Annotated in this window: 58 protein-coding genes (1 of these 58 cut by a window edge); 29 read left to right on the forward strand and 29 right to left on the reverse strand. The window is 57.7% G+C overall.

Annotation, left to right across the window (positions count from 1 at the left end; genetic code table 11):
- Positions 1–680: 680 nt before the first annotated feature.
- Positions 681–953, reverse strand: coding sequence for a hypothetical protein (locus LEPTO7104_RS0115615; RefSeq protein WP_017299515.1), 273 nt, complete (start codon positions 951–953; stop codon positions 681–683).
- Between the two features lie 374 nt (positions 954–1,327).
- Between LEPTO7104_RS0115615 and LEPTO7104_RS0115620 the strand changes: the two genes are divergently transcribed.
- On the forward strand, positions 1,328–1,978 hold the full coding sequence (locus LEPTO7104_RS0115620) for a Uma2 family endonuclease (protein WP_017299516.1): 651 nt from the start codon (positions 1,328–1,330) through the stop codon (positions 1,976–1,978).
- A 189-nt stretch (positions 1,979–2,167) separates the two neighbouring features.
- Positions 2,168–2,557: a hypothetical protein gene (locus LEPTO7104_RS0115625; RefSeq protein ID WP_225886993.1), complete on the forward strand. Its 390-nt coding sequence runs from the start codon at positions 2,168–2,170 to the stop codon at positions 2,555–2,557.
- Positions 2,558–2,594: 37 nt separating this feature from the next.
- Here the strand turns inward: LEPTO7104_RS0115625 and LEPTO7104_RS0115630 are convergent, their stop codons facing one another.
- Genes LEPTO7104_RS0115630 through LEPTO7104_RS34070 form a run of 3 tightly spaced genes read right to left on the reverse strand, consistent with a single transcriptional unit; the run spans position 2,595 to position 5,851 of the window.
- Positions 2,595–4,517: a glycoside hydrolase family 15 protein gene (locus LEPTO7104_RS0115630; protein ID WP_017299518.1), complete on the reverse strand. Its 1,923-nt coding sequence runs from the start codon at positions 4,515–4,517 to the stop codon at positions 2,595–2,597.
- Between the two features lie 41 nt (positions 4,518–4,558).
- The gene (locus LEPTO7104_RS0115635; RefSeq protein ID WP_017299519.1) at positions 4,559–5,467 is read right to left on the reverse strand and encodes an aldo/keto reductase; all 909 of its coding nucleotides are present in this window, start codon (positions 5,465–5,467) and stop codon (positions 4,559–4,561) included.
- 48 nt (positions 5,468–5,515) lie between these two features.
- Positions 5,516–5,851 carry a pentapeptide repeat-containing protein gene (locus LEPTO7104_RS34070; RefSeq protein ID WP_017299520.1) on the reverse strand — a complete coding sequence of 112 codons (336 nt, stop codon included), beginning with the start codon at positions 5,849–5,851 and terminating at the stop codon, positions 5,516–5,518.
- A gap of 604 nt (positions 5,852–6,455) precedes the next feature.
- Between LEPTO7104_RS34070 and LEPTO7104_RS0115645 the strand changes: the two genes are divergently transcribed.
- From LEPTO7104_RS0115645 to LEPTO7104_RS0115685, 8 genes are all read left to right on the forward strand, one after another.
- Positions 6,456–7,415 (forward strand): cytochrome c oxidase subunit II, encoded by a 960-nt coding sequence (locus tag LEPTO7104_RS0115645; protein WP_017299521.1) that lies wholly within the window; start codon positions 6,456–6,458, stop codon positions 7,413–7,415.
- 66 nt (positions 7,416–7,481) lie between these two features.
- Positions 7,482–9,134: a cbb3-type cytochrome c oxidase subunit I gene (locus LEPTO7104_RS0115650; protein ID WP_017299522.1), complete on the forward strand. Its 1,653-nt coding sequence runs from the start codon at positions 7,482–7,484 to the stop codon at positions 9,132–9,134.
- Positions 9,135–9,139: 5 nt separating this feature from the next.
- Positions 9,140–9,793: a cytochrome c oxidase subunit 3 gene (locus LEPTO7104_RS0115655; protein ID WP_017299523.1), complete on the forward strand. Its 654-nt coding sequence runs from the start codon at positions 9,140–9,142 to the stop codon at positions 9,791–9,793.
- A gap of 68 nt (positions 9,794–9,861) precedes the next feature.
- Complete coding sequence (locus tag LEPTO7104_RS0115660) at positions 9,862–10,200, forward strand: DMT family protein (RefSeq protein ID WP_026072761.1); 339 nt, start codon at positions 9,862–9,864, stop codon at positions 10,198–10,200.
- 629 nt (positions 10,201–10,829) lie between these two features.
- Entirely contained in the window at positions 10,830–11,303 is a 474-nt protein-coding gene (locus LEPTO7104_RS0115670; protein WP_017299526.1) for a DoxX family protein, read from the forward strand.
- Between the two features lie 11 nt (positions 11,304–11,314).
- The gene (locus tag LEPTO7104_RS0115675) at positions 11,315–12,283 is read left to right on the forward strand and encodes a VOC family protein (protein ID WP_017299527.1); all 969 of its coding nucleotides are present in this window, start codon (positions 11,315–11,317) and stop codon (positions 12,281–12,283) included.
- Positions 12,284–12,410: 127 nt separating this feature from the next.
- Positions 12,411–13,370 carry an SMP-30/gluconolactonase/LRE family protein gene (locus LEPTO7104_RS0115680; RefSeq protein WP_017299528.1) on the forward strand — a complete coding sequence of 320 codons (960 nt, stop codon included), beginning with the start codon at positions 12,411–12,413 and terminating at the stop codon, positions 13,368–13,370.
- A gap of 5 nt (positions 13,371–13,375) precedes the next feature.
- Positions 13,376–14,302, forward strand: a complete 927-nt coding sequence (locus LEPTO7104_RS0115685; protein ID WP_017299529.1) for a cation diffusion facilitator family transporter — start codon at positions 13,376–13,378, stop codon at positions 14,300–14,302.
- A 23-nt stretch (positions 14,303–14,325) separates the two neighbouring features.
- Here the strand turns inward: LEPTO7104_RS0115685 and LEPTO7104_RS0115690 are convergent, their stop codons facing one another.
- The 3 genes from LEPTO7104_RS0115690 to LEPTO7104_RS0115700 form a co-directional block, all read right to left on the reverse strand.
- Positions 14,326–14,697: a HepT-like ribonuclease domain-containing protein gene (locus LEPTO7104_RS0115690; protein ID WP_017299530.1), complete on the reverse strand. Its 372-nt coding sequence runs from the start codon at positions 14,695–14,697 to the stop codon at positions 14,326–14,328.
- Positions 14,690–15,001 (reverse strand): nucleotidyltransferase family protein, encoded by a 312-nt coding sequence (locus LEPTO7104_RS0115695; protein WP_017299531.1) that lies wholly within the window; start codon positions 14,999–15,001, stop codon positions 14,690–14,692. The genes LEPTO7104_RS0115690 and LEPTO7104_RS0115695 overlap by 8 nt, the downstream gene beginning before the upstream one ends.
- A 218-nt stretch (positions 15,002–15,219) precedes the next feature.
- Positions 15,220–15,975 carry a DUF4336 domain-containing protein gene (locus tag LEPTO7104_RS0115700; RefSeq protein ID WP_017299532.1) on the reverse strand — a complete coding sequence of 252 codons (756 nt, stop codon included), beginning with the start codon at positions 15,973–15,975 and terminating at the stop codon, positions 15,220–15,222.
- 367 nt (positions 15,976–16,342) lie between these two features.
- Here LEPTO7104_RS0115700 and LEPTO7104_RS0115705 point away from each other — a divergent pair, with 367 nt between their 5' ends.
- Positions 16,343–17,701: an Nramp family divalent metal transporter gene (locus LEPTO7104_RS0115705; protein ID WP_017299533.1), complete on the forward strand. Its 1,359-nt coding sequence runs from the start codon at positions 16,343–16,345 to the stop codon at positions 17,699–17,701.
- 36 nt (positions 17,702–17,737) lie between these two features.
- On the opposite strand, the gene LEPTO7104_RS0115710 is transcribed toward LEPTO7104_RS0115705, so the two are convergent.
- From LEPTO7104_RS0115710 to LEPTO7104_RS0115720, 3 genes are all read right to left on the reverse strand, one after another.
- Entirely contained in the window at positions 17,738–18,079 is a 342-nt protein-coding gene (locus LEPTO7104_RS0115710) for a DUF5615 family PIN-like protein (protein ID WP_017299534.1), read from the reverse strand.
- Positions 18,080–18,085: 6 nt separating this feature from the next.
- A complete protein-coding gene (locus tag LEPTO7104_RS0115715; protein ID WP_017299535.1) occupies positions 18,086–18,412 on the reverse strand; it encodes a DUF433 domain-containing protein in 327 nt (108 codons plus the stop codon).
- Positions 18,413–18,555: 143 nt separating this feature from the next.
- Positions 18,556–19,575, reverse strand: coding sequence for a hypothetical protein (locus LEPTO7104_RS0115720; protein ID WP_017299536.1), 1,020 nt, complete (start codon positions 19,573–19,575; stop codon positions 18,556–18,558).
- Positions 19,576–19,994: 419 nt separating this feature from the next.
- On the opposite strand from LEPTO7104_RS0115720, the gene LEPTO7104_RS0115725 reads away from it, so the two are divergent.
- Positions 19,995–21,239, forward strand: a complete 1,245-nt coding sequence (locus LEPTO7104_RS0115725) for a cation:proton antiporter domain-containing protein (protein ID WP_225886994.1) — start codon at positions 19,995–19,997, stop codon at positions 21,237–21,239.
- 44 nt (positions 21,240–21,283) lie between these two features.
- Here the strand turns inward: LEPTO7104_RS0115725 and LEPTO7104_RS0115730 are convergent, their stop codons facing one another.
- Positions 21,284–21,982 carry a phosphatase PAP2 family protein gene (locus tag LEPTO7104_RS0115730; protein WP_017299538.1) on the reverse strand — a complete coding sequence of 233 codons (699 nt, stop codon included), beginning with the start codon at positions 21,980–21,982 and terminating at the stop codon, positions 21,284–21,286.
- Between the two features lie 1,048 nt (positions 21,983–23,030).
- On the opposite strand from LEPTO7104_RS0115730, the gene LEPTO7104_RS0115735 reads away from it, so the two are divergent.
- The 3 genes from LEPTO7104_RS0115735 (at position 23,031) to LEPTO7104_RS0115745 (ending at position 25,671) form a co-directional block, all read left to right on the forward strand.
- Positions 23,031–23,729: a DUF4396 domain-containing protein gene (locus LEPTO7104_RS0115735; protein ID WP_017299539.1), complete on the forward strand. Its 699-nt coding sequence runs from the start codon at positions 23,031–23,033 to the stop codon at positions 23,727–23,729.
- A 120-nt stretch (positions 23,730–23,849) separates the two neighbouring features.
- Positions 23,850–24,305 carry a ZIP family metal transporter gene (locus tag LEPTO7104_RS0115740; protein WP_017299540.1) on the forward strand — a complete coding sequence of 152 codons (456 nt, stop codon included), beginning with the start codon at positions 23,850–23,852 and terminating at the stop codon, positions 24,303–24,305.
- Positions 24,306–24,477: 172 nt separating this feature from the next.
- Positions 24,478–25,671 carry an SDR family oxidoreductase gene (locus tag LEPTO7104_RS0115745; protein ID WP_026072763.1) on the forward strand — a complete coding sequence of 398 codons (1,194 nt, stop codon included), beginning with the start codon at positions 24,478–24,480 and terminating at the stop codon, positions 25,669–25,671.
- A 67-nt stretch (positions 25,672–25,738) separates the two neighbouring features.
- Here the strand turns inward: LEPTO7104_RS0115745 and LEPTO7104_RS0115750 are convergent, their stop codons facing one another.
- The 7 genes from LEPTO7104_RS0115750 to LEPTO7104_RS0115780 form a co-directional block, all read right to left on the reverse strand.
- Positions 25,739–26,695 (reverse strand): aldo/keto reductase family protein, encoded by a 957-nt coding sequence (locus LEPTO7104_RS0115750; protein WP_017299542.1) that lies wholly within the window; start codon positions 26,693–26,695, stop codon positions 25,739–25,741.
- A gap of 217 nt (positions 26,696–26,912) precedes the next feature.
- Positions 26,913–27,983: an NADH:flavin oxidoreductase/NADH oxidase gene (locus LEPTO7104_RS0115755; RefSeq protein WP_017299543.1), complete on the reverse strand. Its 1,071-nt coding sequence runs from the start codon at positions 27,981–27,983 to the stop codon at positions 26,913–26,915.
- A gap of 57 nt (positions 27,984–28,040) precedes the next feature.
- A complete protein-coding gene (locus LEPTO7104_RS0115760) occupies positions 28,041–29,474 on the reverse strand; it encodes an NAD(P)/FAD-dependent oxidoreductase (protein ID WP_017299544.1) in 1,434 nt (477 codons plus the stop codon).
- A gap of 119 nt (positions 29,475–29,593) precedes the next feature.
- On the reverse strand, positions 29,594–30,202 hold the full coding sequence (locus LEPTO7104_RS0115765; RefSeq protein WP_017299545.1) for a DUF2231 domain-containing protein: 609 nt from the start codon (positions 30,200–30,202) through the stop codon (positions 29,594–29,596).
- Complete coding sequence (locus tag LEPTO7104_RS0115770) at positions 30,199–30,699, reverse strand: DUF2231 domain-containing protein (protein ID WP_017299546.1); 501 nt, start codon at positions 30,697–30,699, stop codon at positions 30,199–30,201. The genes LEPTO7104_RS0115765 and LEPTO7104_RS0115770 overlap by 4 nt, the downstream gene beginning before the upstream one ends.
- 331 nt (positions 30,700–31,030) lie before the next feature.
- Positions 31,031–31,975 carry a peptide chain release factor N(5)-glutamine methyltransferase gene (gene prmC / locus LEPTO7104_RS0115775; protein ID WP_040695489.1) on the reverse strand — a complete coding sequence of 315 codons (945 nt, stop codon included), beginning with the start codon at positions 31,973–31,975 and terminating at the stop codon, positions 31,031–31,033.
- A gap of 196 nt (positions 31,976–32,171) precedes the next feature.
- On the reverse strand, positions 32,172–33,836 hold the full coding sequence (locus tag LEPTO7104_RS0115780) for a D-Ala-D-Ala carboxypeptidase family metallohydrolase (protein ID WP_017299548.1): 1,665 nt from the start codon (positions 33,834–33,836) through the stop codon (positions 32,172–32,174).
- Positions 33,837–33,972: 136 nt separating this feature from the next.
- On the opposite strand from LEPTO7104_RS0115780, the gene LEPTO7104_RS0115785 reads away from it, so the two are divergent.
- The 7 genes from LEPTO7104_RS0115785 (at position 33,973) to purU (ending at position 41,200) form a co-directional block, all read left to right on the forward strand.
- Positions 33,973–34,740, forward strand: coding sequence for an HAD family hydrolase (locus tag LEPTO7104_RS0115785; RefSeq protein WP_017299549.1), 768 nt, complete (start codon positions 33,973–33,975; stop codon positions 34,738–34,740).
- 640 nt (positions 34,741–35,380) lie between these two features.
- On the forward strand, positions 35,381–36,994 hold the full coding sequence (gene pntA / locus LEPTO7104_RS0115795; protein WP_017299551.1) for a Re/Si-specific NAD(P)(+) transhydrogenase subunit alpha: 1,614 nt from the start codon (positions 35,381–35,383) through the stop codon (positions 36,992–36,994).
- A gap of 84 nt (positions 36,995–37,078) precedes the next feature.
- Positions 37,079–38,497 carry an NAD(P)(+) transhydrogenase (Re/Si-specific) subunit beta gene (locus LEPTO7104_RS0115800; protein WP_017299552.1) on the forward strand — a complete coding sequence of 473 codons (1,419 nt, stop codon included), beginning with the start codon at positions 37,079–37,081 and terminating at the stop codon, positions 38,495–38,497.
- Positions 38,498–38,594: 97 nt separating this feature from the next.
- Positions 38,595–38,837, forward strand: coding sequence for a hypothetical protein (locus tag LEPTO7104_RS0115805; protein ID WP_017299553.1), 243 nt, complete (start codon positions 38,595–38,597; stop codon positions 38,835–38,837).
- Positions 38,837–39,304, forward strand: a complete 468-nt coding sequence (locus tag LEPTO7104_RS0115810; RefSeq protein ID WP_017299554.1) for a type II toxin-antitoxin system VapC family toxin — start codon at positions 38,837–38,839, stop codon at positions 39,302–39,304. The genes LEPTO7104_RS0115805 and LEPTO7104_RS0115810 overlap by 1 nt, the downstream gene beginning before the upstream one ends.
- 125 nt (positions 39,305–39,429) lie before the next feature.
- Positions 39,430–40,143 (forward strand): DUF4340 domain-containing protein, encoded by a 714-nt coding sequence (locus LEPTO7104_RS34075; RefSeq protein WP_017299555.1) that lies wholly within the window; start codon positions 39,430–39,432, stop codon positions 40,141–40,143.
- Positions 40,144–40,345: 202 nt separating this feature from the next.
- Positions 40,346–41,200 carry a formyltetrahydrofolate deformylase gene (gene purU / locus LEPTO7104_RS0115820; protein ID WP_017299556.1) on the forward strand — a complete coding sequence of 285 codons (855 nt, stop codon included), beginning with the start codon at positions 40,346–40,348 and terminating at the stop codon, positions 41,198–41,200.
- A 37-nt stretch (positions 41,201–41,237) separates the two neighbouring features.
- On the opposite strand, the gene LEPTO7104_RS0115825 is transcribed toward purU, so the two are convergent.
- From LEPTO7104_RS0115825 to LEPTO7104_RS0115835, 3 genes are all read right to left on the reverse strand, one after another.
- Positions 41,238–41,570, reverse strand: coding sequence for a ssr2422 family thylakoid membrane protein (locus LEPTO7104_RS0115825; protein WP_155523657.1), 333 nt, complete (start codon positions 41,568–41,570; stop codon positions 41,238–41,240).
- Between the two features lie 56 nt (positions 41,571–41,626).
- A complete protein-coding gene (locus tag LEPTO7104_RS0115830; RefSeq protein WP_017299558.1) occupies positions 41,627–42,568 on the reverse strand; it encodes a glycosyltransferase family 2 protein in 942 nt (313 codons plus the stop codon).
- A 64-nt stretch (positions 42,569–42,632) separates the two neighbouring features.
- The gene (locus LEPTO7104_RS0115835; protein WP_017299559.1) at positions 42,633–42,848 is read right to left on the reverse strand and encodes a hypothetical protein; all 216 of its coding nucleotides are present in this window, start codon (positions 42,846–42,848) and stop codon (positions 42,633–42,635) included.
- A gap of 153 nt (positions 42,849–43,001) precedes the next feature.
- On the opposite strand from LEPTO7104_RS0115835, the gene LEPTO7104_RS38315 reads away from it, so the two are divergent.
- Entirely contained in the window at positions 43,002–43,238 is a 237-nt protein-coding gene (locus LEPTO7104_RS38315) for an AbrB/MazE/SpoVT family DNA-binding domain-containing protein (RefSeq protein WP_071527249.1), read from the forward strand.
- Positions 43,239–43,519: 281 nt separating this feature from the next.
- On the opposite strand, the gene LEPTO7104_RS0115840 is transcribed toward LEPTO7104_RS38315, so the two are convergent.
- The 3 genes from LEPTO7104_RS0115840 to LEPTO7104_RS0115850 all read right to left on the reverse strand — a co-directional run bounded on the left by LEPTO7104_RS0115840 (position 43,520) and on the right by LEPTO7104_RS0115850 (position 46,002).
- Complete coding sequence (locus LEPTO7104_RS0115840; RefSeq protein ID WP_017299560.1) at positions 43,520–44,356, reverse strand: DUF4435 domain-containing protein; 837 nt, start codon at positions 44,354–44,356, stop codon at positions 43,520–43,522.
- Entirely contained in the window at positions 44,343–45,623 is a 1,281-nt protein-coding gene (locus LEPTO7104_RS0115845; protein WP_017299561.1) for an AAA family ATPase, read from the reverse strand. The genes LEPTO7104_RS0115840 and LEPTO7104_RS0115845 overlap by 14 nt, the downstream gene beginning before the upstream one ends.
- 61 nt (positions 45,624–45,684) lie before the next feature.
- Entirely contained in the window at positions 45,685–46,002 is a 318-nt protein-coding gene (locus tag LEPTO7104_RS0115850; RefSeq protein ID WP_017299562.1) for a helix-turn-helix domain-containing protein, read from the reverse strand.
- 37 nt (positions 46,003–46,039) lie between these two features.
- Here LEPTO7104_RS0115850 and LEPTO7104_RS0115855 point away from each other — a divergent pair, with 37 nt between their 5' ends.
- From LEPTO7104_RS0115855 to LEPTO7104_RS0115865, 3 genes are read left to right on the forward strand one after another with little or no spacing between them, the layout of a single operon-like run.
- Complete coding sequence (locus tag LEPTO7104_RS0115855) at positions 46,040–46,288, forward strand: hypothetical protein (protein ID WP_017299563.1); 249 nt, start codon at positions 46,040–46,042, stop codon at positions 46,286–46,288.
- 35 nt (positions 46,289–46,323) lie between these two features.
- Positions 46,324–46,572, forward strand: coding sequence for a hypothetical protein (locus LEPTO7104_RS0115860; RefSeq protein ID WP_017299564.1), 249 nt, complete (start codon positions 46,324–46,326; stop codon positions 46,570–46,572).
- Entirely contained in the window at positions 46,569–46,955 is a 387-nt protein-coding gene (locus LEPTO7104_RS0115865) for a type II toxin-antitoxin system VapC family toxin (RefSeq protein ID WP_017299565.1), read from the forward strand. Before LEPTO7104_RS0115860 ends, LEPTO7104_RS0115865 begins: the two co-directional genes overlap by 4 nt.
- A gap of 80 nt (positions 46,956–47,035) precedes the next feature.
- Here LEPTO7104_RS0115865 and lepA read toward each other — a convergent pair whose 3' ends face one another.
- Positions 47,036–48,841, reverse strand: coding sequence for a translation elongation factor 4 (gene lepA / locus LEPTO7104_RS0115870; RefSeq protein WP_017299566.1), 1,806 nt, complete (start codon positions 48,839–48,841; stop codon positions 47,036–47,038).
- A 248-nt stretch (positions 48,842–49,089) separates the two neighbouring features.
- Here lepA and LEPTO7104_RS0115875 point away from each other — a divergent pair, with 248 nt between their 5' ends.
- Both LEPTO7104_RS0115875 and LEPTO7104_RS34080 read left to right on the forward strand, forming a co-directional pair.
- Positions 49,090–49,323, forward strand: coding sequence for a hypothetical protein (locus tag LEPTO7104_RS0115875; RefSeq protein ID WP_017299567.1), 234 nt, complete (start codon positions 49,090–49,092; stop codon positions 49,321–49,323).
- A gap of 103 nt (positions 49,324–49,426) precedes the next feature.
- A complete protein-coding gene (locus LEPTO7104_RS34080; RefSeq protein ID WP_017299568.1) occupies positions 49,427–51,226 on the forward strand; it encodes an ATP-binding protein in 1,800 nt (599 codons plus the stop codon).
- A gap of 86 nt (positions 51,227–51,312) precedes the next feature.
- On the opposite strand, the gene LEPTO7104_RS38320 is transcribed toward LEPTO7104_RS34080, so the two are convergent.
- From LEPTO7104_RS38320 to LEPTO7104_RS0115895, 4 genes are all read right to left on the reverse strand, one after another.
- A complete protein-coding gene (locus LEPTO7104_RS38320) occupies positions 51,313–51,510 on the reverse strand; it encodes a hypothetical protein (RefSeq protein ID WP_155523658.1) in 198 nt (65 codons plus the stop codon).
- Positions 51,511–51,556: 46 nt separating this feature from the next.
- Positions 51,557–51,955 (reverse strand): PadR family transcriptional regulator, encoded by a 399-nt coding sequence (locus tag LEPTO7104_RS38325; protein WP_083887185.1) that lies wholly within the window; start codon positions 51,953–51,955, stop codon positions 51,557–51,559.
- 28 nt (positions 51,956–51,983) lie between these two features.
- Complete coding sequence (locus LEPTO7104_RS0115890) at positions 51,984–52,676, reverse strand: hypothetical protein (RefSeq protein WP_155523659.1); 693 nt, start codon at positions 52,674–52,676, stop codon at positions 51,984–51,986.
- A gap of 181 nt (positions 52,677–52,857) precedes the next feature.
- A complete protein-coding gene (locus LEPTO7104_RS0115895; RefSeq protein ID WP_225886995.1) occupies positions 52,858–53,757 on the reverse strand; it encodes a prephenate/arogenate dehydrogenase in 900 nt (299 codons plus the stop codon).
- A gap of 186 nt (positions 53,758–53,943) precedes the next feature.
- Between LEPTO7104_RS0115895 and LEPTO7104_RS34085 the strand changes: the two genes are divergently transcribed.
- Positions 53,944–54,522 carry the beginning of an ATP-dependent DNA helicase gene (locus tag LEPTO7104_RS34085; protein ID WP_017299572.1) on the forward strand. The gene runs 1,032 nt beyond the window's last position, so 579 of the gene's 1,611 nt are visible here — the first part of the coding sequence; its start codon is at positions 53,944–53,946; its stop codon lies beyond the right edge, outside the window.

Consider the following 54,522-nt stretch of genomic DNA (forward strand, 5'->3'; position numbering starts at 1 on the left):
TGGTAACATCTGAGTCACACAACAAGCGCACTATCCTTGCGGAATCCGGGGTGTCCATTGAGGGGTTGCCCAGCATACTGTCCAGGCTGCTTGAGGTGACGGTTGAGGGGGGGAGGGCGTCTAATGAATCTACGAAGCAAGCTTGGTGGCTTGAGGTTGGGTTCGGAGTCCTCCCCGCAACGATATCCCTTTAGGATAAATCCAAGGGGCGTACCGCTTATATACAAGGTTGGGTTGACGAAGGAAACCCAACAAGCTCGAAAGGGCCTTACTCTCAAACCATTGTGTCTTGAGGGATGACATCTTAAGCAGTTCCTGAATTATTCTGGCTGAATGGTTGCGCCGTTTCTCTAGATGTTGGGTTTCGCAAACTCAACCCAACCTACCAACTACAATCGGGCTGATCCTGGCGCTTTACCTAGATCAGCTGAGTTGATGGGCCTAGCACTACCAACCCGAGCGCGGTTCCACAGCGCAGCCGAATAGTACGAGGGCTAACCCCACCTGACTCTTTCGGCTGCGGGTGGGGTTTGTTCCAGAGCGCAGCAACGTTGGGCGAATGGTGATGCTTGCCACTTGCGATCGCACCCTAAGCCCTGAAGCGTTTTCAGGAAGCCCAGGGAGAGTCATTGCTAAATATCACTATCAAGCGGCAAACCGTCGCTTGATAGTGAACAGGCTCACTCAATCAGCAAGATCTTGGTCATGATCACCATCCACTGATTGGGTTGGTCGGTTGCCCCCTCTGCGCTGGGCGGCACGGGCATGGGGTCGCTCCAATCGTTGGGGTCGGCGTAGCCGAGGGCATGGAGGATTTTGATGATGCGATCGATGCCCGCCAGGCTGCCGTAGAGCATGTGGCGCACCCGTTCCTGCCGGGGCTGGGGTTTGCTGGGTGCAGACGGCGGAAAATTGGATGCGCCGCTGGCATCGGGTTCGAGATATTCAAACATCGGTTCTGTGTTCCTTTTTTGGTTTGAGGAAGACAGAACGCGAAAACCCTAGCCACCCACGCTTGAAGTGCAAACTGAGGGGGCTAAGGTACGATGAACCTAGCCTCGCAATCTGCTTCGGAGATTTGCGGGGTTAGCTGTCTGTTGGTGGTGCAAACACCTTCAGGCAGCGCCAAAGTTTTCGAGTTCTGCGTAACCACCGCTCTGCTGAACGGCTTAACGATAGAGAATACTGATACAAGCGCTCCCCGTCAACCGTGGAGGATGGCACATGTAAGTATTGTGAGGCAAGACAAGAGGAGGGTTACTTCGCTGTACATCTAGAAAAATTTCAATTTGGTAGACTGAAGGTGTTGATCAGGCTAAGTTGACCTATGGCTCTTGCGATTCCCTCTGGGACGGCACAGCCGAACGCCCAGCTAACACAACAAAAGCCGCTTAGCTTTGACGAGTTCCTTGCCCAGTATGGTGGCGATAACCGCTATGAGTTGATTGATGGAGAGGTGTTCGACTTGGAACCCACAGGTCAGCATGAGGAAGTCTCCGCCTTTGTAACCACAAAAATTTGTGTCCAGATTGAGAGAATAGGTTTACCTTGGTTTGTGCTTCAACGAGGACTATTGCGTCCTTCCAATGCAGGTATGACAGCGTTTCGACCTGATGTTGCAGTTGTGGATCGAGATGAATTGGTTAAAGAACCGTTTTGGTCTGAGCAGTCAATTCTGACTCTAGGTAGTTCGATTAAATTTGTGACAGAAGTTGTGAGTAGTAACTGGCAAAATGATTATGCTCGCAAGGTTGAAGACTATGCAGCTTTAGGCATCTCAGAGTATTGGATTGCTGACTACGCGGGGTTAGGGGGGACTCGACACATTGGGAAGCCCAAACAGCCGACCCTTTCCATTTGTACGCTAGTAGATGGAGAATATGAAATTCATCAGCTTCGAGGCAGTGAGATGATCGTCTCTCCAACTTTTCCAGAGCTGAGACTAACTGCTGAAGAAGTTTTGAGGGCTAATAGGTAACGGAGGCATAACAACCCCAACGCAGCGGACAGCCGAAAGCCGCTGGGGATTAGTTAGAGATGATCTGCTGCTGCTGGTTGGGAACGTTAGGCTACTCCGAACACCATGTTCAGATTCGTCAGATTTACCATTTTTGGTTGCCTGCTGGCGCTGACGGCGTGCAACCCAGGTACCACACCCAAGACTTCGGTGTATGAGGTTACGGGCAGCAGCGCCAAGCGAGTTGCTGAGGTCTCGGCCATTATCACCAAGCACCAGGCACCGCCAACCGCCATTCTCGATGCCTACTTTTTAGAAGAGCAAATTGGGGACGGCATTTTAGGTCCATCGGATTTTCGGACGTTTTACGTTGTCGAGGTTGCGCCCCAGGATGTTGCCCGGTGGACAATGCTGCTCACCCCCCTCGAAGCAACGGCTGAGTACAGCGCCCCGGCCCAGCCCCCCGCCTGGTGGATCGCCCAGGACGCCTTGGGCTCGCTCCAGTTTTACAAACCCGACCTTTTGACCGGCAGCGCCAACGGCTGGGTGGGGGTTGAACCGCAGACCGGGCGCATTTACGTTTTCACGTTTACGATGTGACGATCGCGGGCACCGCCCCAGCCATCTGTTCTGCAACCTATTGCTGCTCGCCCTGACGTTTTTTAGCGCCACCGCCGCCGCGACCGGCGGCATCGGCAGCGGCCCGGTGGTGGGAGTCAACGCTGCCGGTGTGCCCCACGTGGGCCAGCGACACCGCCACATTGATCACGCCCAGGTGGGAAAAGGCCTGGGGAAAGTTGCCCAGGTGCTGGCCGCTGTGGGGGTCGATCTCTTCGGCAAACAGGCCCAGGGGGGTACTGCGATCGAGCATTTGCTCGAACCAGGCGCAGGCCTCGTCGGTGCGGCCCGCCAGAATCAGCGCGTTAATTAGCCAGAAGGTGCAGAGCACAAAGGCTCCTTCCTGGCCGTGCAGCCCCTCCGGCGCTGTGTGGTAGCGGTAGCACAGGCCATTGGTCACCAGCCCGGCGATGGTGGCGTCTACCGTGGAGACCATGCGCGGATCGGTGCCGTCGATAAAGCCCATGGCGGGCAGCAGCAGGTTGGCGGCATCCAGCACCTCGTCTTCGTAGGACTGTTTGAAGGCGCCGAGTTTTTCGCTCCAGCCTTTCTCTAATACCTCGGCACGGATGGCGTCGCGCGCCTCTTGCCACCGGGCCACATCCCCGGCCAGGCTTAGGTTTGAGGCCATATCAACGCCCGCATCCAGGGCCACCCAGGCCATCACCTTGCTGTAGACGAAGTTGCGCTGGCCCCCGCGCACTTCCCAAATGCCGTGGTCGCTGTGGTGCCAGTGGCTGGCCAGCCAGTCCAGCATGGGGCGAATGTCATCCCAGATTTCGGTTGGGTCATACTTGTCGGTTTTCCACGCAAAGTGGAGGGCGCTGAGCACCTCGCCGTAGACATCGAGCTGCACCTGACTCACCGCTTTGTTGCCAATGCGCACCGGGTGAGAGTCGCGGTAGCCCTGGAATTGATCCAGCGTTTTCTCTACCACCTGGCCTTCGGCGGTGATGGGGTAGAGAATGCGGGTGTCGGTGCCCTCTAGCTGGGCGGTGTTGGCCAGCCAGGTAAAGAAGGGGTGGTGGTCGTTAAAGTAGCCCGCCATCAGCAGGGCGTAGAGGGTAAACGAGGCGTCGCGAATCCAAGTGAAGCGGTAGTCCCAGTTGCGATCGCCGCCGATCACCTCGGGTAAGGAGGTAGTGGGTGCCGCCACGATCGCCCCCGTAGGCGAGTAGCTCATTAGCTTGAGCACCATGGCGCTGCGCAGCACCGCCTCGCGGTAGGGGCCGTGGTAGGTGCACTGGTTGGCCCAGTTCTGCCAGAAGGCGATCGCCCCATCCAGCGCTGCCGCTGGGCTGTCGTGGGGCAGGGGGCTGTCTTCCATCTCCAGGGCAAAGCAGAGGCGATCGCCAGGGCGCAGGGTGAACTGGGTGATCAGGGTATGGTCGGCGGTGTTGACCCGCCAGTCGGTGGGGGCCACCACCCTAAAGCCATCAAATTCGGCCACCGGGCCGACAATATCGAAGGCGGGCAACCCCCCATAGCCCGGTCTGGGGGCGCAGGTGCAGACCATCTCCACCGCTCCTTCCACCCCTTCTACCATGCGGATGAGCCGCCCTGGTGCCTGGGGGTAGGAGATCTCCTCGCTGTTCACAATTTCCATGAAGTCCAGCAGAGTGACCGAGCCGGTGGCGCACCGCAGCGTGGTCTCCAGAACATTGGTGTGGTCAATGTAGCGGTGCTCGCTGGTGCAGGGCAGGCTGGGCTGAATGGCCCAAAAGCCGCCCTGGTCTAGATCGAGAATGCGGGCAAACAGCGAGGGCGAGTCGAAGCGGGGCAGGCACAGCCAGTCGATCGAGCCAGCCCGGCTGACCAGGGCCGCCGTGTGGCAGTTGCCAATGATGCCGTAGTCGGCCAGGGGCAAAAAGTCTGGGCGTGATTTTGGCGGTGCCGCTGGGGCGATCGCGGCGGGTTGCCCAGGGGCTTGGGGCGTAGTCATGGGTGCGCGTCAAGAAAGGTACAGTGGAACCGGCCCGCAGCCTAGGCCGCCGGGACCCCCAGCCATTTGGGGTTCATGGCCGTGGCATCGAAAACGTTGCCGGTTTTAAAGGGTTCGTAGCGGCCCGCAGCGGCAGCCGCCGCCGTGCGGGACAGCAGCTGCGCTACGGCCTCCGGGTCCATGGGCTTAAAGGTATCTGCCGCCGCGATCGCCTGGTCCAGAATCTCCAGGCTGTCGATGCCGGTGATCACCACGGAGGTCGGCAGGTTGAGAGCGTAGTGCAGGCACTCAATGGGCGACACCACGCCGCTTTTGAGGATGTGCCCATCGGCCATCGACTTCATGCCCAGCACGCCAATGCCCCGCTCCAGCAGCACCGGCAAAACGTAGTGCTGAAAGCTGCGAAAGTGGGCATCCATCACGTTTAGCGGCATTTGCACCGTATCAAACTCAAAGGCGTGCTGTTTGGCAATTTCCAGCATGCGCAGATGCACCAGCGGGTCTTTGTGGCCGGTGAAGCCCACATAGCGCAGTTTCCCGGCCTGCTGGGCCTCGCGAACGGCCTCGGCGGCCCCCCCCTCGGCAAAAATGCGGTCAGGATCTTCCAGCCGGATGACTTCGTGAAACTGCAACAGGTCCACGTGGTCGGTTTTCAGCCGCCGCAGCGATTCATCGATTTGCTGGGCCGCCAGTTCCTTGGTGCGGCCATCGATTTTGGTCATTAAAAAGACGCGATCGCGGTAGCCCCCTTGCAGCGCCTTGCCCATGCGCATCTCGCTGGCACCCTCGTTGTAGTCCCAGCAGTTGTCCATGAAGGTAATGCCGCGATCGATCGCACTGCGAATAATCTGGATGCTCTCCTGCTCGTCTAATTGTTGACCGATGTGAAAGCCACCGAGACCAATGGCCGAGACGGTTTCTTGGGTATGGCCGAGGGTTCTGTACAGCATAGTGAGCTAAAGCCTAGAAAACTAATTCTCAAGCGGACCAGCTAGAGGTTAGAGGCCGGTCAGATTTGTACCGCCGCTGACCTTAGACCAGTCCAGCTCCGCATCTTTGAGCTGTGCGGTACTCAAATCGACGTCTGTCAGATCAGCGCCGCGCAGGTTGGCGTGGTTCAGGTTCGTTTGATTTAGGGTGGCGTGGGTTAAGTCAGCCTGCCTAAAGCTGGCATTTCTACAGTCTGAATTAGACAGATCTGCCCCTCGCAGGTTGGCGCCCGCAAAGTCTGCACCGCTGAGATTGAGCTGGGTTAAATTTTCGCCCTTGAGGTTGACCTGGCGAAAGTCTCGCTCGCCTGCCTTATACCGATTAACTAAGTCTTGAGCCGTCATTGGATAACTCCATGGGGTTTGCAATAGCCGCCTCCGTTGCCCACTGGGAGCCTGGGAGGACTGAATATTCTGAAATATTTTGATCTGTTTTGCCCTGTTCTGTTCTGGCACCTTGCCCTGATAGATTTACGGTTCAGCCTGAGCCAGACAAATGAGGTAAGTAGCAGATTCTAAGCACAGTCAGGCCGCACAATTTTCGCTGCCGCAGCAGAGAAAGCGTGTGGAATATTTAGAATATTGGCCTGACTCATCCGACGCTATTTTGCGATTCAGGGGTGTGATTTTGAGTGGTGATTTTTTGGTCGGATGCAACCACAATATATATTGCCAGGCCCGTCGAGGCGTCTATCCCAGGGGGCAGAGTCGATGTTCGCCCAAAGTACTATTAAACTTCACTTTTTCTTCCGTTTTTGGGTGTCAGAAAATGCGGGAGATCTGCCCTTTGATTGAAGCGATCGCAGGGTTTCTATCTTTTGACATATGTCTTTATGTCTAGGTTTCTTATATGAATGGGGTTATGGGAATGAGGGAACGGGGGCTTGGGGCCTGGGGATGGGCTGGTGAGGGCAAAATCAGGGCAAATCGTTGAGACAAGTAACTCCCTATGATCACGGTTCTGGAATATATCCTGCTGGCGGCTTTGATTGCGGTAGACCTGATGGTCAGCCGATGGATTGGCATTCAGGCCTACGGCTGGATGCCCGTTGAGGCCACCCAGGAGGCCCAGCGGGTGGATGATCTGTTCAGCTTTTTGGTGGCGGTGGGGGCCTTTATTTTTTTGGGCATTGTCGGGGTGATTGCCTACTCTGTGGTGTTTTTTCGGGCGGCGCCGACGGACTACACCGAAGGGCACCCGGGCCGGGGCAACTGGAAGGTGGAAGTGCTGTGGACGGCGGTGCCGACCCTGCTGGTGCTGTGGATCGCCTTTCAGAGCGCCAATATATACGGGCAGCTCAACATCCTGGGGCTGACGCCGATTGTGGAGCGGCTGAACCCGCTGGAGTCCCCCGCCTACGCCCGGGAGCCAAGCCCCAATCCGGCGGCAGGCCCTAAGCCCGCCCCTCCGCCCCAGCCCGAGGCTCAGCCCACCGTGGTGGTGGCCAAGCAGTGGGAGTGGTCGTTTCGCTACCCCAATGGCGTCACCAGCCGCGAACTCCACTTGCCGGTCAACGCCACTACGCCGCTGCTGCTGAAGTCGCAGGATGTGATTCACGGGTTCTACGTGCCCGCCTTCAGGGCGAAGCAGGATATGTTTCCCGATCGCGACATCACCTTTGCGGTCACCCCCACCCAGGTCGGGCAGTACCGGCTGCAAGATTCGCAGTTTAGCGGCGAGTATTTTGCCCTCATGCTGGCGCCTGTGGTTGTCGAGGAAGAGGCGGCCTACGGCCAGTGGCTAGAAAAAATAGCCCAAAACCCGCCCGATTTGCCCCGGCTAGTGGCCGAGGAGCAGGCCCATCCGCCCCGGCGACTGTTTGACAGCGGCTGGAGGAGAGGGGATGCGATCGCGGCGGCGGCGGACGAGGATGCGATCGCCCTGCGCGACCAGGCTTCGCCCCCCTAGCGCGGCAGCTTAATTCTGGCCCCTCGCCGCTGTTCTCGACTGTTCCCCTGCGTGAGACCCCTAGCTATGACCGACTCTACCCATCCATTGCCCAACGATATTCCCCAGGTGCAGATGCAGGGCTGGGGCCACTACCTGCGCTTCAGCACCGACCACAAGGTGATTGGGGTGCAGTACCTGTTCACCACCTTCCTCTTCTTTTTGATGGCGGGGCTGCTGGCGATGATCATTCGGGCCGAGCTGCTCACCCCCGCCTCCAACGTGGTCGATCGCCCCTTCTACAACGGGCTGTTTACCCTGCACGGCACGATGATGATCTTTCTCTGGGTGATTCCGTCGCTGGTGGGGCTGGCCAACTATCTGGTGCCGCTGATGATTGGGGCCGACGATATGGCCTTTCCGAGGCTGAACGCGATCGCCTTCTGGATTTTGCCCCCCGCCGGGCTGCTGCTGGTCTCCAGCTTTTTTCTGCCCCACGGCAGCGCCCAGGCGGGCTGGTGGTCGTACCCGCCCATCAGCCTCCAGCTGCCCTCGGGGCAGCCGATCAACGGGGAAGTCTTCTGGATTGTCAGCCTGTTTTTGATCGGCGTTTCCTCGATTATGGGCGGGGTCAACTTCATCACCACCATTGTCTGGATGCGCGCCCCCGGCATGACCTTTTTTCGCCTGCCGATCTTTGTCTGGACGGTGCTGAGCGCCCAGCTGTTGCAGCTGTTTTGCCTGCCCGCCCTGACCGGGGCGCTGATTTTGCTGTTCTTCGACCTGGCTTTGGGCACGCACTTCTTTGATCCGCTGGAAAACGGCGACCCGATTATCTACCAGCACCTGTTCTGGTTTTACTCCCACCCCGCCGTCTACGTGATGGCCCTGCCCGCCTTTGGCATTTTTTCAGAAATTATCCCGGCCTTTAGCCGCAGCCCGCTGTTTGGCTATCGGTCGGTGGCGCTGGCCTCCTTTGGCATTGCGGTGGTCAGCGTCACGGTGTGGGTGCACCACATGTTTGCCAGCGCCACCCCCGGCTGGATGCGGCTGCTGTTTATGGCCTCGTCAATGCTGGTGGCGGTGTTTACCGGCATCAAGGTGTTTGCCTGGACGGCCACGGTTTGGAAGAGCAAGCTGCACCTGGAAACCCCCATGCTGTTTGCCCTGGCGGGGGTGGTGATGTTTGTGTTTGCGGGCATTACCGGGGTGATGCTGGCGGCGGTGCCCTTTGATTTGCACGTCAACAACACCTACTTTGTGGTGGGCCACTTCCACTACGTGGTGTACAACACCATCACCATGGCCATTTTTGCGGCGATCTACTACTGGTTTCCCAAAATCACCGGCCACCTGTACAGCGAGGGCTGGGGCAAGCTGCACTTCTGGCTCACCCTGGTTGGGGCCAACCTGGCCTTTTTCCCCATGCACCCCCTGGGGCTCCAGGGCATGGTGCGGCGAATCTCCTCCTACCCACCGGAATACCAGAGCTGGAATGTGGTGGCCAGCCTGGGAGGCTTTTTGCTGGGGGTGTCGGTGCTGCCGTTTATCGCCAACATAATTGTCTCGTGGATGTCGGGCCTGCCCGCCCCCCGCAACCCCTGGCACGCCACGGGCCTGGAGTGGGCCACCACCTCGCCCCCGCCGGAGAAAAACTTTGACGAAACCCCCGTCGTCAGGCGCCCCCCCTACGACTACGGCGACCCCAAAGTGACCGTAACCGAAGGTCAGAACTCGTAACCCCCATGCGACACATCCCCCTTGACGAACGCCCCATTCGCTACGATCGCTGGATCGACCGCCTGCCCCGCTGGCTACAGCGGTTTCTGCCCAAGGGCGGCGGCACCGCCAAAGACCACCACGGCAAGGGCATGTTTGGCGTGACGGTGTTTTTGCTGTCAGAGAGCGTGGTTTTTCTCAGCCTGATTTTTGCCTACAGCGCCCTCAAGGCCACCACCGCCGACTGGCTGCCCGCCGGGGTCAAGGGGCCAGAGGTTTCGACCTTTGTTGTGATCAATACGGTGGTGCTGCTCTCTAGCAGCGCGGTGATTCAGCTGGCCGAGCGGGCCATCAAAAAAGAGAGGCTAACCCGCTTTCGGCTGCTGTGGTCGCTCACGGTGCTGATGGGCAGCTACTTTTTGGTGGGCCAGGCGATCGAGTGGAGCCAGGCCGAGTTTGGCCTGAGAACCAGCATTGGCAGCAGCGCCTTTTACGTGCTGACGGGGTTTCACGGGCTGCACGTGCTGGTGGGGGTGCTGCTACAGCTGACTATGCTGGGGCGATCGCTGATTCCCCACAACTACGACGACGGCCACTTTGGCATCAACGCGACCACGCTGTTCTGGCACTTTGTCGATGCCCTCTGGGTCGTTTTGTTCACCATTATCTACGTTTGGTAGGGGAGCGCGCAGCTGTTTTGGTGTTGCGCAAACTACAGTCAATTCACCATTTCCTATCCTGCCGTTCCATGGTCAAAACAGTCGTTCTTTTGATGATTTCCAATGTCTTTATGACCTTTGCCTGGTACGGTCACCTCAAAAATCTCCAGGCTGCTCCGCTGTGGATTGCGATCGTAGTGAGCTGGTCTATTGCCTTCTTTGAATACTGCTTTCAGGTGCCCGCCAACCGCCTGGGGTTTCACTATCTCAGCCTGCCGCAGCTAAAAGTGCTGCAAGAAATTATCACTATGGTCGTTTTTGCTGGCTTTAGTGTCGCCTATATGAAAGTGCCGATTAGCCGCAACTATGTCTTTGCCGCTGTGCTGCTGGCGGGGGCGGCCTACTTTATCTTTAGCGATCGCTCCTAGACCGCAGAAGGCAAAATTTGGGAGCGCTTGTTTTGACAAAAAGTCCACTGTAGGTTGGTGTTGAGCGAAGCGAAACCCAACATTAGTAACGGGATTGTTGGGTTACGCTTAACGCTAACCCAACCTACAGCAGCTACAGTAGATAGAATCCGGAAGGCAAAATTTAGGAGCGTTTGGTTTTATCCCAAAGAACTTATCCCAAAGAATTGAGGATTGACCAGACAGTAATTTAAAGAAAGATCTATCTCAGGGTTGAAGCGTATTTATGTCTGGGGAATGTTGTGTCCACTTGGCTGTTTGGTCAAGCTGACTTAGAAAAGGCTGGCAGGGCTAGAAATGCGGGTCTTTCAAGCGTAGCAGGGCAGCGCTTCTGAAAATTTTTGGAGCAACGCTGGACAAGCATATTCCGCATAGATCAGACCCGCGATAGTGGCGGTTGAACCCCAATATTGTCACCCTGTTTTCAGGTGATCTGCGTTTTGCGCGGTTTACTCTGATTACTCTAAGATGTGTGAATCTGGCAATTTGTGCGCTTGGCACGCGTTTGACAATACGCGCAGATACGCGCAGGCGCAGATCGTGACTCTATCGCTGCTGGTGAAAGTGCTGCTGGTGAAAATTTTTACCCTATGAGAGATATTGTTTCGCTCATTTACACCGGCTTTCCCGCTGGCGTTGTTGGGATTGTGCTGCTGCTGTTTAGAGTAGGCATCGGAGTGCTGTTTATGCGCCACGGCTATCCGAAGCTGACCCATTTGAAGACCTGGGCCAACTCCCTTAACATGCCGATTTTTCTCTGTTTTTTGTCGGCTCTTTCAATGTTTGCGGGGGGCGCCTGCCTGATTCTAGGATTTCTGACGCCGCTGGCCAGCGTGGCCATTCTGGGCTCTATGGTGGTTGCCGTGGGGCAGCACATTGCCCAGGGCAAACCCTTCATGGCCCGCGATCCCTACCTGATTCCCGACGGACAGTACGAAGGCCCCAGCGGCAAGGGAGAGCCGCCGAGCTGGGAGAAGGCGTTTATGTACTGTCTGATACTGATGGTTTTAGCCGTTCTTGGCCCTGGCTTTGCCTCTTTGGATGCCGTCCTTTTTGCCCCTTAGCTGCGATCGCAATGACTTCTCTGACCCAATCTCCGATTCAAACCCAGCGCATCTGCTCGATTGGCCTGACGGTGACCGACTGCGATCGCGCCCGCGACTTCTACACCCAGGCGCTGGGGTTTCAGGTGGTGGCCGACACCCGCTTTGACGACCCCAGCTACTGCGAACTTCAGGGGGTAGACACCACTCGGATTCGCGTCGTTGCCCTGCGGCTCGGGGATGAGTCGATTCGGCTGATGCAGTATATGGATCTGTCGGGGCAGGCAATTCCCACCGACTCGCAGAGCAACGATCGCTGGTTTCAGCACTTTGCCGTTGTCGTTAGCGATCTCGATCGGGCCTGTGCCCAGGTGCAGCGCTTTCCCATCCAGCCCACCTCCACGGCTCCCCAGACGATTCCCGCCGAAAATCCCAACGCTGGGGGAGTGCGGGCGTTTAAGTTCAAAGACCCTGACGGCCACGATTTGGAACTGATCCATTTTCCGCCCGATAAGGGCCAGGACAAGTGGCATCAGCCGACGGATCGGCTGTTTTTGGGCATTGACCACACGGCGATCGCGGTGGCCGATACCGAGCAAAGCCTGCGCTTTTACCGCGACCTGCTGGGCCTGGATGTCGAGGCCGACGGTGTCAACTGGCGCGAGACTCAGGCGCGACTCGACGGCCTGGAGAATGCCAGGGTGCGGGTGACGGCCCTGCGTCCGGCCCAGGGCGGACTGGGGCTTGAGCTGCTCAACTACCACCAGCCCGGCCCCGGTCGGCCCATCCCCCCCAATTGGGACAGTGCCGACATTGCCCATGTGCAGACGGAGCTAGTGGTGGCGGATCTGGCCCAGGCGATCGATCAGCTGCGGCGGCGGCAGGTGGCGTTTGTCTCTCCGCCGACTCAGGTTTCAGGCATGCAGGTGCCTGGCCAGCAGGGCTGTGTGATCCGCGATCCAAGCAGTCACGCCATCCTGCTGATGCAGGCCCCCCGGTAGGGTGCATTCGCAGCCCTCAAGCCTCTGCCCAACGTCTGAATTTCCCGGCTAGGCTGCAATGCACCGCTCACGGTGCCGAAAATCTCCCCTAGCAAATCCCCTTTACCTGTCCACGTTCTCTATTTCCATGACCTCTGATACGCCCCGCCAACTCCACCTCGCCCAGGCGATCGAAGTCTACGACGATCGCTTCCAGCTACTGCTGCGCTCCGGCGCTGGGCTGCAAAAGCTGGCCGATGGAGCCTTGCACACCGAGGGGCCAGTCTACTTCGCCGAAGATGACAGCGTCGTCTACAGCGATGCCCACGACAATCGCCTGCTGCGCTGGCGTGCCGCAGAGGGGGTAACGGTGCTGCGGGAGCGATCGGATTACCAGAACGGCAGCGGGCAGGATAGCGAGGGCAGGCTGGTGTCTTGCTCGTCGGGCCTGCGGGCGATCGTGCGGCAGGCCGAGCCGGGGCAGTGGAATGACTGGCCGGTGCTGGTGGACCGCTACCGGGGCAGGCGGCTGAACAGCCCCAACGACCTCACTCTCAAGCGAGACGGCACGATCTGGTTTACCGACCCGCCCTACGGCATTACCGAGCCCAACCAGGGCTACGGCGGCGAGCAGGAGCAGCCGGGCAGCTACGTCTACCGCCTTGACCCCGCCACTGGCGAGATCGACGCCGTGATTACCGACATGCTGCGCCCCAACGGCATCGTGTTTAGCCCCGACGAGCGGATTCTGTACGTTTCCGATTCGTCGTCCTTTGATATTCCCGACGGGTTCCACTACGTGCGCGCCTACGACGTGCGGGGCGATCGCCAGGTGGTCAACGGTCGCGTCTTCGCAAATATTGAGCCGGGGCAGCCCGACGGCCTCTGCTGCGATCGCCAGGGCAATCTATTTGTCACCTCCAAAGACAGCATTCAGGTGTACGCCCCCGATGGCACCCGGCTGGGCAAGATCTATGTGCCCGAAACCTGCGCCAACCTCACCTTTGGCGGCCCAGAGCAAAATCGTCTGTTCATTACCGCAGGCCATTCTCTCTATGCCATTGATTTGAACACCCAGGGGGTCAATAGCCCCGACTCACTTGGATAACCACCATGGCATCGGAGTCTGCTCCTGTAACGGTCTACGCCGCGATCGCCTCCAACCTGGCGATCGCCATCACCAAATTCATTGCCGCTAGCTTCAGCGGCAGCTCTGCCATGATTGCCGAGGGCATTCACTCGGTAGTGGATACGGGCAACGAGCTGCTGCTGCTGCTGGGCATTCGGCTCAGCCAGCGCCCCGCCAATGACGCACACCCCTTTGGCCACGGCCAGGAGCTGTACTTTTGGACCCTGATTGTCGCCATTTTGATCTTTGCGATCGGCGGCGGCATGTCGGTCTACGAGGGCGTCACCCACATTCTCCATCCCCATCCGCTAGAGGACCCCACCTGGAGCTACGTGGTGCTGGTCTGCGCCATGGTGTTTGAGGGGGCGTCCTGGGGAGTGGCCCTAAAGGAGTTCTGGCCCGCCATGCAGAAAAAAGGCGTCTGGCAGGCGGTGAAAGCCAGCAAAGACCCCACGGTATTCACCGTTTTGTTTGAGGATACGGCGGCGCTGCTGGGGCTAATAGTGGCGTTTCTGGGCGTATTTCTGGGCCATTTACTTAAAAATCCCTACTTCGACGGCGGCGCATCCGTGGTTATCGGCGCAATTTTGGCGATCGTGGCCGTGATTCTGGCCCGCGAAAGCAAAGGCCTGCTGGTGGGCGAAGGCACCGACCCCGAAACCGCCAAATCTATCCGCTCCTTGGTTCTGGCCGACCCGGCGGTGGATGGGGCGCTGCGGCTATTGACCCTGCACTTTGGCCCCCACGAGGTACTGCTAAATATTGAGATTCAGTTCAGGCCCGATCTATCGGTGGCGGAATTGGCCGAGGCGATCGATCGCCTGGAGGCAAAAATTCGCCACCGTCACCCCGAGATCAGCACCATTTTTGTCGAAGCTAAAGGGCTGTCGGGGCAACAGTCTAGGGTCTAGATTGAGCGTCAATGTAAATTAGCTCAAAAAATAGCGCTGCGAATTTCTTGGATAGCTTGCTTTAAAGGCTCAATCTCTTCAGCACAGATGGCATAGACCTCTTCGGCATCAATATTGAAATAGTCATGGGCAAGCAGGTTTCTGATACCCATTACGCCTGACCAATTGATCTCGGAATGTTGATCAAAGAAATCTTGGCTAACCAGTTTACTGATTCGCTGTATATTTTCGCCAATTGAAATCAGCATCATTGCAATTGCATCTAGCCGGTCTAATCCTGCATCGTCTTGTAGAAAATCAGCAGGGGAACGAATACCCGAAAATCGGCGTTCAATGCGTCTGATGGCTTCTTCTATTTCGAGAAAAAGCTCCAAAAGCAGAGGCCGATCATGCATACAAGGCATCCCGATCGATTCTGGTTTTAAGATATGGATTCATGCCATACCAGTACCGAACTACGTCGACTTTTCTGCCAAAAGTTTCCTCTAGCTCCGCTTTCAGGCAGGCTCGCTTTAACATATCCGGCTGCATATGAACTACGATGTCGAGATCACTATCTTCACCGGCCTGGTCCCTGGCAACGGAGCCAAAAATGCCAATTTGACCGACGGCATATCGTTTTGCCAGATCGGCCTTGAGCGCCCTGAGCTGGGCCAGTACATCGGCTTTATTGATTGCACTCGCTGCTTGTGTTGCCATCGGGATTTTTTGCCTCAGCGATCGGGGCTATATAGCCATAGTCACTTGGTCAGGTCATCCAGAAACCTTGTGAACGCTTGAACGTTCATAGCAGACATGTTTTAACCAGGCTGGCTACGGCTGTAACTACCAGTTTAGCGAGAGTAGTGATCAACGGTCTCACGGTCTTGAATGGCCGTGGTCATAGGTATAGACCGTACTTTTAGCGGCGGCTGACTCTACCGCAGCAGCCAGCGAAAAGCCCGCTTTAGTTCGCCTGTGCCGTCGCGATCGTACCAGCGACCGTGGGCCAGAATCACCTTATCGGGCTGCCAGGCCAGCATTTGCTCAACCCCTACTCGCGCCTGCTGTTTACGTCCCCAAAAGGTCAGCCGCATGTCGATGGGCGCCTTGCCGTCGGGGTCGGCGGCGCCGCTGAGTGCCATAATCCAGGCCCACGGACCGTTCAGCTTATCGCGCTCAAAGTTTTCAATCAGGTCGGTCAGAATCAGGGTGCGGGTGGCCCGGTGAAAAAAGACCACTTCCTCAAAGAAGCGGCTGCCGTGCACGATCAGCTGATCGATTTCGTCGGCCCAGGCGACATCCGGTTGTTCACCCAGGTCGCGATCGAAGCTGACGGGGATGCCCACCGCCGCCGCCCGCTGGCGCACCCCCGGCGAGGCCCACTTGATCGCCGCTGGATAGACTGCTCCCCAGGGGGCGATCGCGGCGTAGTGGAGTTTATTGGGCGAAACCAGGTGCTGAACCCGGCCTAAGCCGTCGATTTCTGCCTTGAGGCCATCGGTCAGCTCAATCGGGGAATGCACGAACAGATCCCCATTCGCCAGCCGAATCACCGTCATCCGGGTCGGGAAGGGGATGTGGGTGCCGTACATCTGCATCTGGACGATTGGTCCATCCACAATCCAGATGTTGTCACCTACGGGTTTGAGGGTGTTGATCGGCTCGTAGAGGCCGACAGCCGCAGTTTCCATAGACAAAAGGAATAGGGTTTTTATGCCTTCTGGCCAGTCCTGGGGGCCGCTATTCTCGTTAGCCTGAGGGCGATACCGATCAGTATACGTAGGTCAGGCCTCATCGCCAAAACCACCGCCACTGAACGCCGCCGAGAGCGCTGACGAGCCTGGAGCGCCAATAACGGCATCTAACAGCAGACCTCAACTAGCTCTGCCTGGGCAGTCATGCTTCAGCGGTTCTGCCGTTAATGCTAGGCGGCAGAGCAGCTGAAGCGCATTTTAGTGCTGAGCGATGGAGCGAGGGGCAACAACACAGCACTGGTTTAGCTATATTGTGAAAGAATTATGAAAGATGAAAGAATTATGAAAAGACCAGGGCTAATGCATGGCTAATTTTGACTCTTCGCGATCGCGGCCCAGCCTGCCCGAGGTGTATCGCAGCATTCCTATCCCCAACGGCAAGCCCTGGCGCAAGCTGCTGGCCTTTGCCGGGCCGGGGTACATGGTGGCGGTGGGCTACATGGACCCCGGCAACTGGGCGACGGATTTAGCTGGCGGGGCTCAGTTTGGCTATACCCTGCTGAGCGTGGTGCTGCTGTCCAACCTGATGGCTGTGCTGCTGCAAGCCCTCTGCGTGCGGCTGGGGGTCGCCACCGGGCGCGATCTGGCCCAGGCCTGCCGCGACTACCTGCCACGGCGGGTGAGTTTTGGTCTGTGGGTGCTGTGCGAAATTGCGATCGCCGCCTGCGATCTGGCCGAGGTGCTGGGCAGCGCGATCGCCCTCCAGCTTCTGTTTCACGTTCCCCTGGCCCTGGGCGTCTGTCTGACTGCGGTGGACGTGCTGCTGATTTTGCTCTTGCAGCACCGCGGTTTTCGCTACCTGGAGGCGATCGTAGTCGCGCTGATCAGCACTATTGCCCTGTGCTTTGGGCTCGAAATTTTGTTCTCGCGGCCCGACTTTGCCCAAGTGGCCCAGGGGTTTGTGCCCCAGACGCAGATCGTCACCCATCCGGGCATGCTCTATATTGCGATCGGCATTTTGGGGGCGACGGTGATGCCCCATAACCTGTACCTGCATTCCGCCATTGTGCAGACCCGTCGCTGGCAGCCCACCGAACCCAAAAAGCGGGAGGCGATTCGGCTGGCCACCTGGGACTCGTCGATCGCGCTGATGCTGGCCCTGTTTATCAATGCCGCCATTTTGATCGTGGCCGCCGCCACCTTTCACACCTCGGGCCACCAGGGCGTGGCCGAAATTCAGGATGCCTACCATCTGCTGTCGCCTCTGCTGGGCAACAGCCTGGCCAGCGTATTGTTTGCGGTGGCGCTGCTGGCCTCGGGGCAAAACTCGACGCTGACGGGCACCCTGGCCGGTCAAATTGTCATGGAGGGCTTTCTGAACCTGCGGCTTAAGCCCTGGCTGCGGCGGCTGCTGACCCGGCTGCTGGCGATTGTTCCAGCCCTGGCCTGCATTCTCTGGTTTGGCGAACAGAGCACTACCGAACTGCTGGTGCTGAGCCAGGTGGTGCTGAGCATTCAGCTCTCCTTTGCCGTGATCCCGCTGGTGATGTTTACCAGCGATCGCCGCATCATGGGCCGCCTGGTCAACCCCCGCTGGCTGACTCGGTTGGCCTGGGCAGCCGCGATCGTAATCGTGGTGTTGAATGTCTGGCTGCTGGGGCAAACCTTTTTTGAAGTGACCCGCCAGGTTGCCACAGCGGCGCTGGGGTTACAAGCAGGCTAGTTACCCCAAAGGATTGACTATGAACGCAGAAGCCCGCTAGAGATTCGGGCGATTGACTCGAATTAACTGGCCTGCCAGGCTGCCCGCCGCCAGAATAGCCGCATCTATCCGACTGGCTAACCGCTGACGATCCAGATCCTCTGTGCAGACAATGATGCCAGCATGATCAGGGCTTTGCCTATGGAGCCGAATAAAGTCAGCTCGGTTGACGGTCAAGACAGCCCTACTTTGGCTGGTGGCAAAGGCTAACACTTGCTCATCAGGGATACGCTGGTTGGCTTGCCCAGCCGCTTGAACCGTTAAAACATCATGGTTTAGGTCTTGCAGCAGATGGCTTACTTTTCTGGGAAACCCCTCATCGGCATAGAGTCGAGCCATGTTTGATTAAGCCGCTGCTTGTCGCTGAATGGCCCCCTCAATCTCCTCAGGATTTGCGCTGGCGTAAAGCCAGGCGTTGGCTAAATCGGCAGCGGTCAAATCAGGATAGTCTTCTAGCAAATACGTTTCTGTCGCTCCCTGCCGCCGCAAGCTCACGAGTAACCATACGGGGATGCGAGTTTGACGAATGCAGGCATCGCCCCCCATCACGTTAGGTGTTTTTTCGATGCCTACCCAGGTACCGCTAAGACTGGCCACTAGCATCTGAATCGCCTGGGCCTTTTCCTGGGAAGACAAGGCCATCAGCTGGGATTGGAGCTGCTCAAGAGTCATCGCTAAATTTGCTCCCCTCTATTGAGACGAGTACTCACGCTATTAACTATAGCGATGGCCAGTGCTGGTAGGGTAATGGCCCTGGCCTTAGAGAAAACCTGCGGCGGCTCGAACCCCGGTACAGAAACCCGGTTTCTCCTCGCTTAGTCGCCTTGCTCAACCACATCATCGGCGAATTCAGGCTCCCTCCCCCGGGGCAGCACGTTGAACCGCTGACGTACATCCACCAGCGGGTCGGCGAAGTAATCCCACGGATTCATATCCGTCAGCAGATCGGTATTGACGTGGGTGCCGTGCTCTATGCCCGCAAAGATGTACTCAGGGTCCAGCAGGTTCTTTTCGCCCGGAATGTAGGGTGATGTGCCAATGCCCAGCTCAAACTCGGCCATTACAAACATCAGAACGTCGAAAGGATCGAGCTTTTCAAAGCCAGCCTGAAAGCCGACCACGCCCCCTTCTTCCTTTGCGGTTGTCCCGTAGCCGCCCAGGACGTGGCAGCAGTCGTGGAGCATAGCTGGCGGGGGTGGTCCACCTACCTCGCCGGGGAAGTTAAAGCCATTGCGAAGAATAAAGTCGGCATAGGCCCGGCCAAAACTGCCTTCTGGGTACTCTGCTAGAGCCCGGTAGCGGCTGGCCATGGCCTTGTCTTCTTGGCCAAGCAAGACTTTTGCTATGGCCAATGCGCCGGGGAGACCTTCCTGGCGCAGGGTAGTTTTAACGGCTGCCCCCAGGAAGCTGCGGCGGGCAATATCGAGCCGCAGCAGCATGAGCCGTTTTCCCATGGTTCTGCGGTAGGTGGCCACGGGGGCATCGTCTACGCCAAAAGCCCGAGCCGTATCGCTGAGCAGCCTGAGGTGATCGGCGGAGGGGTCGCCATCGAACATTGCGATCAGCGTCATGCCGCGCAAAATTCGCTCCCGCCATTGGGGATCGCTGTCAATGGCGATTAGCCGCCGGGCCAGCTCCTGGGGCGGCAGGGGCTCCAGACTCTCCAGGTCGAGATCGATGTGGAGCAGGTGATCGCGCACGCCGGTCATGGCGGCCATCGTCTTGGCGGAGGGAGTTCCGTGCAGGCTTGCCATGGCCTTCAGGCCAGCCAGCCCGACCCGGCCAAGGGCCTCCCGCTCCGCATCGGGAAGGTTGATTTGTAGTCTGGAAACCATAGTAGAAACCCAAACGCTCTATCTGTCTACAGGCTAAACTAAACCGTTTAGTATAGCAAGTCCGGAGGCGCAAAATGGCTAATATCGGTTCTCCAAAAGCCGGATTGGCGGCGGCGATCGCCGCGAGGCAGCGCACCGGGCCAGTGCGCCTGCGGGTTGAGGATCGGCTCTGCTTATGACCTCGGGTAGATGTCCCCAGGGGCTCACTACCTAAGCTAAAGGTACAGGTCCATTGAGCTAGGCCATCCAGGGCCATGCATAGCGCCGGTCGGCGACCTCAGACACCCATTCAACCCTGACCATATCTAGCTGCGTTGGCACGATTTTGGCCCGCCAGAGTTGCAAAGGTGCCGCCTGCGGGGCGGGTTGGCGACGCTCAGGCTCCGACCGTGGCTCAATCCTGACGGTTGGTTGAAACAGTGAGTCCCAATTTGACCGAAATTAATCTGGCTTTACTCACCCTCAGCGCCCTGGTGCTGCTGATGGGCATTTTCTCTAATCCCATGCGGGCTAGGCTCTGGCTGTCTGAGCCGCTGATTGCTCTGGCGGTGGGAGTTTTGCTCAGTCCGGCGGTCACCGACTGGATTCGGCTGTCTGACTTTGGCGATCCGTTCGTGATTCTGCAAGAGACGGCCCGACTCACCCTGGCGATTCAGATTATGGGCATTGCTCTGCGCTTGCCCAGGGGTTACCCGTTTCAGCACTGGCGACCCCTGGTGGTGCTATTGGGGGTGGCAATGCCGCTGATGGCGTTGGTCAGCGGTCTGCTGGTCTGCTGGATTTTGGGGCTGCCCTTTTGGGTGGGAATGCTGATCGGCGCGATCGCCGCCCCTACCGACCCTGTGGTCGCCACTGCCATTGTCACCGGCCCGCTGGCCCAGCGCCTGCTGCCCAACCAGATTCGCCATACGATCTCGGTCGAATCGGGAGCCAACGACGGATTGGCCTATCCCCTGGTGCTGCTGCCGATTTTGCTGCTCAACCAACCATCCCACCAGGCCCTGTGGCACTGGCTGACCAGAACCATTTTGTGGGAAGTAGGCGGGGCGATTGTGTTGGGGGCGCTAATTGGCTATGGTGCCGGGCGACTGGCCCACTGGGCCGAGGCGCACAACACCACCCACAATCGATCGTTCTTTTCGTTTACGGTGGCGCTGGCGGTCCTGGTCTTGGCGGCGGTAAAGCTGCTCCATAGCGACGGCATTCTGGCGGTGTTCGTGGCGGGGCTGGTGCTCAACCTGATGGTGGGCAACGATCCAATCCACGAGGAGTATGACGTGCAGCAGGCGATCGAACTTCTGTTTGCCCTGCTGGTGTTTTTACTGCTGGGGCTGGCGATTCCCTGGCGGCAGTGGGTTGAGCTAGGCTGGCCCGGATTGCTGCTGGGGCTGGCAATTTTGGCGCTGCGGCGGTTGCCTGTCCTGCTGCTGCTGAAGCGGTGGGTCAAACCCCTGCACAGCTGGGACGATGCTTTCTTTATGGGCTGGTTTGGCCCGATTGGGGTGGCGGCGCTGTTTTACGCCATGGTGGCCCTGGAGCGCACCCATTTGCAGTCGGTTTGGGTTGTGACCAGTCTGCTGATCTGCGCCTCCGTCGTGGCCTTTGGCTTCACCGATACCCCCCTGACCAAGCGCTATGGCCACCATAAGCAGGGGCAGCTCTAGCTGACGGCGGCTGTGACAGTCCGTGGGCAGACCGGGGCCAATCGCTATGGAGGGGGGGCTTTGATCAAATTGGGCTTAATCAGCAGGGAGACGCCTACGGCCCAGGCGATCGACGCGGTCCAGCCGGCCAAAATGTCGCTGGGGTAGTGCACGCCCAGGTAGAGCCGGGTCCAGCCGATCGCCAGCACGAAGATGCCGCCCAGGGTGGCCACCAGCCAGTTCCAGCGGTTGCCCCAGAGCAAAATCACCAGGGCGACGACAAAGGTCATACTCGACATGGCGTGGCCGCTGGGAAAGCCATAGTCTAGCTCCGGGGCAGGCGAGACCCACAGGGTGGGGCGGACCCGCTGCAGCATCAGTTTGGCGGCAATGTTGATGATCGCCGCCCCAATTGTAGTGGTGAGAAAGTAGGCCAGCGATCGCCAGTAGCGCTGCCGCCACAAAATCAGCGTAACGATGATCGACGCTGGCACCACGCCCCAGAAGACGCCAAACTGCGTCAGGGTAATGGCCACGGTGTCTAGCTGCGGGGAAGCGGTCGAGTGAATGGCCAGCAGGATCGGCTCATCCCACGGAAATCCCCCCTCCTTTTCCCAGATTTCTTCCGCCAGTTCTCCAAAAACTTTCAGTGGTACAAAAACTCCCAGCAGCAGCAGCAGCAGCGATCGATAGTGGAGAACTAGAAGCTTTTTGAGATAGACGATGAACGATATTAGTTTTCTTTGAAGAGTTGCGAATTGCATTGATTTAGAACCGTTACTTTCAGCCATCTCGGAGGGAATTTTGATCCTGCTGAATTATTTCAAAAGCCTAAGCAGCACAGCATTTCACGTCCAAAATATATGCTGAAAATATTTTAAGGCAAATAAATGACTCGATGGAAGCGATCGCCAAAAGATTAATTTTTGTGACAAGGCAGACGTCCCCAAACGTCCTTGGCCGTCAATTTTGTCACAGAATGCTGTATTTTTCTCCATTTGAGCCACCTTTAAATACATCTTAGCTAGGTTAGCTGCAAGCCCCCTGCATCGCCCCATTACATCAGCAGATCCTAAGAAAGATTCCAAGAAGAGAGTCTAAAAGATAGTCCCAAAACGATTCTAGCAAACGTCCCCTGAGCGGAGTCGTTGACGCAGTAACGGTTTTGTTGGGTTTCGCTAACGCCAGCTCAACCTGCGACGGCATGAGAGTTTCAAGGGTTTTGTCAGTCCACCAGGTTCTAGGGACAGTTCTAGGGACGCTTACGATCCCAGGGAGCATGGGCATCCAACTGTATATAACCATTCAGCTTCTAAAAACACCTGCTCACTGGCAATGATAGAGATAACCCTTCCGGAATAGTGCTTATTTCACTGTATTTTCATTTTTTCTTTGAGTACTCTAACCGCCGATTCTCTGGGGATTCTCGCTATGGATAGAGTCTATATTTTTCGATTCGATCCACAATTAATTTATCTGGAAATATGTTTGGAATGATGGTGTAACGGGTTTCACTCGGGTGAAATTCATTGCGATGATATTCCCCGCCCCCTTATCAAGGGGATACAGCTTAAAACTTAGACCGCTAGATCTTAGGAGGGCTATACCCCAGCTGTGGTGTATCTCACTCTACTGAGAAACGCTGTGTCTTTTGTGGCGCAAGCAGCACTTCTACTTTGGCTAAGGGATGTCATTTTCTTGAGGAAAATCGTTTAATCGGGGCGGCCTGCTTATTTTCCGGGCAACTCATTAGCCAGCTTCATTAGCCAGCTAACTAATAGCTAAATTGCGTTTGATTCAGAGACTTATCCTATGCCTATCTGGCTGCACGACCTCGCTATTTTTTCCCTGATTGCCGCTGGCATTTGCGCGGTCATCATCGCTGCTGACGTGTTTTTTCGCCGCTCCCAAAACATGTGGATTATGAATTGGGTTTGGATTATCACAGCGCTTTGGTCTGGTCCCCTTGGGCTGTATGCTTACTACTCCGTGGGGCAGTTAAGCAGCAAGCGGCGGGTTCAGCGGGCCAAAGAGCGAGGCGAAGCGCCGCCCAACCAGAAAAAGCCCTTCTGGCAGAGCGTTGCCATTGGCGCGTTTCACTGCGGCAGCGGCTGCACCCTGGCGGATATTTGCGCCGAGTGGTTTGTCTTTTTTGTGCCGATTGTTATCTTTGGTAGCCACATTTTTGGCGCCTGGACGATCGATTACGTCGTGGCGTTTACCTTTGGCATCGTATTTCAGTATTTCACCATTAAACCGATGAAGGGGCTGTCGGCGGGGGAAGGGCTGAGGGCTGCCGTCAAGGCTGACACTCTCTCGCTGACGGCGTGGCAGGTGGGCATGTATGGCTGGATGGCGATCGCCCTTTTTCTGCTGTTCACGCCGGAGACCCTGAAGCCAACCACCCCGGTGTTCTGGTTCATGATGCAGCTGGGCATGGTGGCTGGCTTCCTCACCAGCTACCCGGTGAACTGGTGGCTGCTGCGCCAAAAAATCAAAGAGGTCATGTGACGCGGGGTCGGGAAGGTCTGCAAGCGGTGGGCCACACCCAAGTGGACCACACACCAATGGCTCACACGCAATCCGAGTTGTTCTGAGCAAACTGTTCCGTGTTGTAGGAGAAAAACCGAGATGCCGCTAGGACTACAGGCCGGATTATGGGGGCTCCTGGGTGGATCGGCCCTGCTGCTGGGGGCAGTGCTCGGCTACTACACCAAGATTTCCCGTCGCATCATTGCCGGCATTATGGCCTTTGGTGCCGGAGTGCTGATTTCCGCCCTCGCCTTCGAGCTGATGGATGACGCCTACCAGCGAGACGGTTTTGACTCAACCGCTATCGGTTTTTTGTCAGGCGCCGCGATCTATACCCTGGCCTCTGGAGCCTCGGCCCTGGTGGGCTATGGCCTCTTCAGCCAGTTTTCTGCCGAAGTGATTGCCGCCACCCTGGCGATCGCAGCCGGTGCCATTTTGGCGATGATCTCCGACACGATGATGCCGGAAGCCTTTGAGCAGGCTCATGATTTTGCCGGGCTAGTCACGGTTTGCGGCTTTCTGAAGGCCTTTGTGTTGAGCGAACTGGGAGGGTAGGGGGAAGCAGGGGGGTGGGGAGGATGGAGAAGACGCGTGGACGCGAAAAGGAAGCAAGAGCGCAGATAAAACTGTTATCCCCTCACCTTACCCTCCAGAAAGCCGCTCCCCTACTCCCCTGCCCCCCTACTCCCCTACCCCCCTAAATGTTGAACGTAAAAAGGAACCAACCATGACATCCTCTAAACCTGAAGTCGTTGTGATTACCGGCTCCTCCGCCGGGATTGGCCGAGCCACGGCCCAGGCCTTTGCCAAGCAGGGAGCCCACATTGGCCTGCTGGCCCGCAGCCGAGCCGGGCTGGAGGCCGCCCAGCGCGAGGTAGAAGCCCTCGGTGGTAAGGCTCTGGTGTTGCCCACCGATATGTCGGACCCCGACCAGGTAGAGTCGGCGGCGGCAGCGGTGGAGGCAACCCTTGGCCCCATTGATATCTGGGTCAACAACGCCATGGCCTCGATTTTGTCGCCCTTTACCGACATTGCGCCGGCCGACTTTCGCCGGGTGACGGAGGTGACATACCTGGGGTACGTGTACGGCACCATGTCCGCTCTAAGGCGGATGAAACCGAGGGATCGGGGCACAATCGTGCAGGTGGGGTCGGCCCTGGCCTACCGCTCGATTCCGCTCCAGTCGGCCTACTGCGGTGCCAAGTCCGCCATTCGAGGCTTCACCGACTCCATCCGCTGCGAGCTGCTGCACGACCACAGCAATGTGCACATCACCATGGTGCAAATGCCCGCCGTCAACACCCCCCAGTTCAACTGGATTAAAACCACCATGACCCACCAGCCCCAGCCGGTGCCGCCGATCTTTCAGCCCGAGGTGGCGGCGGAGGCGATTGTCTGGTCGGCCCACCACGATCGCCGCGAGCTGTTTGTGGGCGGCTCTACGGTAGAGGCGATTTGGGGCACCAAGCTGGCCCCTGGCCTGCTCGATCGCTACCTGGCCAGCTCTGGCTACAGCGGCCAGCAAACCGACCAGCCGATCGCCGCCGATCGCCGCAGCAATCTGTGGGAACCCCTGCCGCCGGACAGCTACAGCGCCCACGGCCAGTTTGATGACCAGGCCCAGGCCGACAGCTTAGAGCTGACGGTGGCCCAACGCCTGAACTGGAAGACCCTGGCCCTGGGGGTCGGCATCGTGGGACTGGCCGGTGTGGCCGTAGCTGCCCAGCTTGGCGGCGATCGCCACGGGTCGCAGTCTACAGAGCAGGACAATGACGGTGCCATCTCAGAGCGGGAGGTGCAGGCCGGGGTGCTGCGCCGCATCGCTGAGGGGGGCGATCGCGAGGGTCCGCCGCTCTTCGATCTTCGCCACCAGCTGCTGCTGGGCATGGCATCGATGGCCTGGAGAGCGGTGCGGGATTAGGTGAACGACTAGACCGGGCGACTTTGCCACTGCCGCCCGGCCTCCATGGGTAAAACAAGCTGGGGGGCTAACTAACCACCTGGGGGCGCGCCGGGGCCAGCACCATATCGATTTCGCGCAGCGTCGTCTCATCCAGGTCAACGCCGGAAGCCGCCGCATTGTCCGCCAGCTGCTCCGGGCGGCTGGCCCCGACGATCGCGGCGCTGACCCGCCGATCGCGCAAAATCCAGGCCAGGGCCAGCTGGGCCATCGAGATATTCAGCCGTTCGGCCAGGGGCTGGAGGTTTTGAACGGCGCTGAGGACGCGATCGCTCCTCAGCTCGCGCATAAACCCGTTCATCTTGTCGTTGGCGGCGCGGGAGTTGGCCGGGGGCGCTGCGCCGGGCTTGTACTTGCCGGTCAGCACGCCCTGGGCCAGGGGCGACCAGACAATCTGCCCAATGCCGTGGTCGGCACAGAGGGGAAACACCTCGTCCTCGGGCTGCCGCCACAGCATCGAGTACTGGGGCTGGCTGGAGACAAACTTCTCTACGTTGGGCAGGTTCAGGGCGGCCCGAATCTTGGCGGGCTTCCACTCGCTAAAGCCGATGTAGCGAGCTTTGCCTTGCTGCACCACCTCGCTCAGGGCCGTCATGGTCTCTTCCAGCGGGGTGTCGCTGTCGTAGCGGTGGCACTGGTAGAGATCCACATAGTCGGTGCCCAGCCGCTGCAAGGAAGCGTCGATCTGCTTGTGAATCTGCTTTGCCGAAAGCCCCTGGTCGGTCTCGGACATGGGGAAGTAGACCTTGGTAGCCAGCACGTAGGAGCTGCGATCGATGCCGCGCAGCACCTCGCCCAAAAACGACTCCGCCGCCCCGCGCCCGTAGACATTGGCGGTGTCGATGAAGTTGATGCCCACATCAAAGGCTTTGTGCACGCAGGCTTCGGCCTGCTGCCGCTCGACACCGCCGCTGTAGGTCAGCCATGAGCCCAGGGCAATTTCCGAAACGGTGAGGTCGCTGTCGCCAAGCTGTCGATATTTCATGGTTGATCTCCTTTAATGGAACGGCATGGATTCCCGTCTAATTGCCTGATCTGCTTTTAGGGCCGCAGGTTAAAGCCACGCTTTTCATCCTAAAGTTCTCGTCAGGTTCATCCCTCAGACTCAGGGCATAGTTCAGCGCGGCCAAATCTGGGGTTGCTGACCGATGCCTCCGGCTTGGCTAATCCCAATGTACGGGCAAGCCAAGGACCGTTTGCCCCTACTGCCACGCTCGCAGGTACTGCTTTGGATAGGGGTGATCTTTGGCCCGCAACACCTTGGCGGCCCGGTGGGGCCAGTAGGGGTCGCGCAGCAGCTCTCGGGCCAGCAGCACCATATCGGCCTGGCCGGTGCGGATCAGGTGTTCGGCCTGCTCGGGGGCGGTAATCATGCCCACGGCGGCGGTGGCAATGTCGGCACCGTGGCGAATGCTTTGACTCAGCGGCGTCTGATACCCCGGCCCGACGGCAATCTTGACGTCGGGCACAATGCCTCCCGAGGAGCAGTCCACCAGATCGATGCCCAGGGGCTTGAGCTTCTGGGCCAGGGCAATGCTCTGCTCAATATCCCAGCCGCCCTCGACCCAGTCGGTGGCCGAAATGCGAACCCACAGGGGCAGCGCGTCGGGAATTGTGGCCCGCACCGCCGCCACCGTTTCCACCACAAGGCGAATGCGGTTTGCAAAGCTGCCGCCGTAGTCGTCGGTGCGGTGGTTGCTCAGGGGCGAGAGAAACTCGTGGAGCAGATAGCCGTGGGCGGCGTGGATTTCAATCACCTGAAAGCCCGCCGCCACGGCCCGGTTGGCCGCCTGCACGAAGCCCTGCTTGACCGCCTCAATGCCGCCGCCATCTAGAGCCTGCGGGGCCGGATCGGTGGGGTTAAACGGAATAGGGCTGGGAGCGGCGATCGCGCCCCAGCCCCCCTCGGCTTCATTCAGGGTATGGCCTCCCTCCCAGGGGGGTGCGGTACTGGCCTTGCGTCCGGCGTGGGCCAGCTGCATGCCCGCTACCGCCCCGCTGCGGCGAATCAGGGCGGTAATCTCCGCCAGCTTGGGGATGTGATCGTCGGACCAGATGCCCAGGTCCGCCGGGGAGATGCGGCCTTCGGGGGCGATCGCCGCCGCCTCGGTAAAAACTAAACCCGCACCGCCCACGGCCCTACTGCCCAGGTGCACCAGATGCCAGTCGGTGGCCAGGCCCTCCTCGCTGGAGTACTGGCACATGGGCGATACCCCAATCCGGTTGCGAAAGGTGACATCCCGCTGCTGCAGGGGTTCAAAAAGCATGGCCATCGATACACCTTCTCAATTGCTAACGACGTAGGCTCACCCACCAGGCAAAACGCGGTCCTAGGAACCGGGCGTCTTAGAGGATTCCTGCTGGGGCGGCGGCACCCGGTGAAACGGCTGAGATTTAAAGGCCCACCAGCCCACCATCGCCCCACCAGCCACCACGCAGGCCACGGCAAGGCCCGCTATCCCCGCCAGGGCCCACTGCTGTTTTTCCTCGGCCTCGGTCTCGGTCTCGGCTTTGGGGGGGTAGTAGCGGTTAAAGACTTCATCGGTCAGCCATTCTGCGGTGGCCTTAATGTCGTGAATGGGGGTGGGCAGTAGCTCCAGGTAGGTGCCTTGGCGAATCAGGTGGCCGACGTTGCCGTTGACCTCAAAGCGGTTGAACAGATTGGCGGCACTGTCATGAATGCCCAGCTTGAGCAGCGACCCGCGCAGGTTGACCTCAACCGGGCGCAGGGGCTGATCGGTGGCCAGGGCGTGAAGGTTGTGGGCGATGCCTTCCCCCTGCTGGTAGGCCACCTGGGCAGTGGGGGGCAGCGACTGACCGTCTACCCCGGCGCAGTCGCCCCCGGCAAAGACCTCGGGGTAGTCGGGCAATTGCAGCTCGGGCTGCACCAGCAGGCGGCCATGCTTGTCGCGGTGTTCGTCTGGAATATCCAGCCCTTTAATCAATGGATGAACCCCTGTGCCAGCGGTCCAAATGGCGGTGTGGGTCGGCAGCGCTACAGTTTTGCCGTCGGTTTCGTAGGTGAGCTGTTCGGCAGAAACAGCCTTCACGGCGGCGTTGAGGCAAAGATCCACGGGCACGGTGCGCTGGCGTAGGGCCAGTTCTGCCGTTTGCCGCAGCTGGCTGTTGATATCGCCCTCCAGAATGGCGCTGCCCCGGTTGATCAACACGATGGAGATCTCCTTGGCATCGCCCCCCAGCTTGGCGTACCAGAGGGGCAGCAGGTCGCCCAGGGTGGCCGCCATCTCAATTCCAGAGGGACCTGCCCCCACCACGGCCATCGTCAGCAGGGCGCGGCGGGCCTGGGCATCGTCGCACTGGGCGGCGGATTGTAGGCAGTGGTGTAGGTGCTGGGTGAGGGCGATCGCGTCTTCCTGGGTCCGAAAGGCAAAGCTATGCTCGCGCGCCCCCTCGATGCCAAAGTAGCTGGTAACGCTGCCCAAGGCCAGCACCAGGCGGCCATAGTCGTAGTGCAGCCCCGACTCCAGGGAAACCCGCCGCCGCTTCAGGTCAATGTCCCGCACCGTGCCTGCGATCGCGTTTATAGGCCTACCCCGCAGCAGCGCCTCGTAGGTGGGACAAACCTGCTCATCCTGCATCTCCCCGCTCATCAGTTCGTAGAGCAGCGGCTTGAAGGCAAACCGATCGTTTTGATCAATCAAATAGATCGGGTGGGGGTGGTCCTTGCGGCTCAGGTGCAGAGCGGTGAACAACCCGGTGAAGCCGCCGCCAAGAATAATTGTGGGTCGTGGGTCTTGGGCCATGGGGGAGTAGGGGGCTAAGGGTGCAGGGAAGCGAAGCGATTTGAAACGGCGGGTATGTGTCAGTCTTCAGGAACCAGGTATGCTCCGGAGGGTGCCGCCTGGCGCGGAGCCCTGTACGGCTACGGGGCCAGGGCTGTGTTGGGGTCTTGGTTATGCCGAATGAGCTGGGCGGCGGTGTTGTGGAACCCAAACTGGTCTCCCATCTGGGCTCCCAGGGTGCCGTGCACAAACAGCAGCCCCAGCATGGCCAGTCCGACCAGCAGGTAGCTCCACTGCACTTCTCGGGACTGCGCAGTGCGCCAGCGGTAGCGCTGTAGCCCCCGCCAAACGGCCATGGCGGCTATTATCCCCAGCAGCAAAATGCCGCCGACCCCGTGGAGCACCATGACCTGGGCGGCGGTGAGGCCCCAATCGCTTTTGGCCGCCACGGGCGGATCGGCCAGCATTAGCTCAAAGAACCCGGCGGTCACGGTGAATACCGTGATCCCGGCCGCCGCTACCAGGTTGTACCAGCCCACATCGTAGAGGCCCTCTCGCACAGCGCTGATGCCGAAAGTCTTGAAAATGGGCTGCACCAGGGGAAAGAGGCTGGCGGCAATGTCAAACAGAATGGCGATGATAAATAGCCCCAGGGTGAAATGCACCAGAATGGGGTGCAGGGGAATTCCGTAGGGCAGGCCGTTCGCCCCCAGCTTTAGCCCCAGAGACTGGATTAACTCTGCCGTCATGGCGCACTCCGCTGCATAGCTTCTACCACGGGCTCGACATGCAGGCCGTAGACCCACACCAGGCGAGTACCCAGGTAGGTCTGAAAGACGACCAGCAGGCCCAGGGCGGTGGCAACCCCCAGGTAGGCCACCGGCAGCTTAAGGGGATTGCGCCTGCGAATGACAAATCGCCAGGCCGTGATAGCCACCACCGCCGCCGACAGCACCCAGCCGGTCAGGGTGTGCAAATTTAGGGTGGATTGGGCCACCTCGTAGGGCTGGGCCAGCCCCGCCTCCAGCTGGCCAACCATGACGGCGACAAACACCGCCAGGGAGGCCACCACCCAGTTCCAAAAGCTAACCTCAAACAGCTGCTGCCGATGGGTAAAATAGCCCACCACATCACAGGCAAAGGCGAACAGCACCATTGCCACCACAAAATGCACAACAATGGGGTGCAAAGGGTCGGGATAGGGCAAGTTTTGGCTGTTTAGCGCCAGCAAAGCCGTATTTCTCATAGTTGCTATCTGTGGTATCCCATAGCGCCGTGTCAGTACTGGGACAAGCCTGTGTCAGATCGATGACAAACCTCAGTTCAGGCGCTTGAGGCAGAGGGTATCGCCATAGTCACATTGGTTGGGGCATCCAAAAACCTATGGAGGTTCAAACGTTGGAACGTTCATAGGAGACCTGTCTGAGCCAGACCGGCTACAGCCATAGAACCTGACTCCATTTCAGGGTCTATCCTGGGGATGAGATCTGTCATCTATCCAGAGTGGCAATTTCTGAAATCGCATCTGCGTCAATGCCGACTCTGTGGGCAGCCTGGGGCAGCCTGGCTCCATCGGCTCAGGGATGGGGCTGCGACGGGGTGTAGGTGGCCTGCACAAAGCGATCGCGCCCGGCCAAATCCAGCCAAATCTGAATGTCGCGGTAGCAGCCCTGGGCTTCTAGCAGCGCCCGCACCGCGTCCCCCTGGCCCGCCATCATTTCCACCAGCCAAAGGCCCCCCTCTACCAGGTAATCGGGGGCCTGGGCGGCCAAAAGGCGCAGGGCCGTGAGCCCGTCGTCGCCGCCATCCAGAGCGGTATCGGGTTCGTGGTCCACCACCTCTGGCTGGAGGGTGGGCATCAGGGCCGAGGGAATGTAGGGCGGGTTTGACACCAGGGCGCTGAGCTGGCCCCGGTAGGCCGCCAGCGGCTCAAACCAGGAGCCGTGGTAGAAGGTAATGCGATCGCCCCCCGGCCCCTGACCATCCCGCAATCCCAACCGATCGGCGTTTTCTCGGGCGATTACCAGCGCCTCGGGGCTGACATCCACGGCCAAAATGTGGGCCACCGGGAACGCCTGGGCCAGCCCCAGGGCGATCGCCCCGCTGCCAGTACCCATATCCACCCAAACCCCGGCGGCCAGCTGATCCCCAATCGGGCTGCGGGCGATCGCCGCCGCCGCCAGATCGATAATCAGTTCTGTCTCGGGCCGGGGGATCAGCACCGCCGGAGACACCGTCAGGGTGAGGTCGCGCCAGGGGGTTTCGCCCACCAGGTACTGCACCGGCACCCGCTGGGCCAGCCGCAGCTGCCAGCGCCGCTCTAGCTCGGTGAGGGGATAGCGCAGGGTGACGCGCGATCGCTCCTGCACCGTGCCCAGCCGCAGCGCCAGGCGATCGACATCGGCCACGGCCTCCAGCAGCCAGTCGACCTCCTCAGCCGCAATGCCCGCCGCCTGAGCGGCCTGGATTGCCTGCTGCCGCCAGGCCCACAAATCTGTCCCCGACGCCCAAACCTCAGCCATCCCGTCTACTCATGTCATTACCCATGTACACACACCTATCAGTGCGTTACGGCTATAGCTAAGCTATCGGTTCATCTAACCCCTCGAACGGTGGGTTACGGCTATGACCAAGGTGAACCGCTCACCCATAGCTGGGTTAAAGCCTAACCCACCCTACCCCTCTTCCCCACCTTCCCCATCCCCCCATCCCCGCCCCTCAACGCATCCACCGCGCCTTCACCCCGCGCGCATCCAAATGCACCAGGGCAGGGAACTTACCGTAGCGGCCCAGGCCACCGGGCCACCAGGGATCGAGCGCCCAGTAAACCTGGTTCCCGGTTAGCCCCACGCAGTAAAAGTCGATGGCATCGCCGACGATATGACGGCTCTCGGCGGCTTCCTTGACCCGGCGATCGGCGTCAGCCGGGCGGTACCAGTTGGTGACCAAGAAGGGGCGACCAATGCGATCGCGGGCCTGCTGCGCCAGCGCGGCCATGCGCACGATCGCATCCACCGTGGCCTGGTCGGGAGGCATCCGCACACCGCCCCCGGTGGCTTCGGCCCAGGTAAAGCTGCCGTTCGCCACAATGCTGGCGTCCAGCTGAAGGTTGTGGGGCGTCCAGCGGGGCGGGCGCGCCGGGGCGATCGCGGGCACTGGCGCAGGCATCGCCTCGGGGGAAGAGGGCGCTGCCCGCTCCAGCCGCCGCACATCCTCCAATAGGGACTGAAGGGTGGGGATGCGCCCCTCCAGCTGTCGCCAGATCTGCACCAGGCGAATCAGCGCCTCTCGCTGCTGCTCGGTCTGTCTGTAGGCGGTGGGAAGATGGGCAGCAAACTCCACCAGGGCCAAATCGAGGGTGCGGGCTGCCGCCGCCAGGGCCGCCTGGTCTTCGGCATTTTGCGCCAGATCTTCGGGGTTGACCCCCAGATGCTGAATGGCCGCCGCCCGCGAGTCGAGCCCAAACCAGCGGCGGTAGCCCTCGGTGAGGGCAAAGCGGCGATCGCCCTGGCCGCCGTAGGCCCCCGGAATTTTCTGCACAAAGGCGATCAGCGCCGGATCGACGATCTCCAGGCTGGTTTCGTGGGCAAAGGGGTCGCTGGTCAGCAGCCAGGCGATCGCCCCCTCGCGGGTGTCCAGCTGTCGCCAGATCTGCACCAGGCGAATCAGCGCCTCCCGCTGGTACGGGTAGCCTGCGTAGTAGCGCACCGCCGACTGCACAAAGGCCACCAGGGCATTGTCCAGGGCCGCTTCATCGGGCACCTGGTCTACCACCGCTGGCACTTCCAGGGCGTCGTAGGCGGCTTCGGCAGTGTCCAGCTGTCGCCACAGGCGCACCGCTTCCACCAGCGCCTGTCGCTGAAAGTCGAGGCGGCTGTAGTTGGGGGGCAGCCGCTCGGTAAAGGCCAGCAGGGCTGGGGCGAGTTTGGCCAGGTTCTGGGGCAGCTTCGCCCCGCCGTAGTCAATGCTGATGTCGTCTAAATAGGCTTGCAGCAGCGCAGCGGGGTCGCTGGGCTCCAGCTGGGCGGCCTCGGGATCGCCAGCCGCTGGGGTAAACCCCTTGGCCACCGCCTGCAAAAAGCGATCGCTGTAGCGACCCACGCTGGCATCCCAAAGGTCGGCCCCGCTCCAGCCCTGCTCAATCAGCCCGTTGGTGAGGCTGCGCAGGGTATTGGCCGCGTACTGCACCTGGGCCGCGAAGGTGTCCACCGCCGCCATCTCGATCTGGTGGACTGGGGCAATCCCCAGCCCGGTTTCGCCATCGGTCAGCTGAGGCTGGCTATGTACCGCGTAGAGCGCTGCCAAAATAGGCTTGTGTATCCCCGTTCGGCTGCCTTCTATCAGGTAATAGTCATTGCGTTGATCGGGTGCTAACGTGCTCATAGCGTAAGGTCAGTATTGGCTGGCGGTAGGTGCTGGCATTCGCCCTGCTCCAGGGCACGACGGTCTGTTCTCCTGGGAAATTCTCGGCAGTGCCCCAAACAGTCATCACAAACAGTAACCACAAAGTGTAGACCCGATGGGCGAAGTTCAACCATTACCCAGCCGTGGGTTTTCCCCTGCCGCCAGGCTGCTGGCCACCGACATGGATGGCACCCTCACCCGCCAGGGCAAGTTTACCGCCGCTCTGCTCGGCGGGCTAGAGCGACTGCAAGCGGCGGGCCTGCCGGTGATGATTGTCACCGGCAGGTCGGCAGGCTGGGTCAATGGCCTGGCCCACTACCTGCCCGTGGTGGGGGCGATGGCCGAAAACGGCGGAGTTTACTTTCCCCAAAACGCCGCGCCGGAGCTGCTGGTCGACATCCCCGAGCTCATGCTCCACCGCCAGCAGCTCAGCGAAGCCTTTGCCCAGATGCAAGAGCGCTGGCCCCACCTGCACGAGTCCGCCGACAACCGCTTTCGCCTCACCGATTGGACCTTTGATCTGCAAGGGCTATCGGAGAGCGATCTAACCGCCATGGCCGATCTGTGCCACACCCTGGGCTGGGGCTTCACCTACAGCACTGTGCAGTGCCACCTGTTTAAGCCGGGCCAGTCCAAGGCGGCGGGGCTGCTTCAGGTGTTGCAGCGCCACTTTGCAACCGTGACCACCGCCGACGTGATCACCCTGGGCGACAGCCCCAATGACGAGAGCCTGTTTGATCCCGCCCTGTTTCCGCAGTCGGTTGGGGTAGCCAATGTCAAAGACTACTGGCAGCATCTCACCTACCACCCGGCCTATCTGGCCCAGGCCTGCGAAGTAGATGGATTTCTAGAACTGGTAGATGTGTTGACATGCCGCCCGTAAGACCAGCAGAGGAGATTTGGGAAAGTTCCTTTACAAAAAAAGACTTTGTTTTCCATTGCTGACAACCCATCTCGATAACTTCAAGACTCATAAAACATTCTTAAAGTTTTACCCCAGCCCTTTGGTGTGGCCCTTACTATGCCAGAAAGTTGTTGTGTAGTCATGTTGCTGTGTAGTCATTCTGAGGCCAAATCATCACGGTTTTATTGAAATCAAAAAACAATCTGGATATCTGGGCTAGTTAGATCTTTAGAGAAGATGGTATTAGTCATCAGACAGCCGCAAACCCCAGGGAGTTTAAGGGGTTTATCTTAAAAACAGGCTATGCCCCAGGGGACTATCTCCGGTGGAGCTTGGCATTAAAGCCGTTGTTTTTGAAATGATTTTAGAGTTTTTGGCTCGATCATTATATAAATGGGCATTTTCGGATAGATTTCAGATGGATTATGCCTGTCGCTGCCCGATCGCAAAACTAGGTCATGATGCTGGGGCAACGAGGCGGCGAAACGTTATATCGCACAACGCCTGAGCCTGACTTTCAGCAGTTTGCGCTGGATTTCGATCGCTCGCCCTGGGGATTTTCTGTGTCTAGCGGCTCGTGTTTACGTTTTTTTAAGGCCATTATCTTTTATCACCACCTATGACCATCGCAGCACCCCAAGAGACTCCTGTGACCGCTGTGGCCGATGCTGCCCCAGCCGCCCTAAAAGTTGGCATTCCCAAGGAAATTTTTGCGGGTGAGCGGCGGGTAGCCGCCACCCCCGAAACCGCCAAAAAACTCCAAAAGCTGGGCTTTGAGGTGCTGGTCGAAACCCAGGCCGGGGCCGGAGCCAGCTTTACCGACAGCGCCTACGAGGCCGCAGGCTGCGCCATTGTGGCCGATGCCGCCAGTCTGTGGGAGGCCGCCGATGTGGTGCTCAAGGTGCGATCGCCCCAGCACCACCCCACCCTCGATCGCCACGAAGCTACCCTGCTGCGACCCGATCAAACCCTGGTCAGCTTCATCTGGCCCGCTCAAAATCCCGAATTGCTGGAGCAGCTGGCTGGGCAAGGCGGCACCGTGCTGGCCATGGACTCGGTACCCCGCATCTCCCGCGCCCAGAAGCTGGACGCCCTCAGCTCGATGGCCAACATTGGCGGCTACCGGGCGGTGATTGAGGCCGCCAGTCGCTTTGGCCGCTGCTTTACCGGCCAGATTACCGCTGCGGGCAAAATGCCCCCCGCCAAGGTAATGGTGATCGGGGTTGGCGTGGCCGGGCTGGCGGCGATCGGGGCGGCCAAGAGTTTGGGCGCGATCGTCAAAGCCTTTGACACCCGCCTGGTAGTCAAAGAGCAGGTGCAGAGCCTCGGTGCCGAGTTTCTAGAGCTGCACTTTGAAGAGGACGGCAGCGGCGAAGGGGGCTACGCCAAGGTGATGAGTCCGGCCTTCATTGCCGCCGAGATGGCCCTGTTTGCCCAGCAGGCCAAGGATGTCGACATCATCATCACCACGGCGCTGATCCCCGGCAAGAAAGCGCCCCTGCTGATTACCCAGGAAATGGTCGAGAGCATGAAGCCCGGCTCGGTGGTGGTGGACCTGGCCGCCGAGCAGGGCGGCAACTGCGAAGTCACCCAGCCCGGCGAGGTAATCGACTACAACGGCGTCACCATCATTGGCCTCACCGACCTGCCCAGCCGCATGGCCTCCCAGGCCAGCCAGCTCTACGGCAATAACCTGGTGCACCTGCTCAGCGACCTGGGCGGAGCCGAGAAATTTGGCATCGATATGGAAGATCAGGTGATCCGCGCCACCACGGTAATCCACAACGGCCAGGTGACCTGGCCACCCCCCAAAATTGAGGCTCCCGCCCCAGCCCCCAGTCCCTCATCGGCAGCCCCGATCGCCGAAGCCACCGCCCCAGCCCCCAAACCCTGGTACAGCCAGCTGCTCTGGCCCGTGCTAATTGGTCTGGCCTGCGTCGCCATTGGCCTATGGGCACCGGCCTCGTTTATGACCCACCTGACCGTCTTTGTGCTGGCCAGTTTTTTGGGCTGGAAGGTGATCTGGGACGTGTCGCCCAGCCTCCACACCCCGCTCATGAGCGTCACCAACGCCATCAGCGGCATCATCATCATCGGCGGCATGCTCCAGATTTCAGGCAATATCGCCTCACCAATGACGATTTTGGGCGCGATCGCCCTCTTCCTCGGCACCGTCAACATCGCGGGCGGCTTTATGGTGTCCCAGCGAATGCTGAATATGTTCCACAAATAGTCTTAACGTTCTGCACTTTGAATTTTGCATTTTGAATTCAAAGTGCAAAATTCAAAATTTGCCCACATCTCCATCCCCTACCCTATGACCAACAACCTCGTAACCACCGCCTACATCGTCGCCAGCGCCCTCTTCATTCTCAGTCTGGCGGGGCTGTCGCAGCCGGAAACCGCCAAGCGGGGCAACCTGCTGGGCATTCTCGGTATGGCGATCGCCTTTGCCGCCACCGCCGCCATCAGCCAGGGCTACCCGGTCCAAATTGGCTCCATTGGCCTCGGCGTGCTGATCGGTGTGCTCGCTGCCTCCCGCGTGGCAATGACCGATATGCCCGAGATGGTAGCGCTGCTTAACAGCTTTGTGGGTCTGGCCGCCGTGCTGGTGGGCTTTGCCGAATATCTCCAGCCCAGCGCGGCGCTGAGCGGCGGGGACGTGATTGTTCACCGCGTCGAAATTTATATCGGTGTCTTCATCGGCATCGTTACCTTTACCGGGTCGATGATTGCGGTGGCCAAGCTGCGGGGCTGGGTGCCGAGTCGGGCGGTGCTGCTGCCCGCCCGCCACGTGCTGACGCTGGGTATGCTGGGGGCGATCGCGGCCCTCGGTTTTCCCTTCCTGACCGCAACCGGCGATGTGCCGATGATTGCGCTGGGGGCGATGACGGCGATCGCGGGCATTTTCGGCATTGTGATCGTGATGGCGATCGGCGGGGCCGATATGGCGGTGGTAATCTCGCTGCTCAACAGCTACTCGGGTCTGGCCTCGGCGGCGGCGGGCTTTATGCTCAACAACGATCTGCTGATCATCACCGGGGCGCTGGTGGGCAGCAGCGGAGCCATCCTCAGCTACATCATGTGCAAGGGCATGAACCGATCCTTCATCAACGTGGTGCTGGGCGGATTTGGGGAAACCGCCAGCGGTGCCGCCAAGACGGCGATCGAGGGCAGCGCTACCAGTACAAACACCGGCGAGGTAATTGACCTGCTGGACAGTGCCCAGAGCGTGGTGATCGTGCCTGGCTACGGCATGGCCGTGGCCCAGGCCCAGCACGCCGTAGCAGAAATCACCCGCCTGCTGCGCAGTCAGGGTAAGCAGGTGCGCTTTGGCATTCACCCCGTGGCGGGCCGCATGCCCGGCCACATGAACGTGCTGCTGGCCGAGGCCAACGTACCCTACGACATCGTGCTGGAGATGGACGAAATCAACGACGATCTGCCCAGTACCGACCTGGTGCTGGTGATCGGGGCCAACGACACGGTGAACCCCAGCGCCAAGTACGACCCCGGCAGCCCGATCGCTGGTATGCCCGTGATGGAAGTGTGGGAAGCCAGCACCGTGGTGGTGCTCAAGCGCGGCATGTCGTCAGGCTACGCCGGAGTCGAGAATCCGCTGTTCTTTAACGAAAACACCCTGATGCTGTTTGGCGACGCCAAAACCAACGTCAACGGTATTCTGGCCCAGCTCTCCACCACCAACGCACCCGCCACGGCTCTCGCCGCCGCTTAAACCGTTATAAGGATGCGCTCGGCCCGTCTGAGCGCATTCGATATGATGGATACAGGTGGTCAACATAGGCTCAATAGTCTCAACGGGGACACAACCCATGCTACGGGAAACGCTGAAACAAGAGATTGACAAACTCAGTGAAAGTCAGTTAAGAAAACTTGCCGATTTGGTGGTGTCGTTCAAGACCCAGGCCCAGCCCTCAGCCCAAGGAGAGCTGTTTTGGCAACGGGCAACTCCTATGGAGCGGGCTCAAAATTTTCGAGCATGGGTATCGCAATTGCCCAAAACGCACTCAAGCCTGCCCGCCGAGGCGTTTGATCGAGGCAATATTTACGACTAGTGGTTAGCTATCTGCTAGATACCAACATTGTTCTACGGTTTAGCAACCCTTCTGATGAACAACACGAGCTGGCAACAGCGGCTGTTGAGTCCTTGCTGATGCAGGGAAACGAGTGTTATTTAACTGCGCAAGTCTTAATTGAGCTTTGGGTTGTTGCTACCCGTCCAGTTGACGTCAACGGTTTGGGTTGGTCGATTGAGCAAACCCGCGAAGTGATTGACCAGTTAATTGACCGCTTCCCCCTGGTGGAAGAAGGGCCGCAGGTTTTCTCAACGTGGCTATCTTTTGTTAGTGAAAATAAGATTAAGGGCAAACGAACCCACGATGCTCGCATTGCAGCGGTTATGTCAGTTTCTGACATCAGCCATGTTTTGACGTTGAACCCAACGGATTTTTCAGGCTTTCCAGGGGTCTCCGTTGTGGGTCCTCAAGATATTGACGGATTGAGCAAAATCGCTGACACCTAGTCATTCAAGGGTTTGCTGCCCACTGACGCTAAATTGGTGACGCCCGGTACAATCTGCCCTTCAGGTCGTAGGATGGATCAGCACATTACGATCGAGCTGGTTCTGAGCGTCGCGGTTTGAGGGCTATGAAATTTCAGCGCAGTACATTGATTCTGGTCGGAGTCGCTTTTTTGCTGGGAGCGGGAGTGCTGGTCGCCGAGTCGCAGCGATCGCGATCCCCTGAATCCGCCACCCAGAGCGAATCCACCAAGCCCATCCTTGCCTTTGAAGAAACCGATGTGGCGACTCTCACCGTCGATCGCGGTAACGAAACCCTGGAATTTGACCAGAAGGGCGACGGCAATTGGCAGATGACAAAGCCTGATCAAACCGTAGCTGAACCGGGCGCGATCGCATTTTTGCTCAGCCGCCTCGACACCGACTCACCGCTGCAAACCGTTACCATGCAGCCCGATCAGGCCGCCGACTTTGGCTTCAATGCCCCCATCGGTATCGTCACCGTCACCCTCAAAGACGGCACCCAGCACGAGCTGATTTTAGGTGGCCCCGACTTTAGCGGCAGCGCCAACTACGCCGTCATTGACCCAGCCCCCTGGCCCCCCGCCGAAGGGAAGGAATACTCGGTGCTGGTCGTCAGCCGCGATGTCGCCAACGGCATCAACCGCCCCCTCCAGGAGTGGAAAATGCCTGTCGAAACACCAGCCCCTGAAGCCGGGGCAGAGGGTGCTGCCACCCCCAACGAGGGCGAGACTCCAGAGGGTGCAGCCGAACCACAAAATTCCCCCGAAACCCCCGCTGCCCCAGAGGCCACAGAAAACGGTGCCAAAACCACCAACTGACGCTTGCTAGGAATGATAGCCTGGCCCAGCCATCCTTTAGGCAAGCGATCCAGGGACACTTGACCTTGCCTGAACAGCTAGTGAGCATTGCCCACCCTCCCCCTCATCCACCCTCCCCCTCATCCACCCTCCCCCTCCATCATCCACCCTCCCCCTCATCCACCCTCCCCCTCATCCACCCTCCCCCCTCATCCACCCCTCCATGGCCTCTCCCACCGCCATCCTGCTACTCTCCTGCCCCGACCAGAAGGGGTTGGTGGCCAAAATCGCCAACTTTATCTACGCCAACGGCGGCAACATTCTCCATGCCGACCAGCACCGCGACCCCGAGGCAGGGTTGTTTTTGTCGCGGCTGGAGTGGGAACTAGAGGGGTTTAACCTGCCTAGGGAAATCATTGGGCAGGCATTTAATGCGATCGCGCAACCCCTGGGAGCCACCTGGCAGCTCCACTTTTCTGACGATGTGCCCCGCCTGTCGATCTGGGTCAGCCATCAAGATCACTGCCTGCTCGACCTGCTCTGGCGGCACAAAGCCGGGGAATTTAAGGCCGAAATCGCCCTCATTGTCAGCAATCATCCCCACCTCAAGCCCATTGCCGACCAGTTTGGCATCCCCTTCGAGCACCTGCCCATTACCAAAGACACCAAGGCCGAGCAAGAGCAGCGCCAGCTAGAGCTGCTTAAGGAATATGCGATCGACCTGGTGGTGCTGGCCAAATACATGCAGGTGCTCAGCCCCAATTTTCTCGATCGCTACGATCGCGTCATCAACATCCACCACTCGTTCTTGCCCGCCTTCATGGGCGCCAACCCCTACCAGCGCGCCTTTCAGCGGGGGGTCAAGATCATCGGGGCCACCGCTCACTACGTCACCTCCGACCTCGACGAAGGCCCCATCATTGAGCAGGACGTAGTGCGCATCAGCCACCGCGACGACGTGAAGGAACTGATTCGCAAAGGCAAAGACGTCGAGCGCATCGTCCTGGCCCGCGCCGTGCGGCTGCACCTGCAAAATCGCACCCTGGTCTACGGTAACCGCACTGTGGTCTTTGCTTAATGGATGCGTGGTTTGCAGCGACGTAGATCGATGGCTATCAGCCGTTGCCGGAGGCTACTCCTGTAACTAACGCGCTGATCGCGGGCGTAATGGCCTGCAAAACCGGCGACAAAATCACCACCGATGCCGCCGCAATCACAATGGTAGTGGCCAGCCGCATCACCTGGTCAGAGGCGTTTTGGTAGGTGTCAAACTTGAAGTTGAGCTTTTCGACATCGATTTCTACCCTGCCAAGATCAGTCTTGACATTGCCAATATCGGTCTTGACATTGCCAATGTCGGTCTCTACCCGGTCAAGGCGCTGATTAATTTGCCGCAGCTCTGACAAGATCTGCTGCTGAAATCCCTCGGGCGAGTCGCTAGCCTGCATCACCTGATCCAAAGCGTGGGTGTTTCTATCATACCCAAGGTTTAAGGGCAGCAGGCCTACTGCACCAGCACGGTGCGCGGAACTAAGCTATCGGCCTCCAGGGCAGATCGCAGCTTGCGGGCCTGGGCTAGCAGCCGCCAGGCCTGGGGCGAAAGCAGTCCTGGCGCGAGGAGGGACAGCCCGGTACCAACCTGGCGCTGCCGCAGGGCCACCAGCCCCCAGTGCAGGTGCAGGTATCGATCGATAGCGGCGAGGGTGGGAATGCGATCGCGGTATCCCTCACTCACCCGCCCATAAATGCGCTCTTTGATGGCCAAATTCAGTGCCATACGGCGGCTGAGCGACATCTTTTGCTCGTAGCCCCCGGCCCAAATGGTGCGGTAGGCCAGGCACTCGTTAATAAACAGCGCATCGCCAAAGTCGGCCAGCTTTACCCAGGCGTCGATGTCGTCGTAGTTGGTGGTCATGGTGGTATCCCAGCCGCCCGCCTGCAAAAAGGCGTCGCGGCGAGCCGCTACCTGGGCCGGGGTGCCAAAGGGTACCTGATCCATCAGCATGCCGTAGTGGATGGCGCTCTGGGGAATGTAGAAGACCTGGCCGGGGCCGGTGGCGGGGGTGCGGCGCAGCTCACTGCCGCGCTCGTCGACCTGAATGGCGCGGCAGGAGCAGAGCACGGCCTGGGGATGCTGAGCGATCGCCGCCGTCATCTTCTCGATGCAGTCGGGGGCGAGATAGTCGTCGTCGTCGAGAAACTTGACCCAGTCACCACTGGCGGCGGCCACGCCGTGATTGACGGTGGCGGCGTGGTTGAGGTTTTGGGCATTGCGGTGGTAAACGACGCGATCGCCCAAGCTGCGCACATAGGCCTCGGTGCCGTCGGTGGAGGCATCGTCGGCGACGACGACTTCGCAGGGCACGGTTTGGTTGAGACCGCAGGCGATCGCCCGCTTCAGCAGCTCCAGCCGGTTGTAGGTGGTAATGACGAGACTAAACTTCATGGCCCCGTGCTCCTTAGTTAGCTCAGCCTATGGCTATGTCTAAGGTTTCCCCAATGCCTTCGGATCACTCAGCATCAATGCCGTCCCATAGCTCAGCGAGGGGGATGGTTTGGCCAGTCATAGCTTCGTGCCAGCCCTGGCGAAAGCTTTCTTCGGCGCTTTTGAGGGTGACGCTTTCGCGAAGGAGGCGGACAAGCTGCAACAGGTTGGGCAGGTATTCAGGGGGAGTTTGCTGAATCTCTTGCATCACGGCGTTGAGCACGGCGTTATCGGAAGCCATTGGGTTTCCTGCGATCGCGGGGTTTGGGCGTACTACTCTCGTTAGTGTAGCCCTAGCTAAGGATCTCTCTCAGGCGGACTGCTTTTGGCGGTCAGAGAGCACAGTTCTTTCATACGCTAAGCTGGGTATATAGGCTGATTGGGTATTAGTAACGTGCTGACCAAACTGACCGATCAAAATCGAATTACTCTACCGTTGAGTGTGACTGAGGCCCTTGGCCCAGTAGAGTATTTTGAGATTACGGTTGAGGGCGGGCAAGTCATTCTCACCCCAGTTAAAGTTCAGCGGTCTGATGCTGTTAGAGAAAAGCTGGCCGAGTTGAACATTACAGAACAAGATGTAGCGAATGCTGTAAATTGGGCTCGTGAAAGTCCTATCCATCAAGCGTGAGTGGGGAGCTTCGGGCGGTGCTGGATACTAATGTGTTGGCGTTAGATGCATTACTGCCACTGCGTTACGAACTGCCGCTGGCCAGCTAAGGAGAAATGCTTTCTCTAGCAGGCAGCGATCGCAGCCACGGTAGGGTGGGCACTGATAATTTTTTGGGGGAATGGGCGATCGCCCCAATGCAAGCTGCTAAACTTGCCTGGTTTCCAGGAAGATTAGGCTGTCTACGACGGCTGAAATTCGATTTTGAGTACTACTCACTTCACTAGCCCGATCTACTTTTTTCAAGTCTGAATTTTGTTTATGATACTTTCGTAGTAGTTGTAATGCGGATGCTTATTATCAAATATTTGCTGAAAGGAAAGCAATAAATTACTATAAAGAGCCTCTCTCGAAAGGCTAACAGGAGACTTATGAGTTTTGATATAGTTGCTGATGAAGCAATGAGCAGCCGAAAACAGAAAATGTCCTCGAATAAAATCACGTAGAGTTCTGCCTAAATTTCTCAACTGTTCTTCGAGAACACTTTTCCTTTCTTCATCCAAGATCAATCCTAGCTTTCTAATAAAGTCGAGAATCTTGTTATCACATATCTCAACAGACGTCTTAGATTTTAAAAATCTGCTGCAGTTGTCGCCCACCACACACACACCAGATGCGTCCAAATAATTCACCATGTCATATAGAACCAATGTATCTGTGGAAGTATGAAGCCCTTCAATCCACTGGTTGCAAACTTCTATAGGAATAGATTTTGATGATAACCGTGCTATATTTTTCAATGCGATTCGAACTGAAGAACTTGAAATAATAGTGTTTTCGATCGAGTAACCATAAGTTAGGAGTATATTGCTATGCTCTGGAAGTCTACCAAGAATTGAAAAATCAGTATCCATAGCAACAATTGCATTCAATTCTCCATTAGCAATTTTGTCAGCATACTTTTTGACTTCTGGCTTTCCACCTACAGGTTGAATCTCAATTGAAATTGTTGAAAGCTTTTCAAACATCCATTCCCAAAAGGCTACATCATCGTCTCCTTCTACATAAACCATTGAGTCGACTTTGTAGAATCTATTAATGACATTTGAAGCTTCTGTCGAGTATTCAAGCTTGGGCACTAATCATATCCTCCATATCAAATATTGAGTCTGAGTATTTAGAAGCAATTTCTGGAGAATGAGTAGCAGCAATCACTTGAGCATTAGGATTCAGTTTTGTGATTGCTGGGATAATGTTTCTTTGCCAGGCAATATGGAGAGAAAGTTCGGGTTCATCAGCCAAGAAAACATGAGGCTTCTGATTTTGCAGTAGGGATTCTGTCAAGAGTATCAATAGCTGCTTTTCACCCGAAGATAATCTACTATGATCGACGGCTTCCTGGTTATTATAAACAATTAGATTTCCAGACTCAGCCTCAAAATCAAACTTTTTGTCTTCAATGAATGATTGAATCGTATTCAAATAAAGCTTAATTTGGGAGAAAATCTTCTCCGTATTTTTTTCAGCTTCGAGGGACATATCAATAATTTTTCTAGTCTTTCTTAATGCTTCCAGACAGCGAAAATCTATATTAAAAGGTCTATCATCTTCTGGATCATATGATTTCAATAAGTCAAGTGTTTTACTGATAGACGAAACGTGAAAACCTATTTTTCTTTTAATTTCAGAATCGATGGCATTCAAGTGAGTATAAGCAGATACCAGTCCCTCTTTTTCCTTACCCTTGTCGAAATCAAGCTCAAAGCCCTTATTGTCCGCATCCTCTTCACTATAAAGAATAGAAGCAAGCACATCTTTTTGAAGCTTTGATGCAATTTGCCTAGCTCTTTGAGATAAACTAAGTTGATACTGGGTTAACTTTCCAAGTAACTCTGACAGCCTAAGATCTACAGGAGACATCATTCGAATGTCACGGCGCTCCCTGACCTCGAACTCATCGCCACTGCGTAATCTATAAACAGATATAGAGGAAAGTGCAACGAATTCAGAGAGTGCATTTTTCACCTCGATTGATTCTTCCAAAGCTCTTTTTCGATAGTAAGCTGTAGAACCTCTTTTTGATTCTTGAGGAAGAAATTGGAGTGAGAATTTTTTCTGAGAAATTTGATAGTCAAGTCTCAGGAAAGGATATTTTTCATCTTCTATTTTAGTAGCCTTGATCGTTTTTGTTCTTTTGCCATCTACAAGTTTAATCAAAACTGAGTCAAACTCGTTACCACTCATCTCATCAAGATCAACGCTTAAAACTGCTTTTAGAATATTCATGAAAGTGGTTTTTCCACTTCCGTTTTTTCCTATGACAATACTAACTTTTTCACTAAAGTCACAAAATACGTCAAACCTCTTCCAAAAGCCTGTTATTTTAACGCTATTTATTTTATACATCTTGAATCTGCTTATTTAATATTGACGCTACAACACTTCAGTTTTTGAAGAACAGCAAATCTTAATGATTGAAATCTGTTTCATGCCCCAATCCTGTAAGGTATAAAGCTTTGAACTCTTCTGCCGCAGTTGGGTCAATCTTATATAGCGCTCGGATGATAGCAAGCAAAGTCTCAGAACTTGGATCACGGAGTTCATTAGCCCATCTAAACACATTCGATGAGCCGATGCCCATAACAACGGCCAACCTGCCCTGGCTTATCTCGTACTTTTCTAGGACAGTCTTTAGTACTTTGCCTGCTCTTCCCATACTCCAATCGTTACAGAAGCAAGGAAAAGCGTATACATGCCAAATGGACTGTGCTATTGTGATGCGCATGCCAAATGGACTGTGACGCTACAAGGACAATTTCCCCATGCCTCAAGCTTTTCTCCCCTCAACCCTGGTTGACCCTGCATTGCAAATCACCATCGAGCCTGCCGCCGAACCGGGGCGGGAGGTGATTCGTATATTGGTCATCGGCAGCGCCCACGGCGTCGAGCGCATCGTCCACGAACTCTACCGCCTCGGCTTTGCCGAAGTCCGCGAATGGAGCAAACCCCAACCCACCGGGCGCATCAACGAAATCATGCGCGTGCTGACCCGATATGTCATGGTGGAATAGAGGTGGTGCAATATCGTTGCCAAAGGAGATGCGCCATGACCCCCAAAGACCTCTTAATCCAAGAGCTAGACAATGTATCTGATCCATTGATTAGCGAGGTTCTAGACTTCCTCTGCTTCCTCAAGGCCAAATACCGTCAAGGCTACGCGCCACTTACTGAGACTGATGCAGCGTCAACATCTCAGCTTGGGGCTACCTCTGCCCCAGAAAGCCAGCAGCCCTACCGCTACGACGATCCCTTTGCTCCCGCTACCCCCTTAGAAGACTGGGATGTCTTGCAGTGATTGTGCTGGATACCCATATTTGGGTTTGGTGGGTACAGCGGGATGCACGCCTTACCCAGGAGCATCACCGCTGGCTTCAGACCTATCAGAGCAGTGGTTTGGGCGTTAGCCTCTACTCTTGCTGGGAAGTTGCCAAACTAGTTGAGTACAATCGCCTGGTGCTTCCACAGCCGTTGGAAGATTGGTTTACCTTGGCCTTGGCCTATCCAGGAGTTCGCTTTCTGGATTTGACATTGCCAATCTTGATTGAGTCAACACGGTTGCAGGGCTTTCACAAAGACCCGGCAGATCAGATCATTGTTGCGACAGCAAGACTTTTGGAAGTCGCTATCCTGACTGCTGATACCAAAATCCTCAAATTTGACGGCGTACAAACCCTCTAAAAAGCTTCAATTTGCATCTTTCACAAACTCTACCGCCTCGGCTTTGCTGAAGTGCGAGAGGGTCGCAAGCAAGCCACCCATTAAGATAGTTTCAAGACCGCCATAAAGGCTTCCTGGGGCACATCAACAGTACCAACAGCCTTCATGCGCTTCTTACCCTTGGCCTGCTTTTGCAGCAGCTTTTTCTTGCGGGAAATATCGCCGCCGTAGCACTTGGCCAGCACGTCTTTGCGCAGGGCCGGAATGCTCTCACTGGCGATAATGCGGCTGCCGATCGCCGCCTGAATCGGAATCTTGAACTGGTGGCGAGGAATCAGTTCTTTAAGCTTTTCGACCAGGGCCTTGCCCACGTAGTAGGCCTTATCGCGGTGCACAATCGAGGCCAGCGAATCGACCGGGTCGCCGTTGATCAGCACGTCGAGGCGCGACAGGTGGTTTTCGCGGTAGCCGATCAGGTGGTACTCCATGCTGGCGTAGCCCTTGGTGCGCGACTTCATCTGGTCGAAAAAGTCGGTGACCACCTCGGCCAGGGGCACTTCGTAAATTAAGGTAGTGCGGCCCTGAGCCAGGTACTTCATATCTTTGAACTCGCCCCGGCGGTTTTGGCACAGCTCCATCAGCGCCCCCACGTACTCTTCGGGGGTAATCATGTCGAGCTGCACGTAGGGCTCTTCGATTTTTTCGCGGGCCTGGGGGTCGGGCAGGGTGCTGGGGTTGTCGATTTCGAGCACTTCGCCCTGGATGGTGGTGACCCGGTAGATTACCGAGGGGGCGGTGGTAATCAGGTCGAGGTTGTACTCGCGCTCCAGGCGTTCCTGCACAATTTCCATGTGCAGCAGGCCCAAAAAGCCGCAGCGAAAGCCAAACCCCATGGCGCTGGAGGTCTCTGGCTCGTACTGAAGGGCGGCGTCGCTGAGGCGCAGCTTTTCCAGGGCTTCGCGCAGTTCTTCAAACTGGTCGGAGGCGGTGGGAAAGAGGCCGCAAAACACCATGGGTTTGGCTTCGGCGTAGCCGGGCAGGGCCTCTTTGGCCGGGTTTTGCACCAGGGTAATGGTGTCGCCCACGCGGGCATCTTCCACCGCTTTGATCGAGGCGGCAAAGTAGCCCACCTCTCCCGCGTGCAGCTCATCGACTTCAATCTGGGTGGGGGCCAGCACGCCCAGTTCGTCGATTTCGTACTCTTTGCCCGAGGCCATCAGCCGCACCTTGTCTTTGCGGCGCAGGGTGCCATCCATAACGCGAAAGTAGACGATCACGCCCCGGTAGCTGTCGTAGTAGCTGTCGAAGATCAGCGCCCGCAGGGGTTGGTCAACGGTGTCGGCGGGGGGCGGCACCAGGTAGACAATAGATTCTAAAATTTCGTCGATGCCGATTCCCTGCTTGGCGGAGGCGAGAATGGCCCCGCTGCAATCCAGCCCAATGATGTCTTCGATTTCCTGCTTAATGCGATCGGGCTCGGCACCGGGCAGGTCAATTTTGTTGAGAACGGGGATGATTTCCAGGTCGTTCTCCAGGGCCAAATACACGTTGGCCAGGGTTTGGGCCTCCACCCCCTGGGAGGCATCGACCACCAGCAGCGCCCCTTCACAGGCGATTAGCGATCGCGACACTTCGTAGGAAAAATCCACGTGCCCCGGCGTGTCAATCAGGTTCAGCACGTAGTCTTTGCCGTCCTGGGCCTTGTAGTTCATGCGGGCGGCCTGGAGCTTGATGGTAATGCCCCGCTCCCGCTCCAGGTCCATGCTGTCGAGGAACTGGGCCTTCATCTCGCGATCGCTAACCGTCCCGGTGCGCTGCAACAATCGGTCGGCCAAAGTCGATTTGCCGTGGTCGATGTGGGCAATAATCGAAAAATTGCGAATCTGAGAGACGGGAACCTCTGTCATACAAGACTTACCAGCGGCCTACAGTTTACAGACTTTAATATTGTAAGCCCTCGCCTGGGCGAATGCTCGGAGGGGGCTGGGCGGCGCAGACCTGGGCCAGAAATCCCAGGGGATGCAAACTTGTCATGTCAAGATCCCCAGACCTAATTGCAGCAAGGGATGGGGATGACCACACTAGACCTGTTCGCCCTAGGGCTTAGACTTAAGGCAGACACACTATCACTCACCTGGCGGTCAGGTTATTCACTATGCAAAACTCTGCCTCCCCTGCTGGCGAACGGTCGGCGGAAAAAGTTGATCTCTCGGTGCAAATCGACAAAGACCTGCTTGACCAGGTGACCCACCTCAGCTCTGACCCCAGCAAGGTGATCGATGTGGCTCTGCGCCAGTGGCTACGGGGCGATCGCCGCTACGAAGACGACCTGGTGCGCCACCTGCCCCGCAACCCGACGGTGCCCCCCAAGGGCGAGTGGAACGACTAGATGGTGCCCTGTTGTTGGCTCCCTGCCTTCGACCAATTGATAGCCAGGTAGAGCCATGGGCGGGGTTGGTTGGTTAACATGGGAACGTTCTGGCCCTAACCCTATGCGATCGCAACGTTCCAGCCCTGCTTTGGCCACCGATAGCCAGACGGAGGATCTCTCCGTGTGGATTTTGCTGTTGAGCCCCAGCGGTATTGTGGAGTCGGTGCAGACGGTGGGACAGCGGGCGCTGCCCCCAGCGCTGACGGCCAGCTGGGTGGGGCGATCGCTGGGTGAAATTGTCTCGTTTGCCGACGCTCAGGCCCTGGGGCGAGCCCTCAGCACCCTGGCCACCCGCCACGAAATCGTGTCGCTGCCCGGTCGCTGTCCGCTGGGTTCCCAAAGTATTGACGTGCAGTGGATGCTGCAACCCCTGCTGGGGCCAGGGGGAGATTTATTTCGCATTGCGGCCACGGGCTACCTGGCCAACTCCTTTGGTCTATCTGGCCGCCCATGGTTGCGGGGCAACGTCGCCCTGGAAACCTCCCCCGCCGACTGCACCCAGCTGCAAACCTACTCGCCCCGGCTCAACCAGATCACCCGCAACGTGCGATGGACCCTCGATTTGGAAATCATTCGCCAGCAGACGGTGGAGGGGTTGGGAGATTTGTTTAACGTCGATCGCTGCCTGGTCTTTAGCTGTAGCACGGCCCCCAACCTGGCCCCCGAAGCGGCCACGGTAGCGGCTGAATACCTGCGATCGGAAGATTTGCCCTTTTGGCAGGGGCAGGTGTGGCCGCTGGCCGAGACTCCCTGCCTCAGCGCGGCGGCCCAGTCGTCGGTGGCGGTGGTGCCGCCCAGGCAGCCCGCTGACCCTTCATCGGTGGCCGTGGCCACCCGCTACCAAAACACCATCAACGGCTTCATCGTGCTCCAGGATCGCCCCGATCGCCCCTGGACAGACATTGAGCTTAACCTGCTGACCGATCTGGCCGATCAGGTCGGCACGGCGATCGCCCACGCCACCCTGTTCAGCGACAGCCACGCTATGGCGATCAAGCTTCAGCAGGCCAACGCCAGCCTGATGGAAAAGCAGCGCGAGTTTCAAGAGGCCCGCCGCCAGGCCGAAGAGGCCCGCCGCCAGGCTGAAGAAGCCTCCCGCCTGAAAAGCGAGTTTTTGGCCAACACCTCCCACGAGCTGCGCACGCCCCTCAACGGCATGATCGGCTTTCTCAAGCTGGTGCTTGACGGCATGGCCGACGACCCCGCCGAGCAGGAAGAGTTCATCGAAGAGGCCCACAAGTCGGCCATTCACCTGCTGCAATTGATTAACGATGTGCTCGACATCGCCAAGATCGAAGCGGGCAAAATGCAGATCGAGATGGGGCCAGTCGGCCTGCGGGAACTGCTGGCTGATCTGGAAAATTTCATGCGTCCGCAGGCTGAACAGAAAGGCCTTTCGTTCGAAATTTTGCTCCCCGCTACCCGCGACGACATTACCATCAACGGCAATTACCAGCGGCTACTTCAGGTATTTATGAACCTGATGAGCAATGCGATCAAGTTCACCCACGAGGGGGGTGTCACCATCAGCGCCGAGGTGAAGCCCCAGAAGGTTGAGCGCCAGGGCAAGACATGGCCGGGTCTGGTCAAAATCAGCGTTGCCGATACGGGCATTGGCGTGTCGCTAGAGAAGCAGGACCGGCTGTTTCAAAGCTTCAGTCAGGTGGATGGCGATCGCACCCGGCAGTACGGCGGCACTGGCCTGGGCCTGGCCATTTCCCAGCGACTGGTGGAGGCCATGGGCGGCGTGGTGCAGTTCATCAGCATGGGTGAAGGGCTGGGCTCCACGGTGACGTTTACCGCACCGCTGTACCAGGAGCCAGTGGTAATCGACAAAGAGCCAGTGTATCCTGCCAAGTAATTAACTCTTTAAACAAGATAAGCAACAGAAAAAAAGATTGGCTCAGGATTAAGCACTGAACCAATCTTTTTTAGCGCCTAGTCTATTTACTCATCCCAGTTAGTGTTGATGAAGTCTGACCAAGTCACCTTGTATGCAGCCCACACCAATTGAATGATTCGAAGCATTGAAATTACGTTGATCTGCCAAAATGGTAACTCTGATTCAATGAGTTCACGGTTTACTTCTAGCAAATCTCCCAACCACTCTTCTGCCTCATCTGAAGGCAAAATATAGGCTACCAACCTAGCAATGTGCTTCGTAACCCACACACCGTCAGTGAAGTCTAATTCAGGTCGACTGCCACGTGAGTAACTCACTTTGATATTGCTGGATCGCTTGTATACAAGATAATCCATCGCTTGTGAGACTGTAATAGCGACGTCTAGCTCCTCCCCGCTCTTCAACGACTTCTTCTCCAAATCTCGAAGAGACGAGTCCTTTCTGCTCAAGGCTGTGCAGGGTTGGGTATAGAGATCCAATGCTGATTGACTCTGTTCCTCCACTACACTCTTTGACGGCTCGCTGGATTTCCAATCCATATCGCTCTTGATAACCGATGGCAAAGAGGACGATCTGCTCTCGCAAGGTGGGCTTTGAGGCCTTTCCTTTTCCATTTTTGTCAACTCCTGTTGTTTCGCTAGGAGCAGCTTGTGCTGTTCTAGCTTTGCTTTGCTGAGATGTGGTCATAGGATTCTCCTTTTTCATATTTAGTCAGTCAAAGTAAATCCTTAGACCCTTTGCACAAAGCAGGAACCAACGGAGTGGTCAGCAATGAATAGCGAATCGACCAGCCAGAATTATTTATTACAAAAATCACCGGCTTTGTAAGCTTTTCGATAGCCCAATATGGCTTGCCTGACAACTTATTTTCAGTAGAAAAACCGAGCAAACTATCAAATTCTTCACGTAGATATTCAGCCTCTTGGAGAAATGATATTAGGATCGCCTTCAAAAATTCCAAGAATGCATTCAATTCATTTTCCAAAGCTTGCACCACATGTTCAAAATTTAGCTTCTTTCCCCAGCGAAAAACCCATCTTTTTTGCCACTGAAGAAGAAAAAAGATGTATGCATCTTGTACACTTCCACCTGAAAAATAAACCGGATGAGGATGAGTGAAATTAGCTAGTTCTTCTGCCTCCTTATCTTGATCTTGGAGATGAACAATTAAGTTAGGCTTATAGATGCTAGGTTTTCGCTCCGACTTGACGCACTCCACAGCTTTCTCAAATTGATAAAACATATGCTGCCTCCGATAATTCAAAAGTTTTTTCAACCAAGCGCTGAATACCCCAATATTCCGTTGGCATATTTGCTGCTGAGAATGGCTGACACTTTCACCCCGCCGTTGCTTATCAAAAACTGTCTCAAGTCTTGACTCCTGAACATTGCAAGAATAGCTTGGCATCATCCACCCTCAAAGACCCGGAAGGAGCAAAATAGAGACCTATATGCCATCAACGCTGTTGTTTGACTGAGTGTCAACATCCCTCAGCCATCAGTGAATAGCATTACAAGTGTCTTGTAAGTGCGATAATACTTCAAATTGCGATAGTACGCAATACCTAGCCAACGTGCGGATGCCAAAATCAGCGTTGAGTAGATGCAGCCGGTAAGTAACTGGGGCGAGCGGTTTTGGCTTGGGTTAGGGTTTCGCGCAAAGCGTCCCAATCTTCAGTGGCGATCAGGGCTTTGAGCTGCTCTAGTTGTTGCTGATACTGGGTTAAGGCATCCAGCAGCGCCGCCCGGTTGTGGCGTGCCATCAGCGTCCCCAGCTCCGGCACGCCGCCGCCGACCCGACTGGTGTCTTGAAATCCTGAGCTGGCCAAGGTCTGAGCCAATTCGCGAATGGCAGGATCTACCTCGCCCTGGCAGGCCAAAATCAGGCTGCTGCTGACCATCACCGGCAGGTGCGAGATCCATGCCACCGCGCGATCGTGCTGGTCAGGGTGGCACTGGCAGAGGTTTGCGCCGAGGGAAGCGGCGATCGCCCGCACCCGCTCTAGCGCTTCAGGCTTCGTCGTATCAGTCGGAGTGAGCACGTAGGGGCGGCCCTGAAACAGTCCCGCCACCGCCACCGCCAGCCCCGCCTCCGCCTTGCCCGCCATCGGGTGCCCGCCGACAAAGTTGGGCCATAGAGCCGCGATCGCTGGCACAATTTCTCCCTTCACCGAGGCCACATCGGTCACCACCGCCCCCTCCGATAGATAGGGCGCGATCGCCTCAGCGGTGGCAACGGTTACGTCGATGGGGGTGCAGATAAACACCACATCCGCCCCTGCCACCAGGGCTAGATCCGTCCCTGCTTTGGTCACGGCCCCCATGGCCAGAGCGGCCTCAGCGGTCTCTGCCCGGCGGGCAATGCCCACGACCGAGTGGCCCTGGCGAACCAGGTCCAGGCCCAGGGATCCTCCGATCAAGCCCAGGCCCACAATGGCGATCTGCTCCATAGTCTCTAACCCTTTGCCCGCAGTGGTTATTCCCAGCATATCGGTGGAGAGTTACCCGGAAGCCTCGACGAATCTTCTATGCGACAATAAACACTTATAGAACTCATAGACTCTGCCTGTCGGTCACGATTCACCGGGTCGACAGGCAACCCCTAGGCCACCGCCGTCGTCAACCATCTAGCTGCTGCCCTAACCCACCCCTATCGTCAACGGAACGCCAACATCTTGATCGAGGCCCAAGTACACCAACAACTGCGCGCCCTGCTGCGGGAATGGGGAGAGCCAAGCTGGCCCCATCAGCTGACGCTGGCGCGGCTGGTGGCGCGGGCGCTGCGGCTGGGGCGGAGCGCCCTGTTGCAGGTGGGTGGTCTGTCGGCCTACCAGGGCGAATACCGCCTAAGCTATCTGATCGCCCTGATGATGTGGCCCGGCCCGGCCATTGTGGTGGCCCCGGAACCCACCGCCCAGCGGTTGCTGATGGTCGATCTGCCGCGCCTTCAGGAGAAACTGCGGCTGCACAAGCCCGTGCACCGGGGCGATTGCTGGCCCGGCCCCGACTTCAGCGGCCTGCTGATTACCACCCCCCAGATCTGGCTGAGCGATCGCCTGGGCGACGGGGGCCAGTTTCCCGACGGCGTTCCCACCCTGATAGACGATGCCGACAATCTAGAGCTGTGGGCGCAATCACAGCTCACCGCCGATCTCGCCGCCCTCGACTGGAATCACCTGGCCCTGGCCTACCCCAACCACCAGGGGTTGATTGAAGACACCCACGTGGCCTTGACCCACGCCGCCTTTCAGCGC

This window comes from Nodosilinea nodulosa PCC 7104, from assembly GCF_000309385.1.
GTDB classification, from domain to species: Bacteria; Cyanobacteriota; Cyanobacteriia; order Phormidesmidales; family Phormidesmidaceae; genus Nodosilinea; species Nodosilinea nodulosa.

What these genes read in the sequence shown, in the direction of transcription:
- LEPTO7104_RS0115615 (WP_017299515.1), bottom strand. Translation starts at nt 953, where the DNA reads ATGTTTGAATATCTCGAACCCGATGCCAGCGGCGCATCCAATTTTCCG.
- LEPTO7104_RS0115620 (WP_017299516.1), top strand. Translation starts at nt 1,328, where the DNA reads ATGGCTCTTGCGATTCCCTCTGGGACGGCACAGCCGAACGCCCAGCTA.
- LEPTO7104_RS0115630 (WP_017299518.1), bottom strand. Translation starts at nt 4,517, where the DNA reads ATGACTACGCCCCAAGCCCCTGGGCAACCCGCCGCGATCGCCCCAGCG.
- LEPTO7104_RS0115635 (WP_017299519.1), bottom strand. Translation starts at nt 5,467, where the DNA reads ATGCTGTACAGAACCCTCGGCCATACCCAAGAAACCGTCTCGGCCATT.
- LEPTO7104_RS34070 (WP_017299520.1), bottom strand. Translation starts at nt 5,851, where the DNA reads ATGACGGCTCAAGACTTAGTTAATCGGTATAAGGCAGGCGAGCGAGAC.
- LEPTO7104_RS0115645 (WP_017299521.1), top strand. Translation starts at nt 6,456, where the DNA reads ATGATCACGGTTCTGGAATATATCCTGCTGGCGGCTTTGATTGCGGTA.
- LEPTO7104_RS0115650 (WP_017299522.1), top strand. Translation starts at nt 7,482, where the DNA reads ATGACCGACTCTACCCATCCATTGCCCAACGATATTCCCCAGGTGCAG.
- LEPTO7104_RS0115655 (WP_017299523.1), top strand. Translation starts at nt 9,140, where the DNA reads ATGCGACACATCCCCCTTGACGAACGCCCCATTCGCTACGATCGCTGG.
- LEPTO7104_RS0115660 (WP_026072761.1), top strand. Translation starts at nt 9,862, where the DNA reads ATGGTCAAAACAGTCGTTCTTTTGATGATTTCCAATGTCTTTATGACC.
- LEPTO7104_RS0115670 (WP_017299526.1), top strand. Translation starts at nt 10,830, where the DNA reads ATGAGAGATATTGTTTCGCTCATTTACACCGGCTTTCCCGCTGGCGTT.
- LEPTO7104_RS0115675 (WP_017299527.1), top strand. Translation starts at nt 11,315, where the DNA reads ATGACTTCTCTGACCCAATCTCCGATTCAAACCCAGCGCATCTGCTCG.
- LEPTO7104_RS0115680 (WP_017299528.1), top strand. Translation starts at nt 12,411, where the DNA reads ATGACCTCTGATACGCCCCGCCAACTCCACCTCGCCCAGGCGATCGAA.
- LEPTO7104_RS0115685 (WP_017299529.1), top strand. Translation starts at nt 13,376, where the DNA reads ATGGCATCGGAGTCTGCTCCTGTAACGGTCTACGCCGCGATCGCCTCC.
- LEPTO7104_RS0115690 (WP_017299530.1), bottom strand. Translation starts at nt 14,697, where the DNA reads ATGCATGATCGGCCTCTGCTTTTGGAGCTTTTTCTCGAAATAGAAGAA.
- LEPTO7104_RS0115695 (WP_017299531.1), bottom strand. Translation starts at nt 15,001, where the DNA reads ATGGCAACACAAGCAGCGAGTGCAATCAATAAAGCCGATGTACTGGCC.
- LEPTO7104_RS0115700 (WP_017299532.1), bottom strand. Translation starts at nt 15,975, where the DNA reads ATGGAAACTGCGGCTGTCGGCCTCTACGAGCCGATCAACACCCTCAAA.
- LEPTO7104_RS0115705 (WP_017299533.1), top strand. Translation starts at nt 16,343, where the DNA reads ATGGCTAATTTTGACTCTTCGCGATCGCGGCCCAGCCTGCCCGAGGTG.
- LEPTO7104_RS0115710 (WP_017299534.1), bottom strand. Translation starts at nt 18,079, where the DNA reads ATGGCTCGACTCTATGCCGATGAGGGGTTTCCCAGAAAAGTAAGCCAT.
- LEPTO7104_RS0115715 (WP_017299535.1), bottom strand. Translation starts at nt 18,412, where the DNA reads ATGACTCTTGAGCAGCTCCAATCCCAGCTGATGGCCTTGTCTTCCCAG.
- LEPTO7104_RS0115720 (WP_017299536.1), bottom strand. Translation starts at nt 19,575, where the DNA reads ATGGTTTCCAGACTACAAATCAACCTTCCCGATGCGGAGCGGGAGGCC.
- LEPTO7104_RS0115730 (WP_017299538.1), bottom strand. Translation starts at nt 21,982, where the DNA reads ATGCAATTCGCAACTCTTCAAAGAAAACTAATATCGTTCATCGTCTAT.
- LEPTO7104_RS0115735 (WP_017299539.1), top strand. Translation starts at nt 23,031, where the DNA reads ATGCCTATCTGGCTGCACGACCTCGCTATTTTTTCCCTGATTGCCGCT.
- LEPTO7104_RS0115740 (WP_017299540.1), top strand. Translation starts at nt 23,850, where the DNA reads ATGCCGCTAGGACTACAGGCCGGATTATGGGGGCTCCTGGGTGGATCG.
- LEPTO7104_RS0115745 (WP_026072763.1), top strand. Translation starts at nt 24,478, where the DNA reads ATGACATCCTCTAAACCTGAAGTCGTTGTGATTACCGGCTCCTCCGCC.
- LEPTO7104_RS0115750 (WP_017299542.1), bottom strand. Translation starts at nt 26,695, where the DNA reads ATGAAATATCGACAGCTTGGCGACAGCGACCTCACCGTTTCGGAAATT.
- LEPTO7104_RS0115755 (WP_017299543.1), bottom strand. Translation starts at nt 27,983, where the DNA reads ATGGCCATGCTTTTTGAACCCCTGCAGCAGCGGGATGTCACCTTTCGC.
- LEPTO7104_RS0115760 (WP_017299544.1), bottom strand. Translation starts at nt 29,474, where the DNA reads ATGGCCCAAGACCCACGACCCACAATTATTCTTGGCGGCGGCTTCACC.
- LEPTO7104_RS0115765 (WP_017299545.1), bottom strand. Translation starts at nt 30,202, where the DNA reads ATGACGGCAGAGTTAATCCAGTCTCTGGGGCTAAAGCTGGGGGCGAAC.
- LEPTO7104_RS0115770 (WP_017299546.1), bottom strand. Translation starts at nt 30,699, where the DNA reads ATGAGAAATACGGCTTTGCTGGCGCTAAACAGCCAAAACTTGCCCTAT.
- prmC (WP_040695489.1), bottom strand. Translation starts at nt 31,975, where the DNA reads ATGGCTGAGGTTTGGGCGTCGGGGACAGATTTGTGGGCCTGGCGGCAG.
- LEPTO7104_RS0115780 (WP_017299548.1), bottom strand. Translation starts at nt 33,836, where the DNA reads ATGAGCACGTTAGCACCCGATCAACGCAATGACTATTACCTGATAGAA.
- LEPTO7104_RS0115785 (WP_017299549.1), top strand. Translation starts at nt 33,973, where the DNA reads ATGGGCGAAGTTCAACCATTACCCAGCCGTGGGTTTTCCCCTGCCGCC.
- pntA (WP_017299551.1), top strand. Translation starts at nt 35,381, where the DNA reads ATGACCATCGCAGCACCCCAAGAGACTCCTGTGACCGCTGTGGCCGAT.
- LEPTO7104_RS0115800 (WP_017299552.1), top strand. Translation starts at nt 37,079, where the DNA reads ATGACCAACAACCTCGTAACCACCGCCTACATCGTCGCCAGCGCCCTC.
- LEPTO7104_RS0115805 (WP_017299553.1), top strand. Translation starts at nt 38,595, where the DNA reads ATGCTACGGGAAACGCTGAAACAAGAGATTGACAAACTCAGTGAAAGT.
- LEPTO7104_RS34075 (WP_017299555.1), top strand. Translation starts at nt 39,430, where the DNA reads ATGAAATTTCAGCGCAGTACATTGATTCTGGTCGGAGTCGCTTTTTTG.
- purU (WP_017299556.1), top strand. Translation starts at nt 40,346, where the DNA reads ATGGCCTCTCCCACCGCCATCCTGCTACTCTCCTGCCCCGACCAGAAG.
- LEPTO7104_RS0115825 (WP_155523657.1), bottom strand. Translation starts at nt 41,570, where the DNA reads ATGCAGGCTAGCGACTCGCCCGAGGGATTTCAGCAGCAGATCTTGTCA.
- LEPTO7104_RS0115830 (WP_017299558.1), bottom strand. Translation starts at nt 42,568, where the DNA reads ATGAAGTTTAGTCTCGTCATTACCACCTACAACCGGCTGGAGCTGCTG.
- LEPTO7104_RS0115835 (WP_017299559.1), bottom strand. Translation starts at nt 42,848, where the DNA reads ATGGCTTCCGATAACGCCGTGCTCAACGCCGTGATGCAAGAGATTCAG.
- LEPTO7104_RS0115845 (WP_017299561.1), bottom strand. Translation starts at nt 45,623, where the DNA reads ATGTATAAAATAAATAGCGTTAAAATAACAGGCTTTTGGAAGAGGTTT.
- LEPTO7104_RS0115850 (WP_017299562.1), bottom strand. Translation starts at nt 46,002, where the DNA reads ATGCGCATCACAATAGCACAGTCCATTTGGCATGTATACGCTTTTCCT.
- LEPTO7104_RS0115855 (WP_017299563.1), top strand. Translation starts at nt 46,040, where the DNA reads ATGCCTCAAGCTTTTCTCCCCTCAACCCTGGTTGACCCTGCATTGCAA.
- LEPTO7104_RS0115860 (WP_017299564.1), top strand. Translation starts at nt 46,324, where the DNA reads ATGACCCCCAAAGACCTCTTAATCCAAGAGCTAGACAATGTATCTGAT.
- lepA (WP_017299566.1), bottom strand. Translation starts at nt 48,841, where the DNA reads ATGACAGAGGTTCCCGTCTCTCAGATTCGCAATTTTTCGATTATTGCC.
- LEPTO7104_RS0115875 (WP_017299567.1), top strand. Translation starts at nt 49,090, where the DNA reads ATGCAAAACTCTGCCTCCCCTGCTGGCGAACGGTCGGCGGAAAAAGTT.
- LEPTO7104_RS34080 (WP_017299568.1), top strand. Translation starts at nt 49,427, where the DNA reads ATGCGATCGCAACGTTCCAGCCCTGCTTTGGCCACCGATAGCCAGACG.
- LEPTO7104_RS38325 (WP_083887185.1), bottom strand. Translation starts at nt 51,955, where the DNA reads ATGACCACATCTCAGCAAAGCAAAGCTAGAACAGCACAAGCTGCTCCT.
- LEPTO7104_RS0115890 (WP_155523659.1), bottom strand. Translation starts at nt 52,676, where the DNA reads ATGCCAAGCTATTCTTGCAATGTTCAGGAGTCAAGACTTGAGACAGTT.
- LEPTO7104_RS0115895 (WP_225886995.1), bottom strand. Translation starts at nt 53,757, where the DNA reads ATGCTGGGAATAACCACTGCGGGCAAAGGGTTAGAGACTATGGAGCAG.